This window comes from Paenibacillus xylanexedens (assembly GCF_001908275.1).
GTDB classification, from domain to species: Bacteria; Bacillota; Bacilli; order Paenibacillales; family Paenibacillaceae; genus Paenibacillus; species Paenibacillus xylanexedens_A.
The window spans coordinates 4152349-4210019 of record NZ_CP018620.1 but is presented as its reverse complement, the minus strand read 5'-3'; the positions used below and the strand labels follow the sequence as shown (position 1 = coordinate 4210019).

Below are 57671 nucleotides of genomic sequence, written 5' to 3'. Positions count from 1 at the left end.
CAAAACTGATCAAATTCATACCAGAAACACCGTTTAGCGACCCATCCTACCATCTGCCTCATTTTTATGAGCTATTCGCGAAATATGCGGATGAAGAAGATCAGCGCTTCTGGAAAGAAGCGGCGGCCGCTAGTCGCGCTTACCTTCATACAGCCTGCCATCCCGTAACGGGACTATCACCTGAATATGCGAACTATGACGGCTCTCCGGCTCCAATACAGCCGCATGGTGATTTCAGACATTTTTACAGTGATGCCTACCGTGTTGCTGCGAATATAGCGCTGGACTGGGAATGGTTCCGCAAGGATCACTGGCAGATCGAACAATCCAATCGGATTCAATCCTTCTTCAGTGATATTGAAATGCCCGATTATCGTCGTTATACAATAGAAGGGGAACCTTTCGACGAACCTTCACTGCATCCTGTAGGTTTGCTGGCTACCAATGCCATGGCTTCACTGGCTGCGGACGGTCCACATGCTGACACATTCGTTCGCAAGTTCTGGAACACACCTCTGCGTCAGGGAGAGCGACGTTATTACGACAATTGCCTGTATTTTTTCAGCATGCTGGCCCTAAGCGGAAGATATCGCATGTACTAAGGGAATGTGCACGAGCCGTTGAACCTGTCCTGTGAACGTTTGGCTTGCAGGACAGGTTCAATCACTGAATTTTAAGAAGGATGCAATGATATTACGATTTAATCTATATCAATAAAAAACGTTCCCGGCTCGCATATGTTGACTGCGAACTGGGAACGTTTGGTTGTAAAAATACAGGCAGTAACTTTTCCCGCTCTGTATGATTCAGATACTTTAATTATTTGGAAACAGAAGAAGTATCATAGGAAGACTGCATAATCTCCAGATATCGATTAATGTTCAGTCCCTCCAGGCCTTTCACATATTCATCCCAATCCTTATCCAGACTTTTGGCGCCTGTAATAAATTGCAGGGCGTTCTGATCGATGTAATCCTTGAGATTGGTCTGCATCATGCTGGCTTCATCAGCTTGGGACGGATCTACCCACAATGCCCAATGAGGGAAAATCTCTTTCGGTTCCTTGCCCTCCATTAACAATGTCGCCTCATAGAGACGTCGCTCACCACCATCATTGGCATAGATGTCTGTCCCCTGTACTTCGGAGTCCCGATATGCCTGATAATGATTGTACTGACTCAATGCAGCCCAACTGTCATTACGAGGTTCTTCTCCAGAAGGAAGCGGAATGGCTTTATATAACGGCTCAATCTGATCATTGAGCGCCACTTCTCCTTCTTGTGGTTTGCGCCAACTTACGCCCTCTTCTCCCAGATATGATGCCATGGTTCCTTCCTGGGTATAGAGATAATCCAGCAGCTTTATGGCCGCGATCTGCGTTTTCTCACTGGCTTTGTTTGTCAGTACAAAAGACGCTCCGGGATCAATCGGATAGTTGTACGTAGCATAAGCAGCATGGGGTCCCTTCAATGGAGGGATGGGATTGTAATCATTCCCGTAAGGAGAACCTTCGGCAGTGGTTACGAATAACGATGGATGCATCGCTGCTCCCGCACCGAGAAGCTGTGCATCAGCGTTATCTCCAATTTTTTTGAAGGCCCCGACGTTTTGGGTAAATGCCCCGGGATCAATCAACCCTTCATCGTACAGGGATTTAATATAGGCAAGCCCTTCTTTCCACTCCGGTTTGTTCACTACGGTCTCCACTTTCCCCTGATTGACAATGAGATAATTCCGATCGTCGTCATAGATGAAACCGTTCATCAAGTACGGAATAATATGCACACCGAAATTTTCAGTCGAACCGCTTAGCGGTACTTCGTCGGCTTTACCGTTCCCGTTCGGGTCTTTCGTTTTAAATGCCCGAAGCATTTCCTTAAATTCTTCTGTCGTCGTGGGTTCGGTCAGGCCCAGTTGTTCCATCCATTTGGTGTTGACCCACATCTTGTTTGGGTATGAACAGTGGAAACATTCATTCAGCCCCGTCAGACCGTAGATATTTCCGTCTGGAGCGGTGTTCATGGCCCGATAATAGTCATTGCTTTCAAGCACTTTTTTAATATTGGGAGCATGCTCCTCAATCAGATCATTCAGCGGCAAAATAACCCCCTGCTGACCAAACTTCAACAAGTCTGTCTGGGAGAAACGATCTACCCAAGGGATGAGCAGATACAAGTCCGGATAATCACCGGAAGCCAGTGAAATCTGTCTTTTCTCCGCTGCACCGTCGAATGGAACCGTAGTCCAGTTGAACTGAATATCAAACTTCTCTTCCATTTTCTTCGTGAATTTATTATTGGACAGGTTGGTATCCGAACCCTGGTGGGCAAACACATTAATGGCTGTCTTGCCTGATGGATCGCTGCCTTCCCCGTTCCCCTTATCAGAACTTGAACATCCGGCAAGTACCAACGAGGTAAACAGCATACAGGCAAGAATGATGAATTCCGCTTTTTTCAATACAATCCTCTCCCTCATGAATAATAGAAAAAATGAACTTATCCTTTGACTGAGCCAATCAACATACCTTGCACGAAATACCGTTGAACAAAAGGATAGATGATTAGCACCGGCAAGCTGGCCATCACAATTAACGAGTACTTCATGAGTTCAGCCATTTGCTGCTGTTTGATCATTTCCGATGCATCCATGCTCCCCGTACTGCTGTTCAGAATAAGAATGCTGCGCAATATCAGCTGTAGCGGATAGAGCGACTGTGATTTCAGGTAAATGAGGGCGTCAAAGTATGCATTCCACTGACCAACAGCGTACATAAGTGACAACACGGCGATAATCGGTTTGGCGAGTGGCAGGATAATACTGAAGATAAACCGGATGTCACTGCAGCCATCGATGTCTGCTGCTTCGGACAATTCTTCCGGTATCGAATTCTGAAAAAAGGTACGGGCAATGATGACTTGCCATACCCAGACGGCATTGGGAATCAGCAACGCCCAGCGGGTATCAATCAGTCCCATGGTTTTGACCACCAGATAGGTAGGGATCAAACCGCCTGAGAACAACATGGTGAAGGTAATAAACATCATTAACGAGCTGCGACCAACAAACGTTTTTTTGGATAATGGATAAGCAATCATAATGGTCAGTGCCACGCTGATGAAGGTGCCGCAGGCTGTATAGAAAAGGGAATTGGCATACCCGGTAAGGACTTGATCATTCCGCAATACAGACTTGTAACCGTCAAACGTCAGGTCAATGGGCCACAACCAGACTTTTCCCGAAGAGACGGCAGCTGGGCTACTGAGCGAAGAACTCACAATATATATCAAGGGATACAGCACGGCAATCAGCACCACTGTCAACATGAAGTAAACAACCGTTATAAACACGCGGTCTCCCCAGGATTCACGAATCGTACTACTGCTCTTGATCCGCGAACGACCTGCATTTGTCTGTGTGTTAGGCATGAGTTGGTTCTCCTCCTTTCGCTCCCGTTACCATAAGCTTGTATTGGACAGTCGCTTGGCGACCGCGTTTACGATTAATAGCAGAATCAGGTTAATCACCGAGTTGAACAGGCCAACCGCAGTAGCGAAGCTGTAATTGGCATTCAGCAATCCTATTTTATAGACATACGTGGAGATGATCTCCGAAGCAGACAGGTTGAGCGGATTTTGCAGCAAATATATTTTTTCGAACCCAACAGCCATGATATTCCCTACACTCAGGATCAGAATGATGACTGCTGCCGGAAGTAGTCCAGGCAGATCAACATTGATGATTTTCTGTATTCGGTTGGCTCCGTCCACTTTGGCGGCTTCATACAGGGATGGATCAACACCTGCCAGAGCAGCCAGATATATCACAGCGGAGTACCCCATTCCCTGCCACACATCGGAGAATACGTATATGGATCGAAACAGTCCAGGCTCACCGAGAAAATTCACCGCTTCGAAACCAAGGGCACCTGCAATCGTGTTGACAATACCCAGCCTAGGAGACAGAAAGAGCATAATGATGGAGACCATAACAACGGTAGAGATGAAATATGGAGCATACGTCACCATTTGTACTGTTTTTTTGAATCGTATGTTTTTGATTTCGTTCAGCGCCAGCGCCAGTAATATAGGAATCGGGAAACCAACGATCAGGCTGTAAAACGAAATGTAGAGCGTGTTCTTGATCAGCATGACAAACGCCGGATTTTTGAAAAGTAATTCGAAATACTTGGTTCCGGCCCACGGACTGCCCCAGATCCCCTTGATGACGTTGTAATCTTTAAATGCCAGGACCGCATTCACCATGGGTACATACTTGAAAATAATAAAGTAAGCAATCGGTGGCAGGATCAGCAGATACAGCTGCCAATGTCGCCTCCAGCTTCTGGATAATGCTTGCTTCAAGGCAAACGCTTTACTTGGTTTCTCCACGGACTTTGATTCACTGGTCATTGCGGTTCTCAGAATCATCCCCACCATTCTTGGCTCCCAATCGTGCTGAACTTCAGCTCAATTTGGTAGCGCTTACTTTTTGGGTAATCATAAGATTGCGCTGGGGATGCGTAAAGGTACAGTTACGCTGAGAAAGTACAAAAAGCGAATATAGTTCCCGAGAAACAGCCTACATTAACCGCTATGAACGTCCATTTTCCGAAATACACTCGGAGAAATGCCGCGTACTCGCTTGAAAGCTCGGCGGAATGAATGTGCACTGTTATACCCGGTGGCCTCCGCTATCTCGTCAATGGTCTGAGCAGTGGAGTGTAACAAGTTCGAGGCAGCATCAATGCGTACCCGTTCTACATAATCGGAAAGATTCTCTCCCTTGTGTTCTTTGAACAGTTGGGAAATAAACTTCTCGGACTTGCTCATGTGCTCGGCAATCCGATAGATCGTCAAGTTTGCATCCCCATAATGTTGTTGGATAAAACAAATCATTTCGTTTACAGTATCCGCATGTGCTCCTGCTCTTCTTCTCTGGAAATCACCGCAGATGTCTTCCGTTAACCGTTTGAACTTTGCACGCAGCGAAGTAATCGTTTCTGTCAACTGAATGGATGTCACCCGAGATTTATATTCCTCCAGCAGGGAGGCATCCAGCTTGAATTTTGGTTCGTCCAGCTTCAGAAAAGTCCCCTTCAGCTCCATGATGAACTGCTGTGTCATCTCGTAGGACAGTTCCCGCTCCTCTAAATTACGAAGAAACAATTGCTCCAGAATACGTACCGCCTCTTCAGGCTCCCCGACTTTGATTGTGTTCAGCAGGCGCTGTTCAGACTCAATCGGATAATAGAACATTTCATTTTCCTTCATCGTATCTTCAAATCTCACCAGATGATCTGTTCCCATATGAATGGCATAATCCAGAGCTTGTTTGGCTTCGTCAAAGGAACGCCCTGCATCATTCCAGACCTCGTAAGCTGCGCCTGTGCCAATTGTTGTGGATATCCGATGCTCCCGGTAGATCACTTCCATCAAGGTGTTCAGCTCTTTTTCACATCTCCCTATAGCTTCATTCAGTGAGTTCTCATCCAATGGACAGGCAAAAGCGATCTGGTCTGTTCCCCAATCCGTGATCAGCAGCTGCGCATTCCACTCTGTAAGTACCTGTTTGATGAGCAGCCTTGCGACACCCAGTTCATGGATCGTTTCTTCACTGTCCGGATTGGCATATCCGTTTACCTTCACTAAGCCTGTCAAGCCCTTGCTGCTATGAAGAGAAATGTGCGCCTGGGATGAGATAACCTCCAACTCAAGTGAGGTATAGACTTCTCCCGTTAACAAACGTTTGATAAAACCGTCTCTCAATAACGGAATCTGCTCATTCATGGCGTTTTTAAGTGAGTCATTATTAGCAATCAGATTGTTAATATGGCTTGCCAAAAAATCATATTCATTGCCCCGTCTGCCTGGGGAATCGGTGATTTGTTCCCGAAAAGAGGCCAACAATCTGTAAACGGGTGCACTATTAAGATAGGCCAGAACCAGCCCGAATAACAGTCCCAAGGCAATGGTTGCCAGAGTAAAGACCAGCGTGACTTGTTTGATTTGGTCCGCTTTTGTCATGAGTGCTTTCTCCGGAATCCCTGCCATGTAATTCCATCCATTTTGACTGGACTGCATCGATATCAGCAGCCGACCATCACTTCCAGGCCGTACATTCTGCACGTTCAGCTCCGTTTCCACAGCGTTACCTTCTCTCTTTCGACTCTGTGCCATTTGCTCGGCTTCGGCTTGTTCAATGCCATGGGAGAAAATGATCTGTCCTTCCGCATCAGTGACGAGAGTCCAGCCGCCATATTGATCCACAATATTTTGAGTAAGGCTGGCCATCTGATCCTGATCAATCATGACACCAATCGTTGCTTGCGGTTTGTTGAAGCTGTTCAAAGGCAGAGATTGCAGAAACGTAATGGCGGGAACATCTGCAAGCACAGTGCCGAGTATTTCACGTTTATAGTTTCGAAGCGGTATGATTTCATTAAAGTGTGGTTGTTTGAGAATTTGGTCATGCCATTGTTCAAACGACATACCGTCCAGCTGATTGGCAGCATAATAATGCTCTGGACGATAATACACAGTTCTTGGTGTGATGATGGCATTGTAGTTCGGAATGTGAATGAAGAAATGGGACAAGTAATCATTGGTACTGCTGTACATGGAGAGGCTCCGCTGCATGCGGTTCATACCGTAGACATTGTAGAGATCATGCGGCTTTGGGCCAGCAATTAAATTTTGCAAATCGGGATTGACGGCAAGCTGTCTGGTAAAAGCTTCAACTTGAAGAAGGTTACGCTCAATGATCTCTTTCCCGAGACTCAGCGACTTCAAGCTGTTTTCAATGGAGCTGGAACGGGCCGCTTCAATAGAAGCTCGGTAAGAGGCATATCCCGCAATTTGAGGAATCATCAGAATGACAAGATACGAAATGAGGAATCGACGGAACACGGGTGAAAATTTGGACCATAGGAGCTGCATATGTACCCTCCCTCTTTTTATCAAGCGCTTACATCTCTCTGTGATAAGGTAGCTGTTCAATGATACACCGGGCATTTCTTCCTGGTGAAGGTACAACTTCTTCCTTATGGTACATTTACGTACTGTAGCGTACAATGCTTGCATGAAAATAATTGTCGGTCTGCGGGTTAGCGCACAAATATAGTTGTATTTTACCTTCGCATGACACCCATCACAGAGTATCAAAAATAAACGCAAAAAACCTCCCCAAGACATGGAATGACTTGGGGAGGTTTTTGTTTAACGTTGTGCTATTAGTTGCTAACGGCAACAAATTTCCATTGTTGGTTTGTAGCACCTGTGTAGGTGTTCTGCTGCAGCTTGGCTCCATCCGAAGTGGAAGCATTCGCCACTTCAATCGCTTTATTGCTGTTCACGTTAATGATACTCCAGTACCCGTTACCAAGATCGTTGACCTTAAAATGCTGAGCGGTTGTGTTCAGATTGCTCATGAGTTGAACCGCTTCCCCATTGGTGAGGGTACCGTTGCGAATGTCGATGACTTTGTCCGGCGAGTTCACACTTGTCAGTGTATAGTTGCCGTTTCCGATCGAAGTCAGAACCCACTTCTGAGGGTTACCGCCCAGATCGCTCCACTGCTGGAGCTGAAGATTGTTTTCGTTTTGACCACCAGGGACATCAACAACCTTGTTGGAATGCCGGGCTACAATTTTATATGTTGCACCGGATACAAGACCTGTTGTTGGTCCACCTGTTCCACTGCCCGGGTAAGTCTGAGCACGTTCATGGTACCAGTTAAACAGGAATCGTCCCATGGCACTCCGTGAAGCATCTCCATCCCATTTCAGTCCAGCCGTTGGGTCGGCAAAGGAGCTTCGTGGTCCTTCACTTAGAATGAATCCGTTCATATGAGCTGCAATGCTGACATTGCCTGATGCGTTGAAAATCGTTTTGGTATTGGTGCCAAAACCTTCATTGCTGCCATTAAACAAGTTCCAATAGGCCGAATCGCCAGGTTTGTTTTTGAACCAGGTTACCTCGGTAATATTAATCGGATATTTGTCAGCGGCTGCCTTCACGTTGGTATTCCACTGGTCTTGCAGGATAGAGAAGTTGTCATATGCGCCATAACCAGGGTACCAGTGAACCGCATATCCATAGTTATTGAGCGGATCAGTCAATGGATGGCTTGCCGTCAAGCTGTAAAATTGGTTGTATCCCAGACCTGCCGCCCAGATGACGTTGTCCGCACCTTTGCTGCGAATTGTTGAAATCATGGAATTTTGGAAATTACGCAGGTCATTCCAGTGATCCACAAAGTCATTTTCCCCGTTGTATCCGCCCCAATGTCCATTAGCATAGGATTTCACCGGTTCGTTGACCAGTTCGAAGTGAACGTTATCAGCACTTTTGATCTCCGGGCGTGAAGCGAGATAACCCCAGATTTCGTTGAATTTTTGCAGGTTGGCAGGTGTTGTCGCCTGATCATCCTTCAATGTGAAGTCCAGTCCCAGGACAACATAGACACCTTTTGTTTTGGCATATTGAATGTACGGAATAATTACATTTTGCGTAACGGTCTGCACACCGGCAAAGTTATATGTACCAGCAGCCACATCTCCCATGTCCTGACGATCGATGAACAGACGTACCTGATTCATATTCCAGCCATGATTGCTTCCGTATTTCGCGCTGGTGTCAGCAAAAGTATCGGTAATGTCTTTCAGATAAGCCAGTGTAGCTGCATGACGGTTATTGCCGTGCAGATTGAGGTAATAATTGCTGTCCTGATATGTCCAGTAGGCACCTGAGGGTTGATGCCAACCGTTCAGTAGCACAGGCTGGTTGTTGCTGTTCACCAGGTTTTTGCCGTTTACGTGCAGCTTGCCCATCGGCATGCCCACCCATGCTTCGGCACGGCTGCCTCCCCATGGAGCAATTGTGATCAATAAAGCCAGAATGAGTACAAGTTTACAAGATGTCATGAACTTCTTCACTTTAATTCCTCCTGATCTGATATATTGCCTTGCAATAATGCGAATATGCTCCGTCAGAGTATCTCTGATTAAACAGATCGCTCAGGTCGGCGCCCGCTCCCGCAGCCCGTTCCACACCAGCAGGGGGATCCTGCGCAGGGAAGGATCGCGGTTCTGCTGTGAGCAGACGTTCATGAGATCGTTACATGCCCCCTCTTCACAGATGGAATGTTGCATGAAGTTCCTCCTTCCTCTTCCCAGTCTGATCCCACTCCAAACGTACAGAAGAACTTAACTTAACCGACGATTCCCGTACGCTCTACACTCTCTACGAAATATCGTTGCACAAACAAATAGATGATGATCAAAGGCAGAATGGCAAGAAGAATTCCTGTATCCTGGATCATGCTCAAATAGAACGGATCGGCCTGGGAAGCTGCACCGTCAGTAACCTGCTGGGCCAGATTATACGGAAGGGACGATAACTGAGTCGACATGACTTTACTTGAAGTCAGATAAGTCGTCGTATAAAAGCTGTCGTTCCACTGCCATACGAAGGAAAACAGCATGACTGTTACCATGGACGGAATGGCATTGGGCAGCATGATTCTTGAAAATGTTCGTCCGATGCCCGCGCCATCCACATAGGCCGCCTCCTCCACTTCCTTCGGAATACCTCTGAAGAATTGCCGGAAGATAAAGATGTACAAACCGGCTTTAAGTGAATTGGCCGTAATCGCCGTCAGAATAAACGGCCAATAGGTATTAAGCAAATTAACAGGTTTGCCGGCTATAAGCGTCATAAGCCCCATCAGATCAAAGCTTTTCAGATTCAGGTATACCGGAATGAGAATAGTCGTTGGCGGTACAAGAATCGTCAGAATTACACCAGCAAACAGCCAGTTGCTTCCCCTGAATTTCAGTCTGGCGAATCCGTATCCTGCAAGTGCACAGGATGCTGTAGTCAGCAGTGTAGTCGTTGCAGACAGGGCAAACGTATTAAACAGCGTTGCCCAGTAATCCATTACGCGTATCGCCTCTTTGAAATTGTCGATGGAGAAGTTCTGTGGAATCCACACCACCACTGCCGAATACAGATCACCTTTAGCTTTGATGGATGTGGAAACCTTCTGAAATATGGGAAACAGGATAACGAAGGAAAGCCCGGTAATCAGAACGAATCGGATCATGGCCCACAGCCAGCCTTTCCAATGCTCCAGCGATAATAATCGTGATGTTGTCACGTGGGACACCCTCCTTTCTAATCTTGATAGAAGACTCGCTTCGAGAAAATGATGTTTATGATAACCAGAATGATGGCAATGGCCAGAAAGTAGACCCATGCCATGGCAGAACTTAATCCAAAGTCAAATTTGACGAATCCGGTATCCCGGATCAGTTCCGTCATGGCGTTATTGGCAAACGAATCAATGATTGTATAGATCGCATTGACAAAAATAAGCGGGCTGACCATTGGAAACGTAATTTTCCAAAAGGCTTCATAACCCGTTGCCCCTTCCATCTTCGAAGCCTCATACAGTTGAGGGGAAATCGTCTGGATCCCTGCCAAAAAGATCAAAATCTGTACACCGGATTGACTGACGATCTGATAGATCCGATCTACGGCGCTGCTCAGATACGTAACGATCCAATCGCTCACTCCGGCGTTAACCATCAGATTTTCGAGTTCAAATGTCCCGAGTGAGCTTCCACCTGTGCTGCTCTGATTAACCGCTTCAATCAGGCTGGTGCTCTCGAGTGTCATAATCACTCCCGATGCCAGAATAACGGGCAGGAAAAAGATCGACCGCGCTACAGCCCGGCCCCTGAACTTCTGATTCAGGATGACGGCAAGGAACAGACTGAATATAACGATAAGCGGTACGTTGATGAGCACGTCTGTGATCGCCTCAATTAACGCACGGTTAAAGCTTGTATTGACGGTCAGCGCCTGAATGTAATTGGCAACACCGTTGAACTGAATCGCTATGCCTTCCGCGTTAGCCTGAATTGTACTCATGCTGTATCGCAGAGAGGCTAACAGCGGAATGAAGAAAAACAACACAAAACCAATGAGCCAGGGAAGCACGTAGATTACGCCCCACATGGCTTTCTGCTGAGCATACGTACGACTTCCCCATTTCCATTTCAGGAGCGTCTTCAGAGCTGCTCACCACCAGTCACATAGCTTTGGGCTTCCACTGTATCGTTGTCAACTTCTACAGGGAAGTCGTTATAATTGACGATTACGAACCCGCCACCTTCATATGTTGTCCGGAAGACGCCCTCCTCCAGGGATTCATGAGATATCATGGAACGTCCGGCAAACGGCTGGTTCACCTGGTTCACCTCGTTGTAGATCTCGGCAGCCAGATCGATCCATTGTTCATAATTCGCCGCGTAGAGATCATCATAATCCGTTTCTTTCACAACATGGTTTGGCGCATTGAACCATGCAAAGTAAGGACTGGCTCCATATTCAATCAGCTTCAGCACATATTGCTTTGCATTGGTATATGTGGAGAGATTGTATGGCGTCCCCGTATAACCGATGCTGCCGTGCACAACGAGCTGATAGAACGGAATCTCTTCATCCTCCAGCTTGAAACGACTGCTGGTCATCGGCGCATCTGTCAGACCAGTTACATACGGCAGGGCATAAGCGTTCCCGCCTTCAGCAACAAGCGAGCCAGCCTGCTGCCCGATCTGTTCAAGTGCCTTCTTTACGGAGCCAAGCGCTTGTGTTCGGTCCACCAGCTTTTTCGGATTCATATCGCTGTTTAACTGAGCTGCCAGATCATTCAGGCTTAGTGACAGTCCATCCTTTTGAAGGGACCTCAGCTCATCTAACATGTCTGCCGTCACGTCCTCCAGCATGTTGGGCGAAAGCACATAGGATGGTGAACGATCCCGGTCCCGCCGCTGGATGGCCTGGTTCATCGGATATAAGACCGCCGGTTCCTGAGTTAATGTGCGTGAAGCTTCTTTGGACGGTTTAAACCCTTTTTTGGATTGCACATTCAGCAGAGCGATATCGGGATAGAAACCGATACCCGCTTCTTGTGTGTATGCGCTGAATTCCCGCAATCCCTTTTTCCCGCCTACCGCGCCGTCTACTTGGATGGAATCCGGCAGTCGATGATGAAGCCCGCCGTTAAGCCATCCTGCATAGCGCACCTGAATATTGGATACCTTCTTCTCCGTCAAGGCGGAGAGAATGTTTTTGGCTTCATCAAACGTGGTCAAAGCCTCCGTTGAATCATACGGTATGCCCAACATATGCTGCCTTGTTGTCATGCCGCCGAACAGTTGCAGATAAAAGGGAACGTTACTCTGCTCCTTGCTGGCGTTCAACTCGGGAAGTCCGCCGTTTTGCATCAGATAATCCCGATAGAGAGATGCAAGCCCCGAGTACGATGCCTTATCCGCCCCGACAAAAGCATATCGAACGACGAAGTCGGACACAGTCGGTTTCTTCTGGAATTTCGGAAGTGTACGAACCATATCACTTGCCTGAAGCGTCACATCGCTCTTGTTCACCACATAGAAGCTTGGATATACGTTGTTGTAACTGTTCAGTTTGCCGCTGATATCGGCATTCACAACTGCAACGGCATCCCCTTCTTCAATAATGCCCAGGAAAGCTCCCTCTTTCCGAATCAGTCCAAATACCGGCAACCTGGCTCTGGCTTCATTCGAACTTGCTTCCCGCAGTTTCATGGTCATATCCGGTCCGTATATATCTTGTTGATAGGCAGGATACTGCAGCTTGCCATTGTTAAAATGGATCAGTGCTCCCGAACCGTCCGGCACCAGTATGGAGCCCTCTTCTTCTGAACCCCCAGCCCCGAAATAATCCATTACAGATATGCTGTTGATCGGATATTCCTCCGGAAAATGAATGCCTGAGGACGGAACACGCACGAGCAGATCCTCTCCATCTAGCTCATATTCCATCGTAAGCATAAACAGCCGTGGTCCACTTCGTTCCTCTTCAATGCCAAACTCGGCATGATCCTGAGCCAGATCCTCCGATGTGTAACCGGCTGTGTCAAAAGCCTTCAAGGCCCGGGACAATTGCAATCCTTGCATCGCCTTATCAATCCGGACGTAAGCGCCTTCATCCTTGTCTTCCGCATAGCCGACCTTCAAGGCCCTTTGCCCGGCCTTATCTAGCTGTGCAAGCAGCTTTTGTTCAAATCGCTCCTTACTGATCTTCATCGGCAAGTCTTCTATGGATCGCTCAGTGCTTCCAAACTGGTAGTGGACCCGCACGCCGCTTGGCAGCACCTCGTAGCTTATTTGCTTGTGTGCAACACTATCCGTGAAGGAATTCACGGTGCTGCTCTGTCCGAGGCTGTTGAAGAAGCTGAGCTTCGTCTGTGATGACAAAAGGTCTTTGTTTATCCCGGCAGCAACCCCATCCTGCTCACGATCTGCAGGATTGCTGCGCCAGATCTGCCCGCTCTGCGTGTGAATCACTGCAATTTCGGCAGTCTCTTCGTTAATGAACAACTGCAGCGCAGCATTCTGCGCAATACCTACCATGCCGGGAAGGCGGACATCGCTGAACGATGATTTCAGTTTCTCTCCGGGAGGCAGGGAGGGAAAGTCCGTCTGATCAGCGGCAGTCACTGTCTCGTGAGCGAGCGGTGTTGGCGAGAATTGACAACCGCCCAGAAGCAGACTGCCCGCGAGCAGCATTCCTGTTATTTTTTTGGCTACGGTATAATTCATAACAAATTCCTCCTCCCTTAGCCCCGAAGCACTAATTCCTGATAGATGGTTACGACAAACGATACAATCTGCTGTACAAGACTGAAGAATAACAGGCACAGAAATGCCATAAACGCCATCGCTACAAGTGTCAGCAACATCGTGAGCACCGTTTTGGCTGGTGTGTACTGATGAACCGTCATATTCCCCACAAATAACAGATATACCGTCCATACAACGGCGAGTGCATTGGAGAAATAATAAAAGGCAGTTTCCTGCGCAGAGATCACAAGACTCAGCCAGATCCATGGAAAATGAATGAGTAACAACGGTACCAGTGCAAAACACGTTGACATGAAAATTTCGGAGAACTTGCCTTCCCCGTCCATCAGTGTGGTTAACGACCAGTTCGCCACACACCAAAACAGTACCGGTATAATGACATATAACATTTCGAGCAGACTGTTCAGGTACTTTGGATTACTGAGATTAATGAGAAAACCGCTGTACTGGGCATGCAAAATTTTGGTGATGACCAGAAGCACCAGGATCATGAAAGCAATCAGCAGTGAGTTTCTCTGGTTCCGTTCATATTTCAGTTCCCAGTATCCGTCAAACGGATGAAAAATCAGATGCAGCGGGTACTGGTATAGTTGCTTACTTGATGCCTGCATTCGTAGTCCTCCTTTTCTGCCTGCGAACGATGATGACGGTGACAATCGCAGCGACAGCCAGGAATATACCGGACATCATCCATGAAAAATGGTCACGCATCAGCTCTTTCCGGTACAAAAGAAAAGCTTTGGAATACCCTTTGGGCTCCATGCTGCGCTTGAAATATTTCGCAGACTCGGCGTATTCCTTCTGACGAAGCAATGCTTTGCCAATTCCCGCATACGCATATTCCAAGTTAGCGTTCATCTCGGCAGCTTGGGCAAACAGCACCGAAGATTGATCTTCATCACCGTTATAGTAGCTGCGCACCGCTTCGTGGAGTGTACGTCCGTATTCAGTTGTTTGAAAGACGGTGATTTCACCCAGCGCTTTATCCAGAACTAACATCCGGTCTCCCGCACGTTCCAGGGCAACAGGTGTATTAAATTGGCCCAGCCGGTTCCCGATGCCGCCATAAATATGGAGCAGATATCCGTCTCCATTGTAGGTAAAGATTCGACCCTTGCTGGAATCCAGTACGGAATACATGTCACTGTCACCCACATCCACATCAATCAGGCGGGATGGCCCTGCTTCCTGGGTATACAGCAGATCACCCTGCGGAGTCTGATAGCCTTCTCTGCGCAAAATGTCTGTACCCTGGGCATTCAGCTTCTTGACCGGATCTTTGCCGCGATCCCCGCTAGTGGCGTAGATGAAGCCCTCTTCATCCATATCCAGATTGGTAAATTCCGTTGGAGTGAACATCACCATCTGGCTGCGCTGCTCCCGTGTTGCAAACCGTTTCCAAAGATATTCCACCGGGTCCGCCTGAACTCTGTTCGCTCCAATGAAGGAAGAGAACGTACCATCGGCGCTGAACTCCATGAATCCATCAAATACGCCTTCGGCCATGACGTAGATACGCTCCCCCTTGTCCATAACAATCCGCATCGGTTTAAACTGGAAGTCTGCTTTTAGCAGATCCGATTTTGGTTCAGACACGATCTTGACCAGCTTCCCCTGTTCATCCAGATGCACCACCCGGTGATTATCCGAATCAGCGACCAGCAGATGGCCTTTTTCCGTGACGTACAATCCCTGTGGATTTTTAAAATGATCTTCCTTGCCTTCCTGCTCAAATGAATCAATCGTCCGTACCAGCTTGAAGTTGCGATCCATCTCAATGATGCGACCATTGCCCGAATCTAGCACAAAGACGTGCTGATTGGCGGTAACATGCATGTCACTTGGCTCTTTCATAGGAGTTGTGTTCAGCTTCTTGCCGGTGATAATGGTTGTTGCCTCATATGCCGCGGGTGAAGGAACTGCGTCACCCCAGAAGGAATAATGATACGCATCCGTTTTACCGTCTGCACTCACATAGGGCGCCTCTTGAACGAACAACAGGAGGCAGATCATGCCCATGATGATCGATTTACGTTTTTTCCATGTGCTTCTCCGCACCTCGCTGCCTCCTTTCTATTCTTTCATGCCCGAAGTGGCCATCGTCTGCATAACACTGCTCTGAGAGATGATAAACAGAGTGATCGGTACAATCATCAGCAGCAAGGCAACAGCCGCACCTACACCGGCCCTTGCAATCCCTCCCTGCACAATCTGACTGAGCGCATAATGCAGCGTTTTGAGATTTTCACTGTAGATGAAACTCCCGCCATCCGTTCCCCATAACGCTGGAAACTGCAGGATCATGAGCGTGAGCCATGCCGGCTTCACATTGGGCATCACGATGCTCCAGAATATCCGGTATTCATTGGCTCCATCGATTTTGGCTGCCTCCAGCAAAGCATCGGGAATCTGCTCCATGAACTGTTTCATCAGGAAAAGCCCCAGCGAGAACGCAAGTGATGGCACAATAATGGACGCATGAGTGTTAATCCAGCCAAGCCAGGACATGACCATGTAGTTCGGAATCGCCGTAACATGCGGCGAGAACATCAGGGACAGAATGACAATGGTGAACAACACTTTGGAACCCGGAAAACGATACTTCGCCAGCGGATAAGCCGCTGCAGATGCAAGCAGGATATGCCCGGCTGTGCCAAGTATCGTAATGAGCAATGTGTTGGCAATATAGCGGGATAACGGCACCCACGAATTGCCCATGAGGTTGATCAGATCGGCAAAATTCTCCGTTGTCGGATTGTTCACCCAGAAGCGCGGCGGGAAAATAAACAGCTCATCCAGCGGCTTGAATGCATTGTTGACAGCATAGATGAGCGGAAGCACCATAAAGGAGCCGAACACGCCCAGCAATGCAAATAACATCAGGCTGACGGTAAATGACCGATTAAGCCTTTTTGGCATGCCAAACACGGCACGTACTTTGCTGGTCATCGTCATTCACCTATCTTTCTAAGCATTTTTTGCGTGAAAACGTTTGTACCCAGCATCAGGGCAAACAGAACCGTTGCGATGGCCGAGGCATAGCCCATCTCGAAACGAATGGTTCCGAAGTCCATCAGATGTGTGACAACTGTGTGTGCCGCATAGTTTACGCTCGGGAAACCTGCCAGTGCGATGGAGATCTCAGCTACGGCGAAGGAAGCGGTAATCTGCATTACCGCACCAAACATCAGCTGCGGTCTCATCGAAGGCAAGGTGATGTACCAGAGCTCCTGCCAGCGATTTTTGATCCCGTCTACGGTTCCTGCTTCAACCAGAGAACGATCAATGGTTTGCAGTCCTGCAATAAAGGCCAGGAAACTGGTTCCCAGGCTCAGCCAAAGTTGTACAATAATGACGATTGCCAGTACATACTTCTCGTCTGCGAGCCATTGGATCGGTTCCAGTACGACGCCAAGGCGCATCAGGAATCCGTTCATATACCCGTAGCTGTCACCCGAGAAGATGATCAGCCAGATGAAAAAGACGTTGCCCGATATGGATGGGGCATAGAAAACCAGCGTCATGACCGCCCGAATTTTAGGAGACAGCTCATTGATGATCCACGCAAACAAAAAGCAGGCTATATAACTGAGAGGGCCTGTAATTACGGCAAAAAGCAGCGTGTTTTTGAGCGCGATCAGAAATACGTCATCGTTCAGGAAAAGCCGGGAATAGTTCTGCCAGCCGACAAATCGCGGCAGCTCCAGCATATTGAAGTGAAAAAAGCTGAGCCCGAGTGAAATGCCGACCGGAATGACAGTAAACATGAAAAAAATCAGCATAAACGGTGCCATCAATACGTAATAATGCCTGCTGAGATACAGATCCCGCTTCAATAGGGACCACCAGCCGACCTGGCGGGTATGGACGGCAGGAGCGGCGGCTGTCTTGGTAGTTTTAGCTTGCAACCGTTACCCTCCCTTTCCTCTATTTCAGATTAAATTCCTTGCGTTTCAACTCTATTTCATCATCAATGTACAACACATAATCCGATAAGGCTTCACGCGGATTTTCATTTGCATTGACCACCTTACGGAAGGCGTTGTCCAGATGTCGTCCCGTGAAGTAACCTCCAGGAAGCTGCGGGATTCCCTGTACCCATTCCCATTGTTTCTCGAGATTTTGATAATCCTTCACAGGCCAAGGCAATTGCTTTAAGGCCTCGATATTGGCCGTCGGGTAACGGGCAGCCGCTCCCATAAGACCTTCCATTTCTCTCCCGTATTCAATCTGGGTCTGCTCATCAGTCCACCACTTCATGAACTTCCACGCCGCTTCCTTGTTGTCGGCATTTTCGAGCATCATCACCGCGCTCGTAGCGCTGGCCACTTCATGCCGTATGGATCCATCCGGAAGCTGTGTACCCGGAACAATCGTAAAGTCCCAGAGATTGCGGATTTCCGGAGCCATAACCGTCAGCATGTTATACGTGGTGTAATCAGCAATCCCGATCGGCATTTCCCCTGTACGGAACCGGTTCGGAAAATCGGCTTTGAGCGGAAACTTGTAATTGGTATAAAATTGCGTCCAACGTTTGAACGCGTCCATTGAAATCTCCGAATTCAGTGCACTTTTCTTCTGGTCTTCGGTGTAGAACGTTCCGTCATTCTGATATAACAACATCGCAAAGGTTGAATTCGGAACCAGGTTGGCATTGTTCAACGTATCCTCTATCGGCAGATAAAACTCCATGTTATGCTTCTGCAGCACGGCGATGGCGTTATATACGTCTTGCCACGTTTTCGGCGGTTCGAGGCCCAGTTCATTCAGAATATCTTTGCGGTAAAAGAGCATTGGAAAATGCTGTTGCTCCGGAAGGGCATATACCCCGTCGTTGTAGCGGTAAGGCGTCAATCCGCTTTCACGGAACCTGCCCGAAATTTCCTCGAAATCGGGGAACTGGCTCAGATCCGCTGTTGCATTCCTCATCGCATAGTTCACCGGAATGTCTTCGCCCATCTGCATGGCAACATCCGGTCCTTCTCCCGAGAGTGTTGCGGGCAGCAAAATATTCGGAGGAACGAGACGTAACTGCACAGATACATCCGTATCCGGGGTAAACGAATCGTCGATCATGCCTTTCAGTACTTGGGCCTGATCTCGTCCGGTCGTGATCCATACAGTGATGGCATCCTTCTTTTGTTCTACGTTACCAATGCTGTCGTAATCTTCGGTATACGAGGCAACATATGCGCCCAGTTCGTGCTTCACCTGCTGGACGGTGCTCGCTTCCGCTTTGGGCAACGATTCACCCGGCGGAGATACGACAAGGTAATCCAACGTAATTGGCTGTTCACGTACCGATAGAATCCATGTGCCGAGACCACCTACGTTAATTTTGAACGTATCCAGCCGTTTGGGAACCGTCTCCGGTCTGGCCGCCATATCTTCAAGCTGCAATACCATGGCGTGCAGTACGGCCACTTTGTCACTTTGCTCACCCGTGGCTTTTTCCAGGTAATCTGCAACGGAGCGCAAGGTGTCAGCTTGTCGTTCAAACACCTCCGTCATCTCCGGAATACGCCGTTCCAGCTGGTAATCCCGCAGTGGGTCCGGACTGTTGGAGGTGATCATTAATATTTTGCGATACATCTCATTCAGTTCCAGCACACTGGATTCCACGGTCCGCAGCAGCGGAGCGATGTCGCCAAGTGTAACCGTCATTCGGATGCGGTGTTTCCCTTTTTCCAGATGAAACTGATATGGCTGATCTTCTCCCGATCCCAACACCTGAGTTTGCCAGGCCGGGCTGTAGTTAAATCGAATGCGTTTCATTTCCTTAAACGGAACTTCGCCGTTAATCGTCAGGCTGCGGGTGGCATAGATGCCACGCAATTGATCCTGCTTCACCTTAAGCGCGATTTGATACAATCCGTCTTCAGGCACGTCAATTTCCCATTCAATCCATTCGCCCGGCAGCTTCCAGTTAATGCCCCCGATAGCGTTCATCCGAATTTTCGATACATTATAAGGCTCGAGTGAAGGGCTTGATCGGTCCGAGATGGGTGCCAGTGTAGGGGATGATTTGCTGACAGCTTCCTCCCCCTGTACTTTCAGCATGACAGGAGCCGCTTGTTTCAAGCCGAGTGAGGCATAGGTCTTCTCCAGCTCTGTATAGGACGGGACTTCATTTTCCTGGTACAGCTCGATATAATCAATCGCCATGCTTTCTCTTAATGAAGTGAGCGAGAACTCCTGATTGCCTTTTTCAAAATAAAACTGAAACGGTTCCTCGAAGTACCCTGCACTGTCCTTGAAGGAAGTCAGTTGCCATTCGGGCTGTTCCACTTGTCTTGGTCTAAGCTCGTTGCCACGATCGTCCTGCCGGACGTTATCCTCGCGATTCCCCCATACCCTGTCAAACAGAAGAATATCGGCCCCTCTGAACGGGACCTTACCATTAAGTTCAAGCCTGCGTTCGATCCCGGAGCTTTTGCCTTCTACGGGATAATAGTGAATGCGAATGTTGTACAAACCGCTCACTTGAACGGGAACATCCCAGCGAATGGTTCCAGTTTCCGGCGTAATCACGGCACTTCCGTCTAATCCGGCGTACCCTTGCACAACCTCAAATTCCCCATCCTCTGCCTGAACATAAGATTCGCCTTCGATGCGTACAATTTCATCCGGTTTGGCCGTATTGTCATGAGCAGTCAGATAATGCTCATAACTGAATGAATCCTCGGTTCCCGATACCGCCTCAAAGTCCTCAAGCGCATGTACCGTTCCCGGATTACGATCCCGCGATGGATATAGTGTCCATATGGAGAGCACCAAGGCCAGGACAAGCACCAGGATTAGTCCCTTTTTCTTACGTGACCGCATGTTTGAATGTATCCCCTTTCCTGTAAGCGTTGAGAGAACTGAACGATTGACTAACCCGGACAGACCGCACCTTCACTGGTGCGTTCTGCCCGTGTAACGTGATACTTATTTGTAAACCTCATCAATCGCAGCCTGGAAAGGAGCCTTGTATTTCTCGATCAGCGTAGATACGGATACCCCTTCTTTGAGTTCCCCATCAAAATCCCAGAACGGCAAGGACGGGAATGTGTTATGGTCGAGAACCAACATACCTTCCGCAACCTCTCTGGCGTTGTTGATATCTGCTTCATCGGTCAGATGTGTCTCCAATGTGGATTGTCCTGGATACTCATAGATCGATTCGATCTCATTAATTTTCTCCCAGATGTACATCAGTTGTTCCGGATTCTCTACCGCTTTTGGAATTGTTATAGCTTGGTAACGTGACTCACCGGAGTGATACGCTGTTGCACTTGGACCTTTTGGAAACGGTACAAAACCAATATCATAGTCCTTCATATCCGTCATAATACCTTCGACTTCGTACATGGCACCTGAATACATCAAGGTGTTGCCTTGACGGAAGAACGTGGATGGCTCTGTCCAATCGCCGCCCTCAGAAGCTCTGCCGACCTTCTCGGTAGCCAGTTTGGACAGGAAGTTCAACGCTTCTTTCGTTTTTGGATCTTCCAGGTTCTGCTTATCCTCTTTGGTCAGAGAAGCCTCGTTGGAATACAGAATAGGTTCCAGCAAGCCCGTTTGAGCGAGTCCCCAAGTGTCTAGCTTACCATCATTGTTTCGATCTTTGTTCGCTTGCTTGGCAACACTGATGAACGTATCCCAGTTCCATTCATCGGCATCTACATACTCCTGAAGTGGCTTCAAGCCGAGCTCTTGCATGAGTGTGCGATTATAGAAAATTCCGTTGATAAACGAGGACTGGTCCTCGGTAAAGCCGTAACCTTTGCCTTCATACTGCATGTATTCTTTGGTTGTTTTCTGATTAAATACCTTGTCGTTTTTAATATAATCATCCACCGGCCATAACAGATCCTGTTTGGTCAATGCCGGAATGGCATAGTTTTTGCCCAGTCTCACCAGATCGCCAAGCGGTTCACCGGCCATCAGGGAAGCAACTACTTTTTCCTGATATTCACCAAAATCGATGGAAACATATTCAATATTAAAGTTGTGTTTTTTCTTCAGTGCTTCGAGATTCTCAAGGCGTTGAATGTTGTCTGGGTTGTTCCCCTGTATTTCCATGTCCCACCAAGCAACAACCTTGATCGTTCTGCCACCCATGTCAAAGTCCATTTCTGGCGTGGAGTTTTCATTCTTTGGCTCGGTTTCCGCGGGTTTTTGTTCCTCCTGTGGTGTTGTCTTTTCCGGCTCGGGTTGAGCGGTAGGTGCAGAACTGCATGCAGCAATTACCAACAAGACCGCAAATACCAGGCTCAGTAGCATGAACTTGTTTTTTCTCATCGTCTTCCCCCCTGATTGTCGTTTGCTATCACAGTGTATCGTTCAAATGAAAGCGCAAACAACCTGCCGAAATACAGATGTTTACCCGGGCTGAATATAGATTTGCGTAATTTTGCACGAGCAAAGTGCATTATAGGTTTTAATTGGTAAAGAAATGCACTGTCTACAAAAATATGCACATTGTATGCGCTTTCTTTTATTACCATAATGAAATTAAGTCAAATTTCAGTTAATCTAGCGCATTACAATTCAGCAGAAGGTGAGGTATTGCTTCATGTATGATATTTTACTTGTGGATTTCAGCCGTCGTTTGTGCGGAGAGTTGCAACAGATGTTGCTACGGAGCAAAGCTCAATATACTATCGCAAATTGTGTGTTCTCATCGGCCGAGGCTTTGACCGCATTGTCAGAACGAGACTTTTCCCTTGTTATGGTACATACAGAGAGGTTTGATACCGCGGGGCTCTGGTTATGCAATGACATCCGAAAAAAAAGTCAGATACCTATCCTCCTGATGGGTGGAAGAGATCACTTCAGGTTCGTACGCAAAGCCCTGACGTATCAGGTAAATGATTATCTCCCGTATCCTGTTAGTCCCTCTTCTTTACTTAACAGTCTGCATGGACTTAGATCCCACCTTGAAACCGACCCGGCACACAAAACGTCGTCGTTCTTCAAAACACCCGTTCAAATGAACGGTAAACCCATGCACTCCAGTCATGTTATTCGTATCGTTAAGGCCTATGTACGGGATCATCTGAGTGATGAAATCACGCTGAAGAAGATCTCTGACATGCTTCATTTTAACTGTGCGTACCTTGGACAGAAGTTCAAGCTGGAAGAGAAGATGTCTTTCAATGATTATATGCTCCAGCAACGTATGGAAAAGGCACAGCAGTTGTTGTCTTCCACGAATCTGCGAATATATGAGATTGCTATTGAGGTAGGTTATAAGGATATTGATTGGTTCTATAAAAAGTTCAAAGCATATGCCGGATCGAGTCCCAATGCTTATAGAAGACAAAAAATCAACACGGCCTAAGGTGAAACGCCGAATCGCTTTGTTTATCAAGTAGATAATAACCACAAAAAAAGCAGGCTGAAAAATACATCCTGCTTTTTTTTGTGGTTATTTGGGTTTGGTCAATTCCAGAGTATTCACCATTAACGTACCAAAAGGGATTCCCGGTATTCTTGGGGAGTCATTCCCGTTATTTTCTTAAAAAGTCGGGTAAACGAATGTGCAGCCTCGTACCCCACTTGAAGTGCGACCTCACGTACCATAAGATTTGTGTTCTGAAGCAATTCTTTGGCTTTCCGTATTCGGCAGTCGTCAATGAATTCTGACACGTTTATTCCCATTTCCTGCTTAAAGAATCGCGACAGATAGGATGGATTAAAATGATGAAGTTCTGCCAATCTCACCAGAGAGAGATCTTTCTCCAGGTTCTCCTTGACGTAACTGCATAAGGAATGAATGACAACGTTAGCGCGTTCCTGTTCATTTGACCTTTTGTAGCGTACTAATTCATCGGCAGCACGATATAAAAATTGTACTGCATCCTTCATGCATGTATATTCCCCTAAGTGCAGCAAGCTTCGTTGATCCGGGATCTTCTGTTGAAGACCCCAGCGATTGATCGTTGAATGCAATAATAAGGCCAGATTGTAGTATGTCTCCATGGCACGTTCCATCGTAATATCCTGCTGCAGCAGTTCGCCTGCAAGCTCCTCAAATATATCGTAAAATGGCTGAATTCGTCCCGTTTCCAAATATCCTGACATAATCTCGATCCGGTTTGAGATCCGCATGGATTCTTTGGGTACATCAGATGAGAGATCATTACGATGATCCGTGAGTACCATGGATACACCATCCCCAATTTTCATCCACTGGAGTAATCTCAGACGTTCATATTGTTTGGTTAACTCGGACCAATTGCAGCTTCGACTACTTAATGAAAAAGCAATGGATACGCCGAGTGATACCATGCACGCTTCCTGTACCAGTTCTAGTGTACCTTCTAGAAATCGCACAAGTTTATCATTGGTCATCTCTTCCTCCTGCTTCGGCTGAAGCAGCCAGATCGTATCCCCATAATGGTCCGTTACACTTGCACACATTGTACGCTCATTCATCAGAGAAGAGCCGATAATGCGAACAGATTCCTGAACTTGTGTGAGGTCCGAACCCTTTTCTGGCGGATTATTGAACCGCCCCAGTATGAGATAAACAGGCGAGTTGATCTGTAATCTTATATCTCGTTTGGATAATTCGTCCTGCACGTCCCTAGTAGAATCTAGAATCGCTGTACAGTCTTGAAGTAACTTCCGTAAATACTCTTTTTGCTGAATCAGTGCAAGCTGCGAGTTGACTTTATGAGAGTGTTCCAACAACTCAACCATGCTGTGACTTCGCCGGATCTCTTCCATCACATCTTCTACAACCGACATCACCTTGTCATAACCTTCCGTCTTGAGCAAGTAACGCACATTAGACATCTGAAAAGCTTGATAGGCATATTCAAAATCGCTATGTCCTGTCAGAAAAATGACGCGACAATTCGGCCAACTGGCTTGAATCCGCTCTGTCAGTTCCAAGCCACTCATGCCCGGCATGCGGATGTCCGTTAGAACAATGTCAATTCTCGAACGTTGCATCCAGGACAATGCTTCTGTTGCAGAGTAGGCCTTACATACATCAAGCTGGTCGGGTATATGTCTGGCGAACGTTTCATAGAGACTATCCGTAATAATCTCCTCGTCATCTACAATCAAAAGTCGATACATTCGTTTTCTCCCTCTTTCCACTGGATTCGAATTGTGACTTTTAACCCTTGCAGTTCACTTCTGGATAGGAAAAGGCCACTTCCTTCTCCATACGTCAGGATCAGACGTCGATGAATATTTATTAACGCGGTCATTTCGTCTGTACCTCCGTCCTTATGCAAACGTTGTTGAAGAGTTTGAATGTGTTGCTCGTCCAACTCATTTCCATTATCCTCTACGGTGATCTCGGCATATGAACCTTCCATATTAAACCCAATAATTAGAAGACCGGAATCCGTATTCTTTTCAAGGCTGTGTTCGTAGGCATTCTCAATAATAGGTTGAATAATGAGTCTGGGAACTTTAATATGTTCCATCTCAGCAGGTAGTGACCCAAAATCAACTTTGATTCGTCTGGAGAATCGTAATTGTTGAATCTCTGTATAGATTCGTGAATGCTCAACTTCCACTTTCAACTTCACATGATCTGTTTCATTCCGGGTAATGAACCTGAAATACTCTCCGAGCATGTTCGTGAATTGCTCAATACGTTCGGTTTCTCCTGTCCTTGCCAGTGAATTCAGAATAAAGAAGCTATTGTACAGAAAATGAGGGTTAATCTGCGATTGGAGCTGTTTCAACTCGGCCCGCTGCATCATCAGTGTTTTCTTGAAATCTCGATCGATAAGGGATTGAAGATTTTCAATCATTAGATTGAAACGGGTGTAGAGGAAGCCAAATTCATCCTTTCGGTTATGCGCAATGGGGACATCAAGCATGCCTCCCTCCATTTTTTTGAATCTTTTCACCAACAACAGTAACGGGATATGAATCAACTTGTAACTTGAATAGAGATATGCCGTGATGGCAACAAATGATGTAATTGCAAACAGCCAAGCCCAATGATAGAACTTGCTAAGTGGCTTGGTAACAATTGCCTCAGGTAGATATGTAGCTACGGATAAGCCCAGGGAGTCCATATGCAACTGACTAACATGGTACATGGTGTCCCCCACCTTCATCCGAAAGCCATCAAGTGTACCCTTTACACTGTGCTCACGGTAATTCGCGAGAATAACACTAGCTTGATGTTTATCTGTGATGGCATGCCCCGTTTTGTCCTCAATCAGAAAAGTTGAACTCTCCGGGTACAAATTAAGCCGTGTGAGTTCATTCTGAAAATGGTATGTATCCAGCTCCACTTGAATGACAAACAGCGGAGGTTCTCCTCTCGTGCCTGTCAGCCTGACGGCACTTAAGTTCAAAGCGTCCTCTTTCACAGTGAAACGTGTACCTTTTCCTTGCATGCCCGAACTGAAATATAGATATGAACTTTTATCGAAATCATCGATGCCTTGGATCGCGGATATACTCTTGCCAACAGAAGGGATATGTACATGAACGTTTTTGATATAAGCAGTGCTATTCTTGAATGAAGCGAGTCGTTCAGTCAGGTAATTTAATGTATCACGCCGCTCAACCTGATCCATCATGTCCCAGAGAATGGCTAGACGATTGAGTTTTCGATCCTCAACGATATCAAACTGCTGTAATTCCATCCATTCCATCTCTCTGTTCAATTCCAACACATATTGGTTCAACCGTCTCTCCGTTGACAACGATATTTCCTGGCTTGCATTGTCATAACTCCAATGATACAGATACACGCCAAGAAGAATAAGGGGGAGTACAAATACCAGATAGGTGATTATTAATCGCGCAAATATACTGTTAAACCATGATTTAGCAGGGATCTTGATCAATGCATTCACCTCCAATGCCAAGGGCTGAGTGGGTTCCTTGTAAGAATAAAGTGAACATTAGCGCTCCTTTGGCTTGCTGGTGCGAAACCACGCGTTAACCTCCGATGTGATCTGATCTCCCCCCAGCTTGCGCCAGTTCTCAACGAATTGATCAAACTCATCTATCGACCTGCCTAGAATAATGTTCATATAGGCTTCAAGCTGAAGATCTCGAAGAATAATTTGTCGATCAACCATCGTGTCCGTAATTCCGCCCGTGAATTGATCATAGAGAAGTTGGCCGTTCTTCTCGTATGAATCTGCAATGCTAAAAGCACCCGAAGGCCCATAGGTTTGTTTCCAGCCCCAGCCGCTCTCTACATCTTCCGTTTCATAGGCCACAATGCGCTTGTGAATGGCGAGAGCTTCATTCTGCAGAGCCGAGAAATCTCCTGTACTTCTGGCATCACGAATTTGTTTGTATGCATCTATATTTTTATTACCGGGAAAAGGAGTTACCGGTGAAAGCATCCACACAGCTCGGGAGTCGTCATTGTAGTATGTTTCATACTGTGCCTGATCCCCCCAGTTGATGTCCAGATGCAGATTCATGAGCTTTACAACAACTTCCGGATTAGAGAAGCCCTTTTTTACAGCAAAGTATTGCCCAGTGTTGGAACGTAGCGGTACGAACAGACTCCGGTCCGACTTGGCAACAATGGGATATGCCTGCCATTCTACATTTATATCTGTATCACGGGTGCTCTGAAGCATAAAGGATGTCCACTGTTCGCCGTAAAGCATCCCTATTTTTCCATCTTGAACTAGACGAAACGCCTTGTTTCCACTTTTATAACCGAAATCCGGATCAAGTTGGCCATCACGATACAACGTTTGCAGTACTTTCAGAGCCTCCCGAACTTCAGGCTGTATACCTCCATAAGTGAGGTTTCCTTCTGCATCTTTAACCCATATAGTAGGGTAGGCACCGTAGCCGGACATGAACCCTGCAGCTCCCATAACTGGATCCCATAGATGGTTCGTTAGCGCAAGTCCGTAAGTATCATGCTCTCCGTTCCCGTCGGGGTCCTTATCTGTAAACGCTTTCGAAACCTGGAGAAGCTCTTCCATCGTTTCAGGCGGTCGTAGCCCCAGTTGCTCCAACCAATCGGTTCTAATCCATAGATACTGCGCTGTCTCAATCGAGGAAGATGATTCGGGAATAGCCATGAGTTTGCCGTCAATGGTTGCCGCATCAAATGCTCCTCTTCCCTCTGCCTCTAATATACTCTTCGTAAGTGGTGAAGCATGTTCTTGGTACACATGGGTTAAATCTTCGATCATTCCAGCGTTGCTCAGTTGTCTAAGTTGATATGGATTTACTTTTACCACATCTGGGAAACGTCCTGCGGCAAGGGATACACCCAGCTTCTGATTGTATACATCTCCATTAGCAATCCAGTCATAGTGAATTTGAATACCTAGCTCTTTCTCATACACACGAGTCCAGCGATTATCCAGCATCGTCTCACCAGGTAACTGACTAATCATGCGCTCAAGGTCATCTCCAGTTTCCCTGACAAAAGAGACCACGATGGGAGGAGAATACCTCTCAAACGTAGCGGGAAGTTGAATCTGTTGCCCATCTTGCTGCGGATGATGTTGTTTGGTATTACCTTCGGTGTGACCTGATGGTATGGACACAGCCAGGAACAGAATGAAGGTCCATCTTGTTATGTCCAGACATCTCTTATACATGACGACATGCCCCCAGTTCGGTTTGAACAACTCTCTTCTCTCTGTCAACTTTGAATCCATATCATTGTACAACAACTTGTACTCATTGAATACGAAAAGCCGCCGTTGGGCGGCTTTTACGTATTTTCATTGTTTCTCATCAGGATTAATTACGCGATATTCGAAATTCGAAAAGTCAGCTGTTCCTCCAGCTATTTCAGTTGAATATACAAACAACCCCGTTCGGCAACCCATAAAATGATCCAGTTTATATATCATTTTATGGACAATCCCTATATCTCTCCATTCAACCCCATCAAAATAGGCAAAAGAGCACTCATCCAGATTGTTCTCAAAATTTCCGAATGCTTTTAGTTTAACTACTGGATCTGATACCGGGATACGTTCATGTTCAGTGGCTGGCTTCTGGTCGATCAGATTGCCAAATATGGTTGAATCCTCACTATCTCTGGCATGCATGACCAAGTAAAACTTGCTATCCTGCTTCGTGAGAGCGATCATACCGTACGAACCGATCAGAAAACACAACCCGGCATAATCCCCATCATTCAGACGACTGCCGTCAAGCGTAACTATTGCTTCGCAAGCGGGCCCCATTGAACGCTGGGTTAGAGTATTTACCGCGAACGTCAGATTTGGACTGATCTGTCCCGTTCGAACACGATACACCCCCGATTTCTCTGTAACGGACCAGAGCTCATGATTAGGTGTATGATTCCATTGCCAAAAATCACGGAGGCGGATACTTCCATCTTCCTCGGGTTCATAATTGAAACTGTCGCTACCCACTAACGGGTTATAACGGTGCTCTGGTCTCGTGCTCGGGATATCAATCTGTTTCGGCGCTTTGTTTACAAAGATCGGTTTACCTTGATCAAAGTGTAGCGGAACCAAAACAGGAACCCGCCCAACAGCCCCATGATCCTGAAACAGCATTGCATACCAGTCTCCATCCGGCGTATCCACGATACCACCCTGAGCAACACCTGAATTGAAATAATCCATATCGTCATTGAATACTTCTCCACCAGTGAAGACATCTTCCAGAGAGTCTGCCATATAAAAAGCCTGTGTTCTCCGTCCGGAAGCTTTCGTGATATGAATCAGGAACACAATATATTTACCATTGATCTTGTAAAAATGTGCTCCTTCATAACCAAGGTGATGAGGCTGCTCGTCTTTTACAATCAAGCGATGCACTCCACCAGGTTTGGGCCCGGACAGATCAGAGTTTAATTCGGTCAGATAGATCTCGGTATTACCGTACACGAGATATGCTCGTTCATCATCGTCAAAAAATAAGGAGCAATCATGGTAGAACCCTTCCACGATCTGCTTCTTCCAAACTCCCGAGATGGTGGGGGACGTATACAAGTATGTCTTACGAGTATCATTCGCAACAAAGATCACATAGAACATCCCTTGATGATAACGGAGTGATGCAGCCCACATGCCTTTACTATAAACGTGATGACCATCCACCAGCCGTTGTGCAGGCGTATCGTCCAATGTGTCGTATACATATGTGGCTACTTCCCAATGGATCAGGTCATATGAACGCAGGATGACACATCCCGGCATCATGTGCATGGTTGTACTGACCATATAATATGTGTCCTCTACACGAATAACGTCAAGATCCGGGTAATCGGCCCAAATAATCGGATTCGGATACATGCTTCAATTACACCTCATTTTTTCTGTTAAACTTCCATTCTCTTAAAAGGATGGTTGGGCTGTCTGTTGAACTTTTAAGCTTAATATACAAGTCTTGCACACCTTTCGCACCCGTAACATTAGTTGTTAGTTCCATCCATTGAAGGGATTCGGTCGCAGGCGGAACAATGATTTCTCCAATTAACAGTCCGTCTGTATGATCAAGTCGAAGTTCCAACGTACCTTCGGTTCCTTGATTCGCAATCGTGGCTGTGAAGGTTGCCGGTCCTTCACTTTCAAAGTCGACCTTGGATATAGCTATCCAGCTGTCATTTTGCAGCTTAGCGAAGATCATATTCGAATCTGATGCAAACATCTCACCAGAGTCAAGATATTGCTCAGTTGATACTCTGCTACTCCATCCAATCGTCGTACCGCTTACCCACCCATAGGGATCGAAGCACTTGATTTGATCTACGCCCTGATAATCGGCATGTACCTTCTTGATCTTACCCGTGGCCTCATCATGCTCGACTCGATTCAGATGTGTTGAACGGTAACCTTCGGGGATATCCATGGCTTGGCATAATGTCTGGGCATGATAGGCAATGTACCACTGATCCGATAGTTGAAATATAGCATGGTGATTGTTGCCGCCAATATCAAAAAAGTGTCCTGGATTCTGGAGTAGCGTACCCTGATATGTCCATGGCCCCATTGGCTGAACACTGGTCATATATGCAATCTCACCAGGTGGTGGGCTGTCATCTGGCCGATCACCCTCAATAAAATTGGAACAATACGTAAAGTAGTAACTATTATTATATTTATGTATCCCTGAATCTTCAAACATATAAGGCGCCTGAATAACCTTCGCTTTGCCAACAACGCTGATCATATCTTCTCCCAATCGCATCACTCTTGCCGTATCCGGTCTTTCTGCTTTCCCCTGTGGAATACCACCACCGAAATATATGTAGGCCTGGTGATCATCATCTACAATGACAGCCGGATCGAATAGCCAGGTTACTTCCTCCACTCCCGGAGTCTCTCTTGTAATAAGTGCTTTTCCTATAGGGTCTATCCACGGACCTACAGGTGTGGGTGCAGACAGTACACCTATTCCACTGGCATTGTTGGCGAAATAAAGAAAGAAACAGTCCTTGCCATCCAAGATTCGATGAGCAGCTGCCGGGGCCCAGGATTGCGAAGCCCATGTTGCTGCGCCTTGAGGTCCAGCAACTCTGATCTCCCCATGATCGGTCCAGTTGATTAAGTCATCCGAAGAAATGACCGTAATCCGGTTGATTGAACTGTAGCTATTTTTCTGAGGAAGACCGTCCTTATCATATTCCAGCTTATCACTAGTCATATATAAGTAGACTCGATTGTTAAATACCAAAGCATAGGGATCGGCTCCAAATTTGTGGGCCACCAGAGGGTTAGCGTTGGGACGAAGCTTTCCAATCTCCCCTGGAATACTCTTCAGATTGGCAGCTTGGTCTTGCTTTTGCTCACCAGCTTGTGGTGTAGAATGATGATTCATCAAAAGAATCCCCCTATAATCGTTTTTAGTTATGCCTTTTTACGAGAAAGCGTTTGCAATACAAAAGGTATCATGATAGGATGATTACATTTTAAGGTAAGCTGAGTACAATTTCATTGCGTTAACCGCTCTATTTATTGCGTGAAATGACGGGAGGTACTTCATGAGTGGATCCTCTGAGTGTTTTTATGATCCCATCCAGCCTGAGCTCTTATATCTACACAGCGTAACGACGTATAAGCTGGAAACGAGCTATCATCGCCATAATGCATACGAGATCTACCTGTTTCTTCGTGGCAACGTTCACTTTTATGTAGAAAATCGATGTTACCATGTACAGCCTGGTGATCTGCTTGTGATGTCACCCGAGGAGATGCACCGAGCCTTTATTCTGGATGAATCTGAGTATGAGCGAATTACAATCAACCTCAAAAAAACATATCTATTTCAACTTTCCACACCATCAACCAATCTATCGTCATGTTTTGATCATCGCCCCAAAGGAACAGGCAACATCGTACATTTAGACGACTATAACTTGAAACAGATGCTGCAATGTACAAACGAACTGGAAGGATTGCTTGCTTCCGATGCTTATGGCACTGATATCAAAATAAATGCAGCCGTAGCCCAATTGTTGGTCATGATTAACGTCTGGTTTCATAACAATTCCTTTGTTCCCAATGACATTATGCCTGAACTGGTTCGTGAAACCATGGATTATATTGAAACACATCTAAATCAAGATATTACACTTCGCAAACTTGCCGAAGTGTTCTACATGAACAGTACTTATATCAGCCGCCAGTTCAAAAAGCATACTGGATTGACCATCCGTTCCTACATTTTGGGTCGTCGTATTGAACGGGCCAAATTCCACCTGTCAGAAGGAATGAGTATTACGGATGCATGCTTTCAATCAGGCTTTAGTGACTATGCCAATTTTATTCGCAGTTTTACCAAAATGGTTGGCATCTCCCCCGGTAGATATATCAAACAAAGACGTGATGCAATGGAAGCTTTGCCAAAATAATGACAAGCTCATTCAATGTAAACTAAAAAACATCAAGCCATCCTGCATGGCTCGATGTTTTTTAAGTTCTTGATATACTTCGGATCTGCAAACAGTGCATTACTTTGATTATATCCGCAAGTTAATTGATCTCTTTACCCGTCCACAATCGAACGCGATCTTTAATCCACTCCGTATACTGCTGTTCCATGGCTACTGCACCTGCATTATCAAGTTCGGTAATCATATTGTCGTATATGTCTTCAAAGGCACTCGGAGAGGATGTAATCGCTTCGGCGATCCGTTTCTGAATAATATCCTGCGTTTTCTGATACACAACGTTATAATCCCCGCTATCCGAAGGAATCGGCATATTGTAAGCAGCACCCCACTCTTTCACCGGAAACTCCTTTTCGGAAGGGAACAAGTCCTTCCATGTGGTGATGCCATAGCCTTTCAAAGCTTCTTTTTCCTCATCGGAATAACTTTGCTGAATCTGTTCAGGATAATTTGTTGTATAGTAGTTATCCGTTGAATCTTTAACACCATCCCCGTAGTGAGCACCGAAAATGTAATACAAGCCTACTCCGGTTTCTTTGGTGAATGTGTTATTGTCTTTGTTTTTACGTTCCTGTACATCGGCCGGGATGGTGCGAACACCCTCTTCCACGTTATATTGCTCGCCTTCAACGCCCCAGTTTCTCAATACTTGTCCTTCTTCAGAAGACATCCAATCCAAAAATTTGATGGCACGGACAGGATCTTCACAATCGACTGTTATGCCAATACCATAACCATCAAAGCCGATATTCTGGAAATCTTTACGTTGAAAACTATCATCTAACGTTACCGGATAGAATCCGTAGGTCATATCGTCTTTCCCTGCGCTTTTCAACGCATTTTCCGCATCACTGAATCCCCAGCTTGGATCAAGCAAGGATAACACGCGACCACTGGCGATTTTGGATTTATACTGGTCATCCTTCTGAACAAAACTGTCCTTGTCCAGCAAACCTTCATTGTACATCTTGTTCAACCACCGAAAATATTCCTTCTCCTCAGGACGTTTGTAATGTAGAACGGCTTCGTAGGTGTCAGGATTGATGAAATACTCACCATCTCCAGGTCCTCCAGTAGACATGACAGCGGGATCAGTAACAGTGATCATTCGCCGCCATCCATCTGCACTAAGCGTCAGCGGAATTGTGGGTTGGCCATCATCTGTGGTCGGATGTTTCTCGTAATATTCACGTAGCACATTTTCGAAATCGTTTAAGGTTTTGATCTCAGGATACCCGAGTTCCTTGACTACACGATGTTGAATGGCAGTACCATTCGTCGCATCAAAGCTGACCTGATCGATCGCACCATTCGTTGGAATCCAATAGATTGAAGGATCGTCATTACTGTATTTCAACCGATTGAAGTGCTCACCGTAGATCTTTTTCAAGTTGGGGGCGTGTTCTTCGATCAGATCCGTCAGATCAATCATTGCCCCGGCATCAACGAGTCTGGTCAAGTTCCCTTTGGGGAAAATCAAATCCGGATAATCACCGCTTGCAGCCATCAGGGAAATGCGGTCGTTTCCACCTCCGCTCGAAATATCGAATTCTGCATCAATGCTTACACCGGTTTCTTCCGTAATTTTCTTCCCTACAGCATCCTGCATTTTGTTCCAGTTCGGACTTGCATCTGCGCCGAAGAATGTAAATGTGATTGGGCTGTTGGGGTCACTCGTATTTGATTCGGAATTCTCTGCAGCATTTCCGCAACCGGCGGAAACTAACACAACACTTGTTACGAGACATGCTCCTAGCACTTTTGATACGGCTCTCATTATATTTCTGCCCCCTAAATGATGTTAGTCGTAATAACCAGTCCAGACATTACGATGATTCACTTTGAAATAGTATACGCTTACATGTTCAACCGTTAGTAAACGACTACAATCCTGCCTACCCTATTCCATGTTTAAAGTATAAGGAAGTCTAATCACCCCAACCTTGATTATTAAGCCATGAAAATAGCATGATCTAGACATGAGTCTCAGTAAAAATGTAAAGACCAAAAAAAGCGATGGTTGCCCATCGCCTCATAAAGCCAAAGCTACTTTTCAATAATATAATTCGAACGTAAATCCTTGGATCTCACCTTCCACATCCCGCAACAATTCCATGACTTGGTCAGCGTAATCTCCAAGAATCTCTTTGCTTTTCTCAAAACCAATCCATTGAACAGTAAGCGGCATGCTTACAGCCCCAGTCAAGACATCCCACAGTGCGTCCAAATTGCCTCCATAGCTCTCGTCTAACTCAAGCTGGTTCTGCAAAATTTGATGAAGCTCTTCCTTACTGTTAAAGTCGTTTCCGTTAATCTGAATGATGCTCATATCATTTCCTCCGTTTATTTTAACTGTTCAAATGACTTGTAATGATCTGTCGTCTGGTAGATTAAACCGTCATTTGAGTATAGAATTCGGTCGCTTCCGCGCCGTCCTCCTGAGTAATTTATATCGGCTTCATACCATATGCGGCCTTTTTTCTTGGGAAGTAGTCCTTCCCGGTTTCCGAACACGTCGCCGCCAATGCTTTTGCCCGGAGCAACTTCTCGTAGGTTACCTTCACTTGGTTCCCAGCCCAATTCCCTGGCCTCTTTCTTGGTAATGTAATTTGGTGGGAGTTCATTATGCTCCGAGATATAATTGGCAACCTCATCAAATCCCATATCCTCCGAAACTTGAGGTGATCCGAGATCACGCAAAGACTCTGACGTACAACCTGAGAACAATAATGCGGCGATGATGATCACTAACGTGTAAGCAAATTTTCTGAAAAACATAATCTTTTCTCCTTTTGATGTTCTTGCTCTTTCTGTCTTCCGTTTTGGTGCTATTTCGATGACAATGCTTCTAATGTTAACGATTTGTGGTAATTAAAGCAATTCTGTAAGCCTATTATGGAGTTGAAATTCAATCAATTAAAGCTGTTACCCTGCTCCATTGAAGCATTATTTTTATTCTATAACAAAAAAAGCCGCTAAAATAGCGACTTTAATCGTACCACGATCATTACCATTCAATACATTCATTTAGTACATTATTTTAATGTATCCATCCAGTTCTCTAGGGCTACAACAACCTCTTCCAACTGCTTTTCTTCTGTAATTGCAGGTTGATTATCTCCTTTTTGCATGCCGTATGAGCCAAATTGACCGTGATTTCCACCCTCAATACTCACATATGTCGTGTCTTCCGGAAGATTTGCTTTGGAGTTCTCCCAGTCTTCCCAGTTAAGCACTCCGTCATCCGAGCCTGTAATCTGTAAGATAGACAAGTCCGTATTCTTCACGCTCCCCCCTTCATCTGCATAAGAAGCCAAGAAAAAGACGCCTTCCAACTTCTCATTGTGCTCCGCAGCATACCGTGATGCAAATGACCCTCCCAAAGAATGGCCACCAATAACAAACGCTTCGTCAGGATGTTCCTCGATAAAGGAATCAGCCTTGTTTTGACCGAAAATCGCCAAGTTTATTGGCATGTTCGCGATATATACGCGGTGACCCTGTTCTGCCATTTTTCTGGCAAGTGGAGAATAACTTTCAGGTTCAACCAGACCGCCTGGATAAAAAATAATATTCGGTTCGGTTACCTCTGTACCCACGGGTTCAAATCGGTAACCGTCCTTAATCTTGGTGACATTAACCTGAGCATCACTTGTCATCGCCGTTTCAGCTCGCTCAGAGGGACTATACGTTACCGAATTAAGATATACGTAAACACCGGCCACGATGATAACGATGGACAAGAGGGTCCACATGATTATTTTTTTCCATTTGTTAGTACGTTGTGCTGTCTTCAACCCTAAAACCACCTTAGTATGAGGATAATGATATGTCTTTTTTAACTCTACATAATTATACTTACCGGTAAGTATAATTACAAGATGATTTTGCTTACTATCGTTATTTGTCATAAAATATTCATGGAGGGAAGTCCAATGACAGAAAAATCACCCAAACGATTGCCTGGAAGACCCAAACATGGCAACGACGATATCTCAATTCAGCAAACCATTATTCAAACTGCTTCACAGTTATTCATGGAGTATGGCTACGAAACAGTCACGCTTCAGCAAATTGGCAAAACATGTAGCGTATCAAAACCAACCATTTATTATCATTTCACCAGCAAACCAGAGCTTTTTAAGGTTGCCTTTACAACGATGTTACAGAATGTGAGCCGGTTAACCTCGCATATCCTTGATCAAGCCGAGAATCTGGAGTCGGGGCTTGTGCGTCTGGCAGAGGCCAGACTGGGAAATCCACATGCGGAGATTGAAACCATGCTCAGAGAAGCTGAGCCTTTTCTTGAACCAGCTCAAATTCAGGATATACGCAACGCGGAGCATCAGATTCATGAAGTGTTAGCCTCCCATTTCCAACGGGCAATGGATGAAAACAGACTACGAACGGACGATCCATTTTTCCTGGCAGAGACCTTCTCGACATTGATGTTAATGGGTAATCGGGAAGATAACCTGCATAAATATGGTTCCAACTTTTCGCTAGGCCAGAAGCTAGTAGATATTTTCATTCGCGGAGCGCAGTAAAACTGAACTGATTATGTATTAGTGGTTAGTTACATCTTTAATTGATCAATCGCTTTATCCATTTTACTCAAGACGAGAAATTCTACCCTATATAAGCATGATAAACGCAAAGGAAGGTGTAGTTTTGGAAATTCTAACATGGCAAGAGGTTCACTTGATACTTCCTCTTCTCATAGAGATCAAGAATAAAGCTGTATTTGTGTATTCCGTACTTGAGCAAAAACAACAAGGAACTGTATACGTAAACAACAAGCACAACATAACTTCAGCCCTGATCACAAGCTGTGGTGGTTTTTACTGTCTACTGGGGACGGCGAGCAATCCAAAATTTAATGATGACGTCATTCGATTTTTAATAAACAAAAAGAATCATAAAATAGATTTTTATGCACTGGCACTATTTTCGGAAGATTGGATCGATTTACTTGATAACTATGAATTACCGAACGCAAAGAAAATCAAACGCACATATTTTTCGTTCAATAAGATGAAGTTTACCGAGAGATACCAAGGAGATACTCTCACTTTAGGTAAACACTTTAAACTCGTAGGATTAAATCCATCCATCGCAACCAAGTACATTAAGGATTTTTACTCCTACTATTCAATTGTATGGGACTCTGCACCGCACTTTATTGCTAATGGTATTGCGCATTTTATTACTCGAGATAGTGAAATTGTTAGCGTCTGCTCCTCCCCATATGTAGGTGGTGGTTATGCGGAGATCGATATCATCACACTTGAGGAACATAAGATGCAGGGATTGGCTACAGCTGTCGGCGTTCGGTTTATTCAAGAATGTATACACAAAGGATTAGTACCGAACTGGTGCTGTCACGCCGATAACATTGAATCATTACATATGGCAAACAAGCTTTGTTTTGATAAAATCGAGGAGCAACCAATGTATTGGTATAATGCATAAATGTGCAAAATTCAGGGCAACAAGGAGAGCTGACATGAATATCCCTAGAGGAACCTATGGGTTTCGATTTGCGGAAGACAAGGAGCTCCAACTGTGTGTACTGTATGCGGCTGGATGTGATTCAATAACAGATCCTTCTTATCATTGGGATGGACTCGAACGTTCGGACGGGCCTCTCCTGTTATTCCAATATACAATCTCGGGTGAAGGTGTGTTTGAGTCGAATAATCGCATTCATCATGTTACCGCAGGACAAGCTTTTTTGGCAGAAATTCCAGGGCCACATCGCTATTACTACCATTCAGCATCAAAAGAACCTTGGGAGTTTCTGTTCCTGCTGTTCAGGCCCACTCTTATTCTGCCCCATTGGCAAAAATTTCTTCGTGAAGCGGGAGAAGTTCCCTATCTTCCCGCTGATTGTACACCCATCCGACTGTTGCGGATGATCGTGACTGATGCGGCAGCAGGCAGAATCACTGATCCTCTGATCGCATCATCCAGCGTATATCAGTTCATGACAGAATTGACTCGGTTACAGAAAACAACATTGCGCAACAGGGAGAATTGGTCTGAAAACATTCAAATAGCCGTTGAATACATAGAAAACAACTACTCGAAGATGATCAGTATCGATCACCTTGCGGAGCATGTTTCCCTTTCCAAATATCACTTTATACGTCGCTTTTCCTCCAGTACGGGCTTGACGCCTGGTGCTTATCTGACCCGTGTACGTACCGAGAAAGCAATGGAACTTCTGCGCGGAACTACGCTTAGTATTGAAGTCATCGCCGAGCAAGTCGGGTATTCCAGCGGAAGTTATTTTATCAAAGCCTTTCGCAACATAACCGGCGTTACGCCAGGTGAGTTTCGTAGTGGCGGAGAAAGCCTTGTGTACCGTAAATTGTTCTTCGACTAACCGCAATATTTTGCTATTCCACACTCAACATTACTGTAGATATTAATAAAATCCTTTATTATGATAAATTTAGCGAGAGCAATAATTAATCCATAAAGGAGCATCCCCATGAATCATACGCTTGCAGCATCAACTCCACCGCTTGGCTGGAACAGCTGGGATTGTTACGGCGCAGCCGTTACGGAAGACGAAATTCGTGGCAACGCCGAGTACATGGCAGAACATCTTAAAGACTTCGGCTGGAGCTATATTACGGTCGACATTCAATGGTACGAGCCTTTGGCTAATTCTTCGCAATATCGTCCGTTCGTTCCACTAATCATGGATGAATATTCACGGCTTATGCCTGCCGAGAATCGGTTTCCCTCCGCTGCAGGCGGACAGGGATTTAAGCCGTTAGCCGACTACATCCATAGTCTTGGGCTGCAATTTGGCATTCACATCATGCGAGGTATTCCACGTCAAGCTGCACATGCGGCTACTCCGATCCTGGGTACAACTGCCACTGCGCGTGATATTGCTCATCCGAATTCCATCTGTCCGTGGAATACAGATATGTATGGTGTCGATAGCTCCAAAGAAGGCGCACAAGCCTACTACGATTCCCTTTTTGAACTATATGCACAATGGGGCGTTGACTTGGTGAAGGTAGACGATATTGCTGCTTCAAGGCTCTATGACACCCATCAGCCCGAGATCGAAATGATATCCAAAGCGATTGAGCGCTCCGGTCGGCCCATGGTACTAAGTCTCTCTCCTGGCCCTGCTCCGGTGGAATACTCAGAATTCTTGGCTGATCATGCCAACATGTGGCGTGTCACGGACGATTTCTGGGACCTCTGGCCGCTGTTATTGGATATGTTCGACCGCTGCCGGACGTGGCAGGGCGTTCCCCAAGCAGGCTGCTGGCCAGACTGTGATATGTTGCCTTTGGGTCATATCGGTATCCGTTCTGTTGACGGTGGTGGAGCGGATCGCTGGACTCGGTTCACGCCTGACGAGCAATTGACGATGATGTCGCTGTGGAGCATCTTCCGTTCCCCGCTCATTTTTGGTGGTGAACTGCGAGATAACGACGACTGGACACTGTCCCTGTTAACTAATCGTGAGGTTCTGCGAATGCATCGCGAGAGTTATGGAGCCAAAGAAGCCTTACGCAAAGACGATCTTATTGTGTGGACTGCCCAGCATGCGGATGGTTCCTCTTACATCGCTGTGTTTAACATCGGTGAGAAAACTCTACCTGTGGATCTGTCCATTAATGAGGTCGGACTGTCCGGCATTACCGAAGGTACCGAATTGTGGAGCAGAGAAGCAGCTCAATTAACAGAGAATTCCTTAGTTACTACTTTACCTGCGCACGGTGTGCGTCTCTATCGGTTTTCCTAAGCTTGCAAAAGAAAAGAGAGGTCTGTCGTTCATTAGACAGGCCTCTCTCTCATTTCATCAGTATGTATCCATGGCTTGAACGGCCAGATGAAATGCTCTAATCCTTCTTTCCAGAAGAGTCTTTTGCGGGCTACCTTCTTTGGACTTGGCATACATGTTCTCAAGAGATGGGAACAATCCCATCAAGACAAGACGAGCTTCTGCGATATCTTCCTCCGTGTAGGGATGAGATTTCTGATTCCATACCTTTTCCAACAGTGCTAGGCCGATGTATAAAGCTTGGAGACGTTTCTCTAACAATGTCGTGTTATTCCTTTTCTGAGTCATATTCACTAAGGCATTTTCCGATTTGCGGATCGTTGATTGAAAGGCTTTAATGGATTGCAGTTGATCTTCTTGTGACACGTTTTCCATGGAGTATAGACCTCACTTTCTTGGCTTAGTTTGTTCGGTCTTTCTATTAAATCACCTCATAAATATAACAAAAAAAGCCGCTAATATAGCGACTTTCAATGTGTTCATTCTCGATTCAGTGCTAGAGTACCTTTTCCAAAAAGCTGATCGTCCGTTCATTCTTCGGATTTCCAAATATCTCTTCCGGAGTGCCCTGCTCGACGATATAACCACCGTCCATGAAGATCACACGATCGGCTACTTCACGGGCAAAACCCATCTCATGAGTAACGATCATCATCGTCATGCCTTCGCTCGCGAGGTCTTTCATAACCCCAAGCACTTCTCCTACCATCTCAGGGTCGAGCGCCGAAGTTGGTTCATCAAATAACATAACGTCCGGATTCATAGCAAGCGCACGAGCGATAGCTACACGTTGTTTTTGTCCACCTGACAGTTGTGTTGGGAAGCTGTCTGCTTTATCAGACAGACCCACACGTTCAAGTAATTTGAGTGCTGTATCACGCGCCTGCTGTGCATTTAATATCCCGAGTTCTCTGGGCGCAAACATGATGTTTTTAAGTACACTAAAATGAGGGAACAAGTTAAAATGTTGAAATACCATGCCAATATTTTCGCGAGCTTTGTTCAGGTTCGTTTTAGGGTCATTCAAATCCTGATCATCCACAATAACCCGGCCTGCCGTAATCACATCTAATTGGTTGATGCAGCGCAAGAAGGTACTTTTTCCCGAACCGGAAGGCCCGATGACACAGACAACTTCTCCTTCGTTGACCGCCATATCAATTCCTTTGAGAACCTGATTCGTACCAAAACTTTTCTTCAAACCTTCAACTTTTATTTTAGCCACGACGAACCTTCACCTCCAGATAATCAGCAACTTTGGTCAATGTGATAATGACAATCAGGTACATAACCGCAACCGTTAACCATATGTCAAAAGAGGAGAACGTTCTTGCAATAACGATTTTACCCGATTGTGTCAACTCTACGAGACCAATAACGGACAAGATTGACGTATCCTTCAACGTGATAACCATCTGGTTAATGAAGGACGGAATCATAACCCGCACTGCCTGCGGAATGACAATCTTTATCATCGCTTTGCGATAAGGAAGTCCCAATGAACGAGCTGCCTCCATCTGACCACGATCAATCGATTGAATCCCGCCTCGGATAATCTCGGTTACGTACGCCCCTGCATTCAGACTAAGTGTCAGAATAGCCGCCAAAAACAATGGCATTGTGAAGCCCATCGCCTGTGGAATCCCGAAATAAATAAAGAATGCCAGGACAATCAGTGGAATGCCGCGGAAGATATCTACAAATACAGTGGCAACACCACGAAGGAATTTGTTCTGTCCCACCTTCATAAATCCGAAAATCAGACCGATGATAAACGCGAAGAACAGGGATACAATCGTGTATAAAAGTGTGTTTCCCAGACCTTTAAAAAGTGCAGGAAGAGATTTCTGAATTAGCTCCCAGCGACCTTGATTAGCAACAGTCGGAGCGTTCTCACCCAGATATGTTTCGGTAATGCGTTTATACTCACCGTTAGCTTTGATGTTCGCAAGACCTGTATTAAACATCTCCAGAAGCTCCTGGTTTTTCCCCTTGCTTACTGCAAAACCATAAGGAGCGCCATCTTCTTTGTCGGTAACAATTTTCAAACCATTGTTCTGATTAACTCCATAGGCCAGTACAGGATAATCTTCAAAACAGGCTACGGAATTACCGGTTTTTACATCTTCATACATTTGGTATGACTCATCAAACGGAACGATCGTAAATCCATACTCTGAAGCGATGGACTCTGCAAAACTAAACCCTTCTGTTCCGGTTTTCACGGCTACCTTCTGTCCACGAAGGTCTTCATAACTCTTAATTGTGTCATTGTTGGCACTAACACCCATAACGACACCTGATTCAAAATAAGTATCCGAAAAATCAAATTTTGCTTTTCTTTCATCCGTAATACTCATCCCTGCGATCACACCATCGACTTGATTCGCCTCAAGTGCCTGTACAGCTGCGTTAAATCCCAGGGATTTGATTTGATACTTGAAATTTTGATCTTTGGCGATGGCATCCAACAAATCCATGTCGATACCAACAAAATCACCATTCTCATCTTCATATTCGAATGGAGCAAATGTGACATCAGTTCCGATAACATAGGTTTTACCGGAATCGGACGCTGCAGCAGCGTTCCCTACCCATCCTGATAGACCGCTCACCAGGAGCAGCATCAGTGAAAGTATAAAAAATGAGATCTTCGTTGTTTTCATGTGTCCTCCCCGTCTCGGTATTGTCCGAATAATCATTATTTTCTTTGGAATCGGTATTACGGTTATGCTTTTTGTCGATCTTCTGCCCATTTGATTGTTATTATTTACTGTATATTAACAATCAATGCTTTGCCTTTCCACTTGCAACATTTTCCTCCATCATTTTTTTCCAACCAGTAAAAGTCCTTTTAATACTTACCCTTTAGGTAAGCTTCGCGAAACCCAATATTACATTGTGAATCTGAAAAAAGGTACATTTACTTTAAAACGTATTATTTAAAATTTAAAACTCAAAAAAAGCCGCGATTTCCGCGACTTTTTATTGTACAGTTTTTTATAATCTATTAATTTGCTCTGGTTGTCAATACAATCTCGAACTTCGAACCAGCTTCACCCGCGAATACAATAGTTCCGTTCTCAGGCAACACAATTTCGTTTTGTCCACTGACCACTGTATGATTAATGCCTATGCCAGCTTGGTTATATACAGCAAATGCGCTGTTTGCAGACATCTTGACCGTCATTTCTTTACCTGTTGCTGATGCTGGAATCGAATACCATGTGGCATGACCATTCGCCTGAATCGTTGTTTTTGATTGTTTTCCCGCATAGATCGGTTTGATGATGTCTTGAGCAGCATAAACGTTGCCTCCAGCTGTAACATATTCCACGCCATTTTCCTCATAGAAATTAAACTCCATCGTGTCACGGCCCGCTAATCCAGGAATTTGCAATTGGTTCACAGCTTGGTTAACTCCAATGATTTTATTCGTGTAGACATAACCCGGTAGCTCATTAAAAGTATGAATGGGAATCATCGGCATCGCTGCGTTGTACAGTGTTGATGTATATTTTTCATTGACCAACACGTAGGCTTTGCCTTCCCGTTTTTGCCATGCGGCCTTTACCTCTGCAGACAATTCATTGGTTTCAAGCTTTTCTGCCTTATATTCCGAGGAAGCAACTTGCCCAAGCCCAGGCACAGACTGATACGAGCGAGACCACAAGTATGTGTTCCCATTGACTTCCTGAACGAACTTCAGCTTTTCCGTAGCCGCATCATTAACAAATGATCCATCAGCGGTGTACGTATAGGTCTGATCAGAACTGTTAGTAGACGACAGATTAGATAGCGTTAATTGCCCATCATCTTTTACGTCCAGCTTCATTAACATGTTGGCCCCACCAGCGTACATGCCTGTGTGCTGTGAAAGTTCTGTTGGCATGGTGGCTTTCACAGGTGCGTCATATGACTTCTCCGGCTTGCGTTCCGGAATGATATTTTTCTCCTCAAGTGCGCCCAGCAAAAGTTCAGTTGCCAGCAATTGATCCGTTGAGCTATGACCACCCGAAGAAGTTACGGCAGCAGCCATATTATATTCCGGTAGCACAATCAATGAGGAGTGATAGGTTATTGTATTGCCGCCTTTGCTTACTGCCTGGATGCCGTAATCATTAAAAGGAAACAGGTTCACGCTGTCCCAGCCCAGGCCGTAACCAATGGACGAATCGCCTTCTTCTGGCCACATGCCTCTCTTATATTCTTCTTGCTTCATGGCCTCTACGGATTCCTCCGAAAGAACACCTTCAACCTCACCTGTAAAGATTTTCGAGAACTGAACCAGATCTTCAGCGGTGGAATAGATGCCTCCCGAGGCAATCATATTTGTAGTCTCTAATGGAAGTTGCTCCTCATGCGAAGGGGCATATGTTGCTGCCATCTGGCTAAAGTCCACAATATCCTGCGGTGTTTTGGTATGCTCCATACCCAGGGGTTCGGTTATGTACCGGTGCATGAAACTGGTAAAACTCATTCCGCTGACCCGCTCAACCAGAATCTCAGCTAATGTGAAACCATCATTACTATACACGGAGTATGCGCCAGGGTCGGCCTTCAGATGTTGCGTCGCCAATTGTTCCAGTAACGTATCATGTGCATAGGTATCCTTATCTCCAAACAGTATTGCACTGTTACTTGATGTTCCGAGAAGTCCGGATGAATGATTCAGTAACATGCGTGGTGTAATCTGTTGGTAACGCTTGTCTTTCATTTTAAAGTCCGGAATATACTTCACGACAGGCTCATCGAGATCTATCTTGCCCTGATCAACGAGCTTCATTACGGAGGTTGTGAGCATCATTTTGCTGGTTGAACCAATGCCATACATGGTATCTGAAGAAAGCGGGATGTTGTTTTTCAGATCATTGTTGCCTGCCTGACCGGAGATCACAATCTCACCCTCATCCATCAGTGCGTACTGCACACTTGTCGTAGCGTATGATTCAGTGAGTACCTTGGCCTTTGCACTTACTGCCTTTTTAGTTAGATCATACGTAGAGCTACTACCTTTACTGGTAGCGGGTGTGGCCATGGCCGACATTGGGGACATCATTGCAAACACCAAGGTTATGGCGGCGATAGAAGTTCGTTTCTTTCGTGTCAATCTCATCTTCTCCTGTCTAGTCTATGGATTAGGAATCTCTGTGTTCGTACTCCAGTAGTGTAACCGAAGAAGATGAACTGTCTGTGGCTTGAATATGAATCGAGTATGAACCAAGCAGGACCAACCCAAATAGGTTGGACACACAGTAAAAATCCCTTTAGTCCAGCTTTGTTTTGTTTGCAAATTAAACTTTTGCTATAATGGTATATCAATCAATGGAGTGCCAATAACATGGCTAAGTACATAAATAAATGCAATCCATAATTCAGTATGAGTAATGGAGTTGAAGCAATGCTAAAAGTTAATCGGAATGACCAACGCCCGATCTGGCAGCAACTTTTGGATCAAGCGATTCATAATATCACAACCGGGAAATGGCAACCAGGCGAATTGCTACTCCCCTCACGTGAACTTGCTCAATTAATTGGTGTTTCACGGTCAACCATACAGATTGTGTACGAGGAATTATTCAGTCGAGGGTATACGGTAACCTCCCGACGAGCCGGGACAAGAGTTAGTGATTGGACCTATGCACCTCGTTCATCAGAAGACGTCACGATGCAAGGGCCTATTCCGCCCGAATTGCCTACACTAAACGAATCGATTGGTCATCTGCATAGTTGGTTTGGCAATAGAGACAATCGCAAAATAGAAATTGATTTTAATCCCCACGAGCCTTATCTGGATGAAAGTTTCACAAAAGCCTGGAGGCAATCTTTTTTACAAGCTTCCACTGAAACTAATCTGGATATATGGGCTTATGGCGATGCCAGAGGGTTACTAGCGTTAAGAGAACAGATTCAGCGTTATTTGTCACTTGAACGAGGCATTCATATCGATGTTGATCAAATCTTGTTAACCTCAGGTGCACAACATAGTATTGATTTAATTGCCCAGGCACTCTTAAGTGAGGGAGACACAGTTTCCGTAGAAGATCCCGGCTTCCCAGCCGCTTGGATGGCGATGAAATACCGCCGGATGCAAGTCGATCCCGTTCCAGTCGATGAGTATGGATTATGTGTAGATCATATTCACCCACAGACAAAACTTGTATTTGTCACACCTTCTCATCAATGCGCCGTTGGTGTTATTATGTCGGAGCCACGCAGGCAACAATTGATGCACTTGGCAGCTCATCATCGATATTGGATTGTTGAGGATGATTACGATAGCGAATTTAGGTACCGTGGAGATCCGCTTCCAACTATATTTAGTCAGCAACCTCAGAATACGCTTTATATGATGAGTTTTTCCAAAATGGTTGCACCAGGCATTCGACTATCCGCTATCATCGGCCCCAAAATAGCTATCGATCGCCTTACTCAAGTTCATGAATTAACCTATCGTCATCTGCCGATTATGGAACAATTAACGCTAACTCATTTTATTGAACGTGGTCATTTCATGCGCCATATGAGAAGAGTTCGTAACATATATCGACGCAGACACGAAGTCATGACCAAAGCCATTGTTGCTTCTGGGTTAGGCTCACGATTTACATTAAGTGGTGTGGAAACAGGATTACATATGCTTCTAGAATCTGAAACGTCATTTGACGAAGAAGCGCTGACGAATGCTGCCCTTGATCAAGGTGTACGCGTGTATCCGCTTAGTAGATATTGCTTGGAGAGTCATCGAAAAGGATGGATATTAGGTTTTGCGAAAGTGGATGAGGAGCAGATTGAGGAAGGCATACATCGGCTTGCAAAGATTGTATTATGATGGAGAATATGCTCTCCAATCGGATTCGAAAGGATGTTTTTTGTAATGAAAATTTTAGTGTTAGGAGCCACCGGACGGGTTGGAAGTCATTTCGTCTCTAATGCCCTACGTTCCAATCATCATGTAACTGCACTGGTTAGAAGCCCGGAAAAGGTACAAATCAACGATGACAATTTCGTTCTGCATCAAGGAAACGCTTTAGTCAAAGAGGATATTCATCACGCCATACAGGGTGTAGATCTCGTTGTTAGTTCCTTAAGTACCGATGGAACGACTACATTATCGCAATCCATGGGGCATATTGTTGAGGCTATGGCTCAGGAGCGTATCAAAAGAATCATTACCATTGGTACAGCAGGAATATTGGAAAGTCGAACGGATCCTGGCTTGCTTCGTTTTCAATCCCCTGAGTCCAAACGTAAGTCCACGCGAGCAGCTGAGGAGCATCTGGAGATGTACAACACTCTCAAGGCTTCAGAGTTAGAATGGACCATCGTGTGTCCTACCTACTTATTTGATGGAGAATCTCTTGGTAAGTACCGGGTTGAGCGCGACTATTTGCCTGACGGTGGAACTTCTATATCTGTAATCGATACTGCGGAGTTTGCTTATCAGCAATTAATGTCTGATGAGTATGTACAGTCTCGTGTAGGTATAGCCTACTAGGGCGTCTTAAGTTTCAATATAAACAAGCACATTACGAGCCTGCAATTGTTATCCATTAGGAACAATTGCAGGCTCTATTAGTGTCTGCTGTTGAGCTATTTAAGCCCTTCATATAGAGGAAATTGCGAAGTGATTTCACGGACATTTCCTAATATCTGTTTTTTCACATCTGAGTTCTTTGGATTTTTAAAAGCAAGCCCTATCAGCTGAGCAATTTCTTTCATTTCCCTGGCTCCAAGTCCTCTTGAAGTCATAGCCGGAGTTCCAAAACGAATACCGCTCGTAACCAAAGGACTTGCCGTATCGTGAGGGATTGCATTTTTATTCGCCGTAATCCCTACTTCATCCAGTAAAGCTTCGGCTTCTTTGCCTGTAAGGCCCATAGTTCGTAAGTCAACCAACACGATATGATTATCTGTTCCTCCCGATACAAGGGTGAGTCCTTCATTTATTAAAGTTTCTGCCAATACGTTGGCGTTATTCAGTACACCTTCAATATATGTTGTGAACTCGGATTGCAATGCCTCGCCTAATGCCACCGCTTTCCCCGCGATAACGTGCATGAATGGCCCACCCTGGGTTCCCGGGAATACAGCTTTGTCGATCGCCTTTGCCCAGGAGTCCCGGCACAAAATGGCTCCCCCTCGTGGTCCTCGTAAGGTCTTGTGTGTGGTGGTTGAAACAAAATGGGCATGTGGTACCGGGTTAGGATGCAAACCTGCCGCAACAATTCCTGCTATATGCGCCATATCTACAAAGAAAAGAGCTCCCACTTCGGCGGCAATCTGGGCAAACAATTCAAACTCAATGGTCCGCGGGTATGCACTTCCACCTGCAACAATCATGCGTGGACGATACTTATAAGCAAGTTTACGTACTTCGTCAAAGTCAATGCGGCCCGTCTGTGCATCGACACCATATGGAACAAAATTGTAAAACCTACCCGAAAAATTAACAGTACTTCCGTGTGTTAGATGACCACCTTGGGATAGATTCATGCCAAGTATTGTGTCCCCAATCTCAACCGAGGCAAAATATACTGCCATGTTGGCCTGAGAACCGGAGTGAGGCTGCACATTCGCATGTTCAGCGCCAAAAAGTGCTTTAAGGCGGCTATTCGCTATCTCTTCGACTGTATCGACATGCTCACATCCGCCATAATATCTTCTACCCGGATACCCCTCCGCATATTTATTGGTCAATACCGAACCTGTTGCTTCCATCACAGCTTGACTTACAAAATTCTCTGATGCAATCAGTTCTATCGTATCCCGCTGCCTTCCAAGCTCTTGCTGGACAGCCATTCCTATTACTTTATCTTGCTTCTCCAAATGTTTCATGAACATCTTCCTCTCAATATTACGGTTATTTATTCGTTCCAAATTGTTTTTTGGGAAATTTACTATTCATCAGTAGATGTGCCATCATTCCTGCAAACAGTCCCCAAAATGCACCCCCGACACCAAGCAAAGTCACATTCGCTGCTGTCGCCAAAAACGTAATCAATGCAGTTTCACGTCCCTTAGGGTCCGTTAATGCATTGGCAAGACTGCCACCGATGGTTCCAAGTAAGGCCAGTCCCGCTAATGTTGCAATAAAGGTAGCAGGAAGAATCAAAAACAGAGCAGCCAATGTTACGCCAAAAATGCCGACAAAAATATAAAAAACACCACAAGCAATACCTGCAATATAACGTTTGGTTGAATCCTCATGTGCATCCTTTCCTGTACAAATCGCTGCTGTAATAGCTGCCACATTAAAAGCATGTGATCCGAATGGGGCTGCAAGAAGCGAACCCAAACCTGTTACGGCCAAAATAGGATTGGCACTTGTCTTGAATCCATCATTACGCAGAACAAGCATTCCGGGCATATACTGCCCTGTCAAGGTAATAATGAACAGCGGTAGCGCAACGCCAAGTAAAGCATTTAACGAAAATGCTGGAACAACAAATACAGGCGATGCTACCGCCAATTGGATCGTACTGAAGTCTGTTTTCCCCATGCATATCAAATAAATCAAACCGATTGCCAATATGCCAACAATGGCGTAACGGGAAGTAAACCTTCTTAGCACGATATAGCCTGCAAACAGTACAATCACAAGCAAAGGATCTACCTTCGCCCCTCCAAAGGCCGAAATACCAAACTGTAGTAAAATACCAGCTAACAATCCGGAAGCGATGCCCGGGGGAATAAGTCGAACGAAACGTTCAAACATGCCTGACAAACCTAAAATAATAAATCCGACTGCTGAAATCATGTAAGCCCCAATAGCTTCTGGATAAGGGGTTACCGCTAATGCTGAAACGAGAAACGCCACACCCGGTGTAGACCAAGCTGTAATAATCGGTTCCTTATATCGATAACTGAGCCAAATTCCCGTTACGCCTACCCCAATCGAGATGGACCAAATCCAGGAAGCGGTCATTTCCGGGCTTAAACCAGCGACTTTTGCAGCTTGAAACACAAGAATAAATGTACCCCCGTAATTAACAATTACGGATATTAAAGCGGCTATAACCGGCGATATCAAATCACGGCCACGTAACGAAGCGGATGCTGTCTTCATATTTAACACTACCTCTCACTTAATCATCGATGCGTGTGTTTTCATTCCAGTAATACTCGTCCGGTAAATAGCGTTGACCAAATACACTTGTCCCTACACGTATCATTGTAGCTCCTTCTTCAATGGCGACTTGGAAGTCACCAGACATACCCATTGATAAAATATCCATTTCTACGCGTGGAATATTTTTCTCTTTAATCTGTGTACGGATCTGGTTTAACAGTCGAAAACAATGTCGTGTTTCTTCGTTCGTTGCATTCAGTTTCCCAATGGTCATTAAACCTTTCACGTTTAATGTCTCGAATTGAGACAACTGTTCTACAAGCTCAACGGCTGTTTCTGGAGAGGCACCAAATTTACTTTCTTCGTAGGACGTATTAATTTGCACAAGAATGTCTATGGTCTTATTCTCTTTGAGAAGCTGGTTATGTAACGCTTGACCCAGTTTCAGACGATCTACGGAATGGATGAGAGTAACATATTTAACTACGTCCTTTACTTTATTTGTTTGCAGATGTCCGATAAAATGCCATTCCACCTGTTTGCTTTGTTCCATGAGTGGGAATTTGTCTCGGAGTTCTTGAGCTTTGTTTTCTCAAAACAGGACCTCGCCTGCTTGAATAGCTAATTGTAATTTCTCTAGCGGTACCGTTTTGGTCGCGAGCAACAACTTGATGTCCTCTATGTTGCGACCTGAAGCCTGGCAGGCCAATGCCATTTGCTGTCTTACAGCTTGAAGATTTTCTTCTACTAGCTGTTTCATGTCAGCCACCTTCTTTCTATTCCAAACAGGAATGAATCAATGAGATTAGCTCCTCCTTATGTATTGTGAAGACTGTGTGGAACGTCTTGCTAGTATAGCAACGCATGGACTGGATATAAATATCCAAAAATGCTATTTTGGAGCAGTCCAAAACGACAAAGTGGACATTAATTCAATTGGGGCAGCTTTAATATGCTTTTAAAAGTCAATAATCTGATTGATGTGATGCCCGCACGCTTCTTCCAAAATGAAAAAAGCCGCTAATTTAGCGGCTTGGTTTAGTTCTATGTTCATGTCCAAAACGAAGATACATGTTTTATGATGATTTACTCATTCACATTTTCCTTGGTTACCAGCTTTAATTCAGCGGGAATCGATGACTCCACCTGCTTGCCACTGAGCACATCCAGAGCTGCTTGCAGCGCCAGTTGGCCAATCAGTATAGGCTGCTGAGCGACTGTTGCCGTCAATTTCCCATCCTGAATGGATTTGATTGCATCATCATTGCCGTCGAATCCGATGACCGGAATGTCTTTACCTGAGCTTTGAATCGCTTCAATCGCACCAAGTGCCATCTCATCATTATGGGCAAATACTGCCTGCACGTCAGGATTACCCTGAAGCAGATTCTCCATGACATTTAATCCTTTGGACCGATCGAAATCAGCAGATTGTTTGGAAACCACATCAAGTTGCTTGTCAGCCACTTCATGGAAACCTTTACCCCGTTCTCTTGTTGCGGAAGCGCCAGGTACACCCTCAAGTTCAATGACTTTTGCTCCCTCACCCAGTTGTTCCACAAAATATTCAGCTGCCATGCGTCCACCTTTAACGTTATCCGATGCCACTAGTGCCGCCACTTCGCCTTTATCTGCGGAGCGATCCAGCGTGATCACAGGAATGCCCACACTATTAGCGGATTGAACCGCTGTGGAGATCGCTGCAGAGTCCGCAGGGTTAATTAGCAGTGCACTAACGCCTTGCTGAATGAGATCATCAACATCATTGGTTTGTTTTGCCGAATCGTTCTGCGCATCCACCACGATGACCTGTATTCCCTGTTTTTTGGCTTCAGCCATTACCCCGTCCTTCAGTGATACAAAGAATGGATTGTTTAGTGTAGATATCGACAGACCTATTTTCTTCTGTCCATTACTTTTGTTTGGGTTGGGTTTCGCCCATTCCGGTGGCTCCAGAGAGCACCCGGCCAGAACGATGATCATCAGCATACTTATGAGTGTTACAGTCCACTTTTTCATATTCGCTTCTCTCCTTATGCTGTTTTCTTGCGGTCCAGCAGGACGGCAATGGCAATGACGATACCTTTTACAACCATTTGATAAAATGAGTTTACTTCAAGCAAGTTCAATCCATTATTCAACACGCCGATAATCAGAACACCGATCAGTGTACCAACGATGCGTCCGCGTCCTCCAGCAAGGCTTGTACCACCCAATACAACTGCTGCGATTGCATCCAGCTCGTAGGATGTACCTGCCGTTGGTTGCGCTGAATTCAAACGCGATGTCAGAATTGCACCTGCCAGAGCAGCGAGCATACCTGTCAGGGAGTAGATCATAATTTTCACGCGATTAACTTTGATACCCGAGATAATGGAAGCTTTCTCATTACCGCCGATGGCGTACGTTTTACGACCAAAAGCCGTTTTATGCAAAACAATCCACAGAATCATGAAGGTAATCAGCATCGTGATTGCAGGTACCGGAATGCCCAGCAGGTAACCGCGGCCAAACAGTTGGAACAACAGGTTATCCCCGAGCCCTGTAATTGGATTACCATTGGTGTACACCAATGTCAGTCCTCTGAATATCGTCATGGTTGCCAATGTAGCGATAAACGGAGCCATTTTACCTTTGGTAATCATTAGTCCGTTCACCATACCCATGACACCACCGAGTGCTACACCAATAATGATGGACAAGATCGGATCGAGACCAGACAACATCATATTTGCTACAAAAGCACTGGATAAAGCCAGGATTGAGCCGACCGACAGATCAATTCCACCCGTCAGGATAACAAACGTCATACCAAAAGCAATCAGCGCATTAATCGAGACTTGACGCAATAAATTCAAGATATTGAGCGGTTCCAAGAAACTTGGATTCAACACCGATACGATGAGAATAAGAATGATTAAGCCAAGCAGCGGTCCCAATTTTTGTATCACGTTTGAGAAACGGAATCCGCTTTTAGCCGTTTTGTTTTCCTGCATTGTTGTCATATCACTGTCCCCCTGTGGCCAATGTCATAATGTGTTCTTGTGTTGCTACTTCCCTTGCAACCTCGCCACTGATGTGTCCCTCATGCACAACCGCGATCCGGTCGCTCATGCCAAGCACTTCAGGCAGCTCCGACGATACCATGATGATTGCAACGCCGCGGTCAGTCAGTTCATTCATCAATTCATAGATTTCGCGCTTCGCCCCGACATCCACTCCGCGGGTAGGTTCATCCAGGATAAGTACGCTTGGTCCGATACCAACCCATTTCGCGATAACCACCTTCTGCTGGTTACCCCCGGATAGATTCCTTGCCGCCGTCTCGGAGGATTGCGTTTTGATCTGTAGACGTTTGATCAGTGTATCTACGAAGTCTTGTTCTTTTGAAGTTGAGATGAAACCTTTGCTTGAGAAACTGAACAGATTTGGCAACGCCATATTCTCGCGAATAGAGAAGTCTAATACCAGCCCCTCATCCTTGCGGTCTTCTGTAATAAACCCGATTCCATGTTTCACTGCATCTGCCGGTTTACGAATGTTCGCTTTTTTGCCGCGGATGAAGATTTCACCGCTATCCAACGTATCCAAACCAAAGATGGTTCTCATGATCTCTGTTCGTCCAGAACCCATGAGTCCAGAGAAACCGAGTATTTCCCCCGCTCTCACGGTGAAGTTAATATTCTCGAATAGACCTTTGCTGCTTGCATTCCTTACTTCGAGGACAACTTCACCATAAGAAGGATTCCGGACAGGATAACGCTCGGTAAGTTCACGACCTACCATTTTCCGCACCACTTCATCAAAGCTTGTCTGCGGAATAGCTTGTGTGTCTACCGTTCTTCCGTCACGCATGATGGTAATCCGGTCACATATCGTGAATATCTCCTCCATTCGGTGAGAAATATAGACGATGGATACGCCTTCCTTCTTCAGCGAGCTGATTACACCAAACAGCTTCTGGATCTCACGCTCCGTAAGTGCTGCTGTTGGCTCATCCATAATGATGACCTTGGCATCTGTCATTAGCGCTTTGGCAATCTCGATCATCTGTTGCTGCCCGACAGAGCACTCTCCCGCAGGACGTTCCAGTGGTATGTCTACGGAAAGCTTGGCGAACTGTTCTTTGGCAAGCGCTTTCATTTGTCTTGTATTGAGCAATCCGAACGATGATGTCAGTTCCTTACCAATAAAGAGATTATCCAGCACCGTCATTTCAGGCCATACATTCAGCTCCTGATGTATGAATGTGAGACCCAGTTTCTCGGCTTCCTTCGGACTTGCAAAATAGTTTTCTTCTCCGTCTATGGTAATGGTTCCCTGATCACGCTGATGAAGACCAATCAGAATATTCATCAGTGTGGATTTGCCGGCTCCATTCTCCCCCATCAGGGCATGAACTTCACCATCCTTTAGTTCAAAATCCACTCCGCTCAGCACCTGATTCGTTCCAAACGCTTTATGAATGTCTTGCATCTGAATGTGCATTACGCAACCTCCTTTTAACCGAAATGGACTCCCGATTGTAAAATGCAATTGGCATAGGGTGTGGCTTCACCTGTGCGGATGACCGCTTTCACCTGCCGAGTTAATGCTTTGAATTGTTCATGGCTGACGGAAGCATCAATTGCTTCTACCCCGAATTTCTCTGTGATGAATTGCATAGCTACGGGATTGCCTTCGCAAATCTCTTCAGCCACAATGACTTTCTCAATGACCATATCTTCTGCGATCGCTTCCACCACTTCGCGAAAACTTGGTGTTCCCAGTTTAAGGGCCAGATCAATTTTGAGTACCCCGTCCGGTACCGGCAGACCTGCATCCGCAATCGCAATCATGTCCGTATGGCCCAGATCCGACAAAATCTTGGAAATGTGACTATTCAACATGCCATTTCTTTTCATTACAAGCTCTCCTCTACTTCATCACGCGTCGGCATGCCGCCCTGCGCTCCGAACTTGGTGACGGACAACGATGCAGCCCGATTGGCGAAGCGTATACTCTCTTGTAACGCTTTTCCTTCAGCCAAAGCAACTGCAAATGCGGCGTTGAACGTATCCCCTGCCCCCGTAGTATCAACAGCCTCAACTTTATAAGTTGGGACTAGAATTTCCTCAGTGCCATCAAAGTACCGTACACCTTTACTGCCCTCCGTAATGAACAACTTGTTAGGATACTGACGTAATGCCTGTGCAGGACTCATGCCCTGAAACAAAATCTCGGCTTCATGCTCGTTTGGCGTGATATATGCGGCATTGTCGATCACTTCTTGCGGCAATGTTCTCGCCGGAGCGGGATTAAGCAGCAGCGGTGTTCCGAGTTCTGCACACAATGCACTCACATGCACAACCGTTTCCTCCGGAATTTCCTGCTGAATTAATACGATATCTGCATCGCGGATCACTTCAGCTGCTTCATCGACATATGCAGGAGTAACTTCCCGATTCGCCGCTTCAACCACTACGATACTATTATCACCTTCTGCCAGAATGATATGAGCCGTTCCACTTTCTAAATGTGTAACCGGTTTCACATTTTGCGTATTTACAGCATTTGCTCTAAAGTTCTCTAAAATATCTTTGCCAAAAGCATCGTCGCCTACCCGGCCGATCATCGCAACCTCGGCACCCAGTCGTGCAGCGGCAACAGCCTGATTGGCTCCTTTGCCACCAGGAACCGTTTTGAAGCTATCGCCAAGAACGGTTTCACCCGCCCCCGGCCGTCTTGACGAAGTAACAACCAGATCCATTGAACTGCTTCCAATTACACATATTTTAGCCATCTGATCTCACCTTTCTCGTAGTGCCCCGTTCGATGAAACTTACGGGCAACTGTATGTTTTTATTCTCTATTGCAGCTTGTTCCACAAGCTGGATAAGTAATCCCGCCGCTTCTCTTCCCATCTCATATGCTGGCTGACGGATGGTGGACAATGCCGGCGATAACAGGCTGCTCATCGGAATATCATCGAAACCAATCACTTGTACGTCATCAGGAACCTTTCTTCCGATTCGTGATGCCTCATGCAGTACTGCCATGGCTGCGATGTCATTGCTGGCAATGACCCCGTCTGTGTCCGCATATTTCCTGAATAATTCTTCAGCCCATACACCTGCCTCGTTAATTGAAAATGAGGTCGTCTGGATCACCCGGTAGTCTAACCCAGCATCACGGATGATTTCAATCGCCCCTTCAAAACGATCTTGAGCGGGTCTGATCTGTGACGGTCCCTGCATAACTGTGATCCGGCGACTGCCGCGTTTGATAATCTCCCTTGCAGCTAGTCTTCCACCTTCCCTGCCATCCGCATACACGGATGGACGATCCAGTGAAGTTCTGTCCAGAAACACAACGGGAATCTTCAGGTTTTCATATATTGAAGAATGAGGATAGTTCGTTGAAGAGATCACACCGACCACATTGTTCTGGATAAACGTCTGGATGTAATCCTGCTCCTTCCGTTCATCCTCATCACTATTTCCAAATATCAGTCTATAATCCTGCTCCTGCATCCGGTCCTCTACGCCGCGGGCCAACTGCGGGAAGTACGGGTTCGTAATATCCGGTAATAATAGGCCAATCAGTTTGGATTTACGCTTATATAATGAGCGGGCCACTTCATTCGGCGAAAAGTTAAGCGCCTTCACAGCATCTTCCACTTTTTTGCGTGTGTCCGCATGAACATAACCTCTATCATTAATGACCCTGGATACGGTGGCTACAGATACGCCAGCCAGTTGAGCTACGTCTTTAATTGTTGTCATAAGTTGCTCTCCTCTATGTGTAACCGGTTACAGACATTAAATTATCATATTATTTTCAATTTGACAAGCGTTTTCATTCTGGAAATTTCTCCAAGTATACATAAAGTGCACTGGAATTCATCTATATCATGGTTTCTTCCTGCCAGGGAGATCGATACTTCATAGACGTAAAGAAGCCATCACTCGATTAAAACTCAGAGTGATGGCACCCAGATCAACATAAATCAGCAATCTCCTGAACTTAATTAGCCTTTAATTTAACAAATTAGACAGTAACATTTTCGAATAAATCAATTCATAGCGTTTATATTACAACTTCCCGTAAACTTCATCTGTAACAGGTTCCAACCATTCCGGTGTACCTGCAGTGATCGCAATGTGTTCAAACCAACTATCTTTGGCGGCCCCATGCCAGTGTTTCACACCATCATGAGTCACAATAACATCGCCGACTTTGAGGAATTGAGCAGGTTTTCCTTCTTCCTGATACCAACCTT

Annotated in this window: 46 protein-coding genes and 1 pseudogene (2 of these 47 only partly in view); 9 read left to right on the top strand and 38 right to left on the bottom strand. The window is 45.7% G+C overall.

Annotated features, from left to right (window positions below; translation table 11 throughout):
• Positions 1–602 carry the 3' portion of a family 8 glycosyl hydrolase gene (locus tag BS614_RS18680; RefSeq protein ID WP_074095074.1) on the top strand. The gene continues 541 nt to the left of window position 1, outside the view, so 602 of the gene's 1143 nt are visible here — the last part of the coding sequence; the start codon falls outside the window, past its left edge; its stop codon occupies positions 600–602.
• Positions 603–819: 217 nt separating this feature from the next.
• Here BS614_RS18680 and BS614_RS18675 read toward each other — a convergent pair whose 3' ends face one another.
• From BS614_RS18675 to BS614_RS18610, 15 genes are all read right to left on the bottom strand, one after another.
• Entirely contained in the window at positions 820–2427 is a 1608-nt protein-coding gene (locus tag BS614_RS18675) for an ABC transporter substrate-binding protein (RefSeq protein WP_425320281.1), read from the bottom strand.
• A 71-nt stretch (positions 2428–2498) separates the two neighbouring features.
• On the bottom strand, positions 2499–3428 hold the full coding sequence (locus BS614_RS18670; RefSeq protein WP_036615892.1) for a carbohydrate ABC transporter permease: 930 nt from the start codon (positions 3426–3428) through the stop codon (positions 2499–2501).
• 27 nt (positions 3429–3455) lie between these two features.
• Positions 3456–4310 carry an ABC transporter permease gene (locus BS614_RS18665; RefSeq protein ID WP_036671100.1) on the bottom strand — a complete coding sequence of 285 codons (855 nt, stop codon included), beginning with the start codon at positions 4308–4310 and terminating at the stop codon, positions 3456–3458.
• A 276-nt stretch (positions 4311–4586) separates the two neighbouring features.
• Positions 4587–6938, bottom strand: a complete 2352-nt coding sequence (locus BS614_RS18660; protein WP_074095072.1) for a helix-turn-helix domain-containing protein — start codon at positions 6936–6938, stop codon at positions 4587–4589.
• 293 nt (positions 6939–7231) lie between these two features.
• On the bottom strand, positions 7232–8935 hold the full coding sequence (locus tag BS614_RS18655) for an RICIN domain-containing protein (RefSeq protein WP_074095071.1): 1704 nt from the start codon (positions 8933–8935) through the stop codon (positions 7232–7234).
• An 81-nt stretch (positions 8936–9016) separates the two neighbouring features.
• Positions 9017–9151, bottom strand: a complete 135-nt coding sequence (locus BS614_RS32405) for a hypothetical protein (RefSeq protein ID WP_280523076.1) — start codon at positions 9149–9151, stop codon at positions 9017–9019.
• 59 nt (positions 9152–9210) lie between these two features.
• Positions 9211–10158 carry a carbohydrate ABC transporter permease gene (locus BS614_RS18650; protein WP_036615897.1) on the bottom strand — a complete coding sequence of 316 codons (948 nt, stop codon included), beginning with the start codon at positions 10156–10158 and terminating at the stop codon, positions 9211–9213.
• Between the two features lie 17 nt (positions 10159–10175).
• Positions 10176–11021: a carbohydrate ABC transporter permease gene (locus tag BS614_RS18645; RefSeq protein WP_084174600.1), complete on the bottom strand. Its 846-nt coding sequence runs from the start codon at positions 11019–11021 to the stop codon at positions 10176–10178.
• Positions 11022–11074: 53 nt separating this feature from the next.
• Positions 11075–13651 carry a DUF5696 domain-containing protein gene (locus BS614_RS18640; protein WP_074095069.1) on the bottom strand — a complete coding sequence of 859 codons (2577 nt, stop codon included), beginning with the start codon at positions 13649–13651 and terminating at the stop codon, positions 11075–11077.
• Between the two features lie 17 nt (positions 13652–13668).
• Complete coding sequence (locus BS614_RS18635; RefSeq protein ID WP_074095068.1) at positions 13669–14304, bottom strand: YIP1 family protein; 636 nt, start codon at positions 14302–14304, stop codon at positions 13669–13671.
• The gene (locus BS614_RS18630) at positions 14288–15751 is read right to left on the bottom strand and encodes an NHL repeat-containing protein (RefSeq protein WP_074095067.1); all 1464 of its coding nucleotides are present in this window, start codon (positions 15749–15751) and stop codon (positions 14288–14290) included. Before BS614_RS18630 ends, BS614_RS18635 begins: the two co-directional genes overlap by 17 nt.
• Positions 15752–15766: 15 nt before the next feature.
• Positions 15767–16642, bottom strand: a complete 876-nt coding sequence (locus tag BS614_RS18625; protein WP_026081082.1) for a carbohydrate ABC transporter permease — start codon at positions 16640–16642, stop codon at positions 15767–15769.
• 2 nt (positions 16643–16644) lie between these two features.
• The gene (locus tag BS614_RS18620) at positions 16645–17601 is read right to left on the bottom strand and encodes a carbohydrate ABC transporter permease (RefSeq protein WP_036615906.1); all 957 of its coding nucleotides are present in this window, start codon (positions 17599–17601) and stop codon (positions 16645–16647) included.
• Between the two features lie 19 nt (positions 17602–17620).
• The gene (locus tag BS614_RS18615; RefSeq protein WP_074095066.1) at positions 17621–20518 is read right to left on the bottom strand and encodes an extracellular solute-binding protein; all 2898 of its coding nucleotides are present in this window, start codon (positions 20516–20518) and stop codon (positions 17621–17623) included.
• A 105-nt stretch (positions 20519–20623) separates the two neighbouring features.
• Entirely contained in the window at positions 20624–21979 is a 1356-nt protein-coding gene (locus BS614_RS18610; RefSeq protein ID WP_074095065.1) for an extracellular solute-binding protein, read from the bottom strand.
• 274 nt (positions 21980–22253) lie between these two features.
• On the opposite strand from BS614_RS18610, the gene BS614_RS18605 reads away from it, so the two are divergent.
• Positions 22254–23021 (top strand): helix-turn-helix domain-containing protein, encoded by a 768-nt coding sequence (locus BS614_RS18605; protein ID WP_074095064.1) that lies wholly within the window; start codon positions 22254–22256, stop codon positions 23019–23021.
• A 122-nt stretch (positions 23022–23143) separates the two neighbouring features.
• On the opposite strand, the gene BS614_RS18600 is transcribed toward BS614_RS18605, so the two are convergent.
• The 5 genes from BS614_RS18600 to BS614_RS18580 form a co-directional block, all read right to left on the bottom strand.
• Entirely contained in the window at positions 23144–24769 is a 1626-nt protein-coding gene (locus BS614_RS18600; RefSeq protein ID WP_074095063.1) for a response regulator, read from the bottom strand.
• Complete coding sequence (locus BS614_RS18595; RefSeq protein ID WP_342351896.1) at positions 24754–26520, bottom strand: sensor histidine kinase; 1767 nt, start codon at positions 26518–26520, stop codon at positions 24754–24756. The genes BS614_RS18600 and BS614_RS18595 overlap by 16 nt, the downstream gene beginning before the upstream one ends.
• 48 nt (positions 26521–26568) lie before the next feature.
• Positions 26569–28248 carry an extracellular solute-binding protein gene (locus BS614_RS18590; protein ID WP_084174598.1) on the bottom strand — a complete coding sequence of 560 codons (1680 nt, stop codon included), beginning with the start codon at positions 28246–28248 and terminating at the stop codon, positions 26569–26571.
• Positions 28249–28374: 126 nt separating this feature from the next.
• The gene (locus BS614_RS18585; RefSeq protein ID WP_074095061.1) at positions 28375–29925 is read right to left on the bottom strand and encodes a glycoside hydrolase family 43 protein; all 1551 of its coding nucleotides are present in this window, start codon (positions 29923–29925) and stop codon (positions 28375–28377) included.
• A 7-nt stretch (positions 29926–29932) separates the two neighbouring features.
• Entirely contained in the window at positions 29933–31450 is a 1518-nt protein-coding gene (locus BS614_RS18580) for a glycoside hydrolase family 43 protein (RefSeq protein WP_074095060.1), read from the bottom strand.
• 163 nt (positions 31451–31613) lie between these two features.
• Here BS614_RS18580 and BS614_RS18575 point away from each other — a divergent pair, with 163 nt between their 5' ends.
• Positions 31614–32483 carry an AraC family transcriptional regulator gene (locus BS614_RS18575; protein WP_074095059.1) on the top strand — a complete coding sequence of 290 codons (870 nt, stop codon included), beginning with the start codon at positions 31614–31616 and terminating at the stop codon, positions 32481–32483.
• 121 nt (positions 32484–32604) lie between these two features.
• Here BS614_RS18575 and BS614_RS18570 read toward each other — a convergent pair whose 3' ends face one another.
• The 4 genes from BS614_RS18570 to BS614_RS18555 all read right to left on the bottom strand — a co-directional run bounded on the left by BS614_RS18570 (position 32605) and on the right by BS614_RS18555 (position 36319).
• Positions 32605–34299: an ABC transporter substrate-binding protein gene (locus BS614_RS18570; RefSeq protein ID WP_074095058.1), complete on the bottom strand. Its 1695-nt coding sequence runs from the start codon at positions 34297–34299 to the stop codon at positions 32605–32607.
• A 276-nt stretch (positions 34300–34575) separates the two neighbouring features.
• Positions 34576–34851, bottom strand: coding sequence for a barstar family protein (locus BS614_RS18565; RefSeq protein ID WP_074095057.1), 276 nt, complete (start codon positions 34849–34851; stop codon positions 34576–34578).
• 14 nt (positions 34852–34865) lie between these two features.
• On the bottom strand, positions 34866–35300 hold the full coding sequence (locus BS614_RS18560; protein ID WP_074095056.1) for a ribonuclease domain-containing protein: 435 nt from the start codon (positions 35298–35300) through the stop codon (positions 34866–34868).
• A 257-nt stretch (positions 35301–35557) separates the two neighbouring features.
• Positions 35558–36319 (bottom strand): alpha/beta hydrolase, encoded by a 762-nt coding sequence (locus BS614_RS18555; protein WP_084174596.1) that lies wholly within the window; start codon positions 36317–36319, stop codon positions 35558–35560.
• A 138-nt stretch (positions 36320–36457) separates the two neighbouring features.
• Here BS614_RS18555 and BS614_RS18550 point away from each other — a divergent pair, with 138 nt between their 5' ends.
• The 4 genes from BS614_RS18550 to BS614_RS18535 all read left to right on the top strand — a co-directional run bounded on the left by BS614_RS18550 (position 36458) and on the right by BS614_RS18535 (position 40299).
• Positions 36458–37069 carry a TetR/AcrR family transcriptional regulator gene (locus BS614_RS18550; RefSeq protein ID WP_074095055.1) on the top strand — a complete coding sequence of 204 codons (612 nt, stop codon included), beginning with the start codon at positions 36458–36460 and terminating at the stop codon, positions 37067–37069.
• A gap of 124 nt (positions 37070–37193) precedes the next feature.
• Positions 37194–37994, top strand: coding sequence for a GNAT family N-acetyltransferase (locus tag BS614_RS18545; protein ID WP_074095054.1), 801 nt, complete (start codon positions 37194–37196; stop codon positions 37992–37994).
• A gap of 34 nt (positions 37995–38028) precedes the next feature.
• The gene (locus BS614_RS18540) at positions 38029–38910 is read left to right on the top strand and encodes an AraC family transcriptional regulator (protein WP_074095053.1); all 882 of its coding nucleotides are present in this window, start codon (positions 38029–38031) and stop codon (positions 38908–38910) included.
• 108 nt (positions 38911–39018) lie between these two features.
• The gene (locus BS614_RS18535; protein ID WP_074095052.1) at positions 39019–40299 is read left to right on the top strand and encodes a glycoside hydrolase family 27 protein; all 1281 of its coding nucleotides are present in this window, start codon (positions 39019–39021) and stop codon (positions 40297–40299) included.
• Positions 40300–40356: 57 nt separating this feature from the next.
• Here the strand turns inward: BS614_RS18535 and BS614_RS18530 are convergent, their stop codons facing one another.
• From BS614_RS18530 to BS614_RS18515, 4 genes are all read right to left on the bottom strand, one after another.
• On the bottom strand, positions 40357–40713 hold the full coding sequence (locus BS614_RS18530) for a hypothetical protein (protein WP_074095051.1): 357 nt from the start codon (positions 40711–40713) through the stop codon (positions 40357–40359).
• Positions 40714–40834: 121 nt separating this feature from the next.
• Entirely contained in the window at positions 40835–41563 is a 729-nt protein-coding gene (locus BS614_RS18525; RefSeq protein WP_074095050.1) for an amino acid ABC transporter ATP-binding protein, read from the bottom strand.
• Positions 41556–43004, bottom strand: coding sequence for an amino acid ABC transporter substrate-binding protein/permease (locus BS614_RS18520; RefSeq protein WP_074095049.1), 1449 nt, complete (start codon positions 43002–43004; stop codon positions 41556–41558). Before BS614_RS18520 ends, BS614_RS18525 begins: the two co-directional genes overlap by 8 nt.
• A gap of 344 nt (positions 43005–43348) precedes the next feature.
• Positions 43349–45454 (bottom strand): serine hydrolase domain-containing protein, encoded by a 2106-nt coding sequence (locus tag BS614_RS18515; protein WP_074095048.1) that lies wholly within the window; start codon positions 45452–45454, stop codon positions 43349–43351.
• A 285-nt stretch (positions 45455–45739) separates the two neighbouring features.
• On the opposite strand from BS614_RS18515, the gene pdxR reads away from it, so the two are divergent.
• Positions 45740–47170, top strand: coding sequence for a MocR-like pyridoxine biosynthesis transcription factor PdxR (gene pdxR, locus BS614_RS18510; RefSeq protein WP_074095047.1), 1431 nt, complete (start codon positions 45740–45742; stop codon positions 47168–47170).
• A gap of 45 nt (positions 47171–47215) precedes the next feature.
• On the top strand, positions 47216–47836 hold the full coding sequence (locus tag BS614_RS18505) for an NAD(P)-dependent oxidoreductase (protein WP_074095046.1): 621 nt from the start codon (positions 47216–47218) through the stop codon (positions 47834–47836).
• Positions 47837–47931: 95 nt separating this feature from the next.
• Here the strand turns inward: BS614_RS18505 and glyA are convergent, their stop codons facing one another.
• From glyA to BS614_RS18455, 10 genes and pseudogenes are all read right to left on the bottom strand, one after another.
• The gene (gene glyA / locus BS614_RS18500) at positions 47932–49176 is read right to left on the bottom strand and encodes a serine hydroxymethyltransferase (RefSeq protein WP_074095045.1); all 1245 of its coding nucleotides are present in this window, start codon (positions 49174–49176) and stop codon (positions 47932–47934) included.
• Between the two features lie 25 nt (positions 49177–49201).
• A complete protein-coding gene (locus tag BS614_RS18495; RefSeq protein ID WP_074095044.1) occupies positions 49202–50407 on the bottom strand; it encodes a benzoate/H(+) symporter BenE family transporter in 1206 nt (401 codons plus the stop codon).
• Positions 50408–50426: 19 nt separating this feature from the next.
• Positions 50427–51170: pseudogene (locus BS614_RS18490) on the bottom strand (YggS family pyridoxal phosphate-dependent enzyme).
• Positions 51171–51496: 326 nt separating this feature from the next.
• On the bottom strand, positions 51497–52429 hold the full coding sequence (rbsB, locus tag BS614_RS18485; RefSeq protein WP_036615972.1) for a ribose ABC transporter substrate-binding protein RbsB: 933 nt from the start codon (positions 52427–52429) through the stop codon (positions 51497–51499).
• A gap of 14 nt (positions 52430–52443) precedes the next feature.
• Positions 52444–53406 (bottom strand): ABC transporter permease subunit, encoded by a 963-nt coding sequence (locus tag BS614_RS18480; RefSeq protein ID WP_370511443.1) that lies wholly within the window; start codon positions 53404–53406, stop codon positions 52444–52446.
• Positions 53407–53416: 10 nt separating this feature from the next.
• Positions 53417–54898, bottom strand: coding sequence for a sugar ABC transporter ATP-binding protein (locus BS614_RS18475; protein WP_036615975.1), 1482 nt, complete (start codon positions 54896–54898; stop codon positions 53417–53419).
• 14 nt (positions 54899–54912) lie between these two features.
• Positions 54913–55314 (bottom strand): D-ribose pyranase, encoded by a 402-nt coding sequence (gene rbsD / locus BS614_RS18470; protein ID WP_017688515.1) that lies wholly within the window; start codon positions 55312–55314, stop codon positions 54913–54915.
• Positions 55314–56192 (bottom strand): ribokinase, encoded by an 879-nt coding sequence (rbsK, locus tag BS614_RS18465; protein ID WP_074095043.1) that lies wholly within the window; start codon positions 56190–56192, stop codon positions 55314–55316. Before rbsK ends, rbsD begins: the two co-directional genes overlap by 1 nt.
• On the bottom strand, positions 56185–57174 hold the full coding sequence (locus BS614_RS18460) for a LacI family DNA-binding transcriptional regulator (RefSeq protein ID WP_074095042.1): 990 nt from the start codon (positions 57172–57174) through the stop codon (positions 56185–56187). The genes rbsK and BS614_RS18460 overlap by 8 nt, the downstream gene beginning before the upstream one ends.
• Positions 57175–57483: 309 nt before the next feature.
• Positions 57484–57671: the end of a cupin domain-containing protein gene (locus BS614_RS18455; protein WP_074095041.1), read on the bottom strand. Its footprint extends 220 nt past the window's final position; 188 of the gene's 408 nt are visible here — the last part of the coding sequence; its start codon lies beyond the right edge, outside the window; its stop codon occupies positions 57484–57486.

What these genes read in the sequence shown, in the direction of transcription:
- rbsB (WP_036615972.1), bottom strand. Translation starts at nt 52,429, where the DNA reads ATGAAAAAGTGGACTGTAACACTCATAAGTATGCTGATGATCATCGTT.
- BS614_RS18580 (WP_074095060.1), bottom strand. Translation starts at nt 31,450, where the DNA reads ATGAATCATCATTCTACACCACAAGCTGGTGAGCAAAAGCAAGACCAA.
- BS614_RS18645 (WP_084174600.1), bottom strand. Translation starts at nt 11,021, where the DNA reads ATGTGGGGCGTAATCTACGTGCTTCCCTGGCTCATTGGTTTTGTGTTG.
- rbsK (WP_074095043.1), bottom strand. Translation starts at nt 56,192, where the DNA reads ATGGCTAAAATATGTGTAATTGGAAGCAGTTCAATGGATCTGGTTGTT.
- rbsD (WP_017688515.1), bottom strand. Translation starts at nt 55,314, where the DNA reads ATGAAAAGAAATGGCATGTTGAATAGTCACATTTCCAAGATTTTGTCG.
- BS614_RS18535 (WP_074095052.1), top strand. Translation starts at nt 39,019, where the DNA reads ATGAATCATACGCTTGCAGCATCAACTCCACCGCTTGGCTGGAACAGC.
- BS614_RS18495 (WP_074095044.1), bottom strand. Translation starts at nt 50,407, where the DNA reads ATGAAGACAGCATCCGCTTCGTTACGTGGCCGTGATTTGATATCGCCG.
- BS614_RS18615 (WP_074095066.1), bottom strand. Translation starts at nt 20,518, where the DNA reads ATGCGGTCACGTAAGAAAAAGGGACTAATCCTGGTGCTTGTCCTGGCC.
- pdxR (WP_074095047.1), top strand. Translation starts at nt 45,740, where the DNA reads ATGCTAAAAGTTAATCGGAATGACCAACGCCCGATCTGGCAGCAACTT.
- BS614_RS18675 (WP_425320281.1), bottom strand. Translation starts at nt 2,427, where the DNA reads ATGCTGTTTACCTCGTTGGTACTTGCCGGATGTTCAAGTTCTGATAAG.
- glyA (WP_074095045.1), bottom strand. Translation starts at nt 49,176, where the DNA reads ATGAAACATTTGGAGAAGCAAGATAAAGTAATAGGAATGGCTGTCCAG.
- BS614_RS18660 (WP_074095072.1), bottom strand. Translation starts at nt 6,938, where the DNA reads ATGCAGCTCCTATGGTCCAAATTTTCACCCGTGTTCCGTCGATTCCTC.
- BS614_RS18565 (WP_074095057.1), bottom strand. Translation starts at nt 34,851, where the DNA reads ATGAGCATCATTCAGATTAACGGAAACGACTTTAACAGTAAGGAAGAG.
- BS614_RS18505 (WP_074095046.1), top strand. Translation starts at nt 47,216, where the DNA reads ATGAAAATTTTAGTGTTAGGAGCCACCGGACGGGTTGGAAGTCATTTC.
- BS614_RS18515 (WP_074095048.1), bottom strand. Translation starts at nt 45,454, where the DNA reads ATGAGATTGACACGAAAGAAACGAACTTCTATCGCCGCCATAACCTTG.
- BS614_RS18550 (WP_074095055.1), top strand. Translation starts at nt 36,458, where the DNA reads ATGACAGAAAAATCACCCAAACGATTGCCTGGAAGACCCAAACATGGC.
- BS614_RS18475 (WP_036615975.1), bottom strand. Translation starts at nt 54,898, where the DNA reads ATGCACATTCAGATGCAAGACATTCATAAAGCGTTTGGAACGAATCAG.
- BS614_RS18540 (WP_074095053.1), top strand. Translation starts at nt 38,029, where the DNA reads ATGAATATCCCTAGAGGAACCTATGGGTTTCGATTTGCGGAAGACAAG.
- BS614_RS18575 (WP_074095059.1), top strand. Translation starts at nt 31,614, where the DNA reads ATGAGTGGATCCTCTGAGTGTTTTTATGATCCCATCCAGCCTGAGCTC.
- BS614_RS18585 (WP_074095061.1), bottom strand. Translation starts at nt 29,925, where the DNA reads ATGTATCCGAATCCGATTATTTGGGCCGATTACCCGGATCTTGACGTT.
- BS614_RS18460 (WP_074095042.1), bottom strand. Translation starts at nt 57,174, where the DNA reads ATGACAACAATTAAAGACGTAGCTCAACTGGCTGGCGTATCTGTAGCC.
- BS614_RS18570 (WP_074095058.1), bottom strand. Translation starts at nt 34,299, where the DNA reads ATGAGAGCCGTATCAAAAGTGCTAGGAGCATGTCTCGTAACAAGTGTT.
- BS614_RS18560 (WP_074095056.1), bottom strand. Translation starts at nt 35,300, where the DNA reads ATGTTTTTCAGAAAATTTGCTTACACGTTAGTGATCATCATCGCCGCA.
- BS614_RS18610 (WP_074095065.1), bottom strand. Translation starts at nt 21,979, where the DNA reads ATGAGAAAAAACAAGTTCATGCTACTGAGCCTGGTATTTGCGGTCTTG.
- BS614_RS18520 (WP_074095049.1), bottom strand. Translation starts at nt 43,004, where the DNA reads ATGAAAACAACGAAGATCTCATTTTTTATACTTTCACTGATGCTGCTC.
- BS614_RS32405 (WP_280523076.1), bottom strand. Translation starts at nt 9,151, where the DNA reads ATGCAACATTCCATCTGTGAAGAGGGGGCATGTAACGATCTCATGAAC.
- BS614_RS18530 (WP_074095051.1), bottom strand. Translation starts at nt 40,713, where the DNA reads ATGGAAAACGTGTCACAAGAAGATCAACTGCAATCCATTAAAGCCTTT.
- BS614_RS18640 (WP_074095069.1), bottom strand. Translation starts at nt 13,651, where the DNA reads ATGAATTATACCGTAGCCAAAAAAATAACAGGAATGCTGCTCGCGGGC.
- BS614_RS18600 (WP_074095063.1), bottom strand. Translation starts at nt 24,769, where the DNA reads ATGTATCGACTTTTGATTGTAGATGACGAGGAGATTATTACGGATAGT.
- BS614_RS18590 (WP_084174598.1), bottom strand. Translation starts at nt 28,248, where the DNA reads ATGTATAAGAGATGTCTGGACATAACAAGATGGACCTTCATTCTGTTC.
- BS614_RS18605 (WP_074095064.1), top strand. Translation starts at nt 22,254, where the DNA reads ATGTATGATATTTTACTTGTGGATTTCAGCCGTCGTTTGTGCGGAGAG.
- BS614_RS18480 (WP_370511443.1), bottom strand. Translation starts at nt 53,406, where the DNA reads ATGCAGGAAAACAAAACGGCTAAAAGCGGATTCCGTTTCTCAAACGTG.
- BS614_RS18625 (WP_026081082.1), bottom strand. Translation starts at nt 16,642, where the DNA reads ATGACCAGCAAAGTACGTGCCGTGTTTGGCATGCCAAAAAGGCTTAAT.
- BS614_RS18670 (WP_036615892.1), bottom strand. Translation starts at nt 3,428, where the DNA reads ATGCCTAACACACAGACAAATGCAGGTCGTTCGCGGATCAAGAGCAGT.
- BS614_RS18635 (WP_074095068.1), bottom strand. Translation starts at nt 14,304, where the DNA reads ATGCAGGCATCAAGTAAGCAACTATACCAGTACCCGCTGCATCTGATT.